Origin of the sequence: Methylobacterium sp. E-046 (assembly GCF_022829625.1) — a bacterium.
In the GTDB taxonomy this organism is placed as follows: domain Bacteria; phylum Pseudomonadota; class Alphaproteobacteria; order Rhizobiales; family Beijerinckiaceae; genus Methylobacterium; species Methylobacterium longum.
The window spans coordinates 1-56534 of sequence record NZ_JAKSYP010000161.1 but is presented as its reverse complement, the minus strand read 5'-3'; the positions used below and the strand labels follow the sequence as shown (position 1 = coordinate 56534).

Annotated in this window: 50 protein-coding genes and 2 tRNA genes (1 of these 52 running past the window's edge); 25 read left to right on the top strand and 27 right to left on the bottom strand. The window is 70.6% G+C overall.

Annotated elements, in window-relative coordinates; translation table 11 throughout:
- The 7 genes from MKK82_RS14880 to MKK82_RS14850 form a co-directional block, all read right to left on the bottom strand.
- Nucleotides 1–85, bottom strand: partial view of a hypothetical protein gene (locus MKK82_RS14880; RefSeq protein ID WP_238289884.1) — the 5' portion only. 62 nt of this gene lie to the left of the window's left edge; the window shows 85 of its 147 coding nt (coding positions 1–85); the start codon lies at nt 83–85; its stop codon lies beyond the left edge, outside the window.
- 71 nt (nt 86–156) lie between these two features.
- Nucleotides 157–232: transfer RNA gene (locus tag MKK82_RS14875), tRNA-Val, on the bottom strand.
- A gap of 366 nt (nt 233–598) precedes the next feature.
- Nucleotides 599–3025, bottom strand: coding sequence for an endopeptidase La (gene lon / locus MKK82_RS14870; protein WP_238289883.1), 2427 nt, complete (start codon nt 3023–3025; stop codon nt 599–601).
- Between the two features lie 248 nt (nt 3026–3273).
- Nucleotides 3274–4545 carry an ATP-dependent Clp protease ATP-binding subunit ClpX gene (gene clpX / locus MKK82_RS14865; RefSeq protein ID WP_243986169.1) on the bottom strand — a complete coding sequence of 424 codons (1272 nt, stop codon included), beginning with the start codon at nt 4543–4545 and terminating at the stop codon, nt 3274–3276.
- A gap of 184 nt (nt 4546–4729) precedes the next feature.
- The gene (locus tag MKK82_RS14860) at nt 4730–5356 is read right to left on the bottom strand and encodes an ATP-dependent Clp protease proteolytic subunit (RefSeq protein ID WP_012322036.1); all 627 of its coding nucleotides are present in this window, start codon (nt 5354–5356) and stop codon (nt 4730–4732) included.
- A 124-nt stretch (nt 5357–5480) separates the two neighbouring features.
- A complete protein-coding gene (gene tig, locus MKK82_RS14855) occupies nt 5481–6890 on the bottom strand; it encodes a trigger factor (protein WP_243986168.1) in 1410 nt (469 codons plus the stop codon).
- Between the two features lie 130 nt (nt 6891–7020).
- Nucleotides 7021–7105: transfer RNA gene (locus MKK82_RS14850), tRNA-Leu, on the bottom strand.
- A 148-nt stretch (nt 7106–7253) separates the two neighbouring features.
- Here MKK82_RS14850 and MKK82_RS14845 point away from each other — a divergent pair.
- Nucleotides 7254–8768 (top strand): multicopper oxidase family protein, encoded by a 1515-nt coding sequence (locus tag MKK82_RS14845; protein WP_243986163.1) that lies wholly within the window; start codon nt 7254–7256, stop codon nt 8766–8768.
- On the opposite strand, the gene MKK82_RS14840 is transcribed toward MKK82_RS14845, so the two are convergent.
- Nucleotides 8761–10263, bottom strand: coding sequence for an NAD(P)H-hydrate dehydratase (locus tag MKK82_RS14840; RefSeq protein WP_243986200.1), 1503 nt, complete (start codon nt 10261–10263; stop codon nt 8761–8763). The genes MKK82_RS14845 and MKK82_RS14840 overlap by 8 nt on opposite strands.
- Nucleotides 10264–10458: 195 nt before the next feature.
- Here MKK82_RS14840 and MKK82_RS14835 point away from each other — a divergent pair, with 195 nt between their 5' ends.
- Together MKK82_RS14835 and MKK82_RS14830 are read left to right on the top strand one after the other, a co-directional pair.
- A complete protein-coding gene (locus tag MKK82_RS14835) occupies nt 10459–10797 on the top strand; it encodes a P-II family nitrogen regulator (RefSeq protein ID WP_238289880.1) in 339 nt (112 codons plus the stop codon).
- Between the two features lie 163 nt (nt 10798–10960).
- Complete coding sequence (locus MKK82_RS14830) at nt 10961–11140, top strand: DUF2735 domain-containing protein (RefSeq protein ID WP_238289879.1); 180 nt, start codon at nt 10961–10963, stop codon at nt 11138–11140.
- A gap of 314 nt (nt 11141–11454) precedes the next feature.
- Here the strand turns inward: MKK82_RS14830 and MKK82_RS14825 are convergent, their stop codons facing one another.
- Complete coding sequence (locus MKK82_RS14825) at nt 11455–12489, bottom strand: glutamine synthetase beta-grasp domain-containing protein (protein ID WP_238289878.1); 1035 nt, start codon at nt 12487–12489, stop codon at nt 11455–11457.
- Nucleotides 12490–12824: 335 nt separating this feature from the next.
- On the opposite strand from MKK82_RS14825, the gene glnA reads away from it, so the two are divergent.
- Together glnA and MKK82_RS14815 are read left to right on the top strand one after the other, a co-directional pair.
- Complete coding sequence (glnA, locus tag MKK82_RS14820; protein WP_238289876.1) at nt 12825–14234, top strand: type I glutamate--ammonia ligase; 1410 nt, start codon at nt 12825–12827, stop codon at nt 14232–14234.
- An 88-nt stretch (nt 14235–14322) separates the two neighbouring features.
- Nucleotides 14323–14961 (top strand): VOC family protein, encoded by a 639-nt coding sequence (locus MKK82_RS14815; protein ID WP_243986161.1) that lies wholly within the window; start codon nt 14323–14325, stop codon nt 14959–14961.
- Nucleotides 14962–15117: 156 nt separating this feature from the next.
- Here the strand turns inward: MKK82_RS14815 and MKK82_RS14810 are convergent, their stop codons facing one another.
- Entirely contained in the window at nt 15118–15741 is a 624-nt protein-coding gene (locus MKK82_RS14810) for a ribonuclease D (protein WP_243986159.1), read from the bottom strand.
- Nucleotides 15742–15839: 98 nt separating this feature from the next.
- On the opposite strand from MKK82_RS14810, the gene MKK82_RS14805 reads away from it, so the two are divergent.
- Nucleotides 15840–16268 carry a cupin domain-containing protein gene (locus MKK82_RS14805; RefSeq protein WP_238289873.1) on the top strand — a complete coding sequence of 143 codons (429 nt, stop codon included), beginning with the start codon at nt 15840–15842 and terminating at the stop codon, nt 16266–16268.
- On the opposite strand, the gene MKK82_RS14800 is transcribed toward MKK82_RS14805, so the two are convergent.
- A complete protein-coding gene (locus tag MKK82_RS14800; protein WP_238289872.1) occupies nt 16265–17176 on the bottom strand; it encodes a DMT family transporter in 912 nt (303 codons plus the stop codon). The two genes, MKK82_RS14805 and MKK82_RS14800, sit on opposite strands and share 4 nt — an antisense overlap.
- A gap of 96 nt (nt 17177–17272) precedes the next feature.
- On the opposite strand from MKK82_RS14800, the gene MKK82_RS14795 reads away from it, so the two are divergent.
- Complete coding sequence (locus MKK82_RS14795; protein WP_238289871.1) at nt 17273–18499, top strand: glycerophosphodiester phosphodiesterase family protein; 1227 nt, start codon at nt 17273–17275, stop codon at nt 18497–18499.
- A 170-nt stretch (nt 18500–18669) separates the two neighbouring features.
- On the opposite strand, the gene MKK82_RS14790 is transcribed toward MKK82_RS14795, so the two are convergent.
- The 4 genes from MKK82_RS14790 to MKK82_RS14775 all read right to left on the bottom strand — a co-directional run bounded on the left by MKK82_RS14790 (nt 18670) and on the right by MKK82_RS14775 (nt 21896).
- Nucleotides 18670–18909, bottom strand: coding sequence for a hypothetical protein (locus MKK82_RS14790; protein ID WP_238289870.1), 240 nt, complete (start codon nt 18907–18909; stop codon nt 18670–18672).
- A 21-nt stretch (nt 18910–18930) separates the two neighbouring features.
- Complete coding sequence (locus MKK82_RS14785) at nt 18931–19392, bottom strand: hypothetical protein (RefSeq protein ID WP_243986157.1); 462 nt, start codon at nt 19390–19392, stop codon at nt 18931–18933.
- A 477-nt stretch (nt 19393–19869) separates the two neighbouring features.
- Nucleotides 19870–20598 carry an acetoacetyl-CoA reductase gene (phbB, locus tag MKK82_RS14780; RefSeq protein ID WP_238289867.1) on the bottom strand — a complete coding sequence of 243 codons (729 nt, stop codon included), beginning with the start codon at nt 20596–20598 and terminating at the stop codon, nt 19870–19872.
- A gap of 113 nt (nt 20599–20711) precedes the next feature.
- Entirely contained in the window at nt 20712–21896 is a 1185-nt protein-coding gene (locus MKK82_RS14775; protein ID WP_238289866.1) for an acetyl-CoA C-acetyltransferase, read from the bottom strand.
- A 327-nt stretch (nt 21897–22223) separates the two neighbouring features.
- Here MKK82_RS14775 and phaR point away from each other — a divergent pair, with 327 nt between their 5' ends.
- Together phaR and MKK82_RS14765 are read left to right on the top strand one after the other, a co-directional pair.
- Nucleotides 22224–22814 (top strand): polyhydroxyalkanoate synthesis repressor PhaR, encoded by a 591-nt coding sequence (phaR, locus tag MKK82_RS14770; RefSeq protein ID WP_238289865.1) that lies wholly within the window; start codon nt 22224–22226, stop codon nt 22812–22814.
- Between the two features lie 95 nt (nt 22815–22909).
- The gene (locus MKK82_RS14765) at nt 22910–23233 is read left to right on the top strand and encodes a hypothetical protein (RefSeq protein WP_238289864.1); all 324 of its coding nucleotides are present in this window, start codon (nt 22910–22912) and stop codon (nt 23231–23233) included.
- A gap of 154 nt (nt 23234–23387) precedes the next feature.
- Here the strand turns inward: MKK82_RS14765 and rpmF are convergent, their stop codons facing one another.
- Nucleotides 23388–23576 (bottom strand): 50S ribosomal protein L32, encoded by a 189-nt coding sequence (gene rpmF, locus MKK82_RS14760; RefSeq protein ID WP_003601373.1) that lies wholly within the window; start codon nt 23574–23576, stop codon nt 23388–23390.
- A gap of 240 nt (nt 23577–23816) precedes the next feature.
- On the opposite strand from rpmF, the gene MKK82_RS14755 reads away from it, so the two are divergent.
- The gene (locus tag MKK82_RS14755) at nt 23817–24182 is read left to right on the top strand and encodes a ComEA family DNA-binding protein (RefSeq protein WP_238289863.1); all 366 of its coding nucleotides are present in this window, start codon (nt 23817–23819) and stop codon (nt 24180–24182) included.
- 4 nt (nt 24183–24186) lie between these two features.
- On the opposite strand, the gene MKK82_RS14750 is transcribed toward MKK82_RS14755, so the two are convergent.
- A complete protein-coding gene (locus MKK82_RS14750) occupies nt 24187–24846 on the bottom strand; it encodes a hypothetical protein (RefSeq protein WP_243986204.1) in 660 nt (219 codons plus the stop codon).
- Nucleotides 24843–25145 carry a hypothetical protein gene (locus tag MKK82_RS14745; protein ID WP_238289862.1) on the bottom strand — a complete coding sequence of 101 codons (303 nt, stop codon included), beginning with the start codon at nt 25143–25145 and terminating at the stop codon, nt 24843–24845. The genes MKK82_RS14750 and MKK82_RS14745 overlap by 4 nt, the downstream gene beginning before the upstream one ends.
- 127 nt (nt 25146–25272) lie before the next feature.
- Here MKK82_RS14745 and MKK82_RS14740 point away from each other — a divergent pair, with 127 nt between their 5' ends.
- From MKK82_RS14740 to MKK82_RS14730, 3 genes are all read left to right on the top strand, one after another.
- Nucleotides 25273–28161: a phosphoenolpyruvate carboxylase gene (locus tag MKK82_RS14740; RefSeq protein ID WP_238289861.1), complete on the top strand. Its 2889-nt coding sequence runs from the start codon at nt 25273–25275 to the stop codon at nt 28159–28161.
- A gap of 138 nt (nt 28162–28299) precedes the next feature.
- Nucleotides 28300–29454 carry a zinc-dependent alcohol dehydrogenase gene (locus tag MKK82_RS14735; protein ID WP_238289860.1) on the top strand — a complete coding sequence of 385 codons (1155 nt, stop codon included), beginning with the start codon at nt 28300–28302 and terminating at the stop codon, nt 29452–29454.
- Between the two features lie 10 nt (nt 29455–29464).
- On the top strand, nt 29465–29980 hold the full coding sequence (locus tag MKK82_RS14730; RefSeq protein ID WP_238289858.1) for a hypothetical protein: 516 nt from the start codon (nt 29465–29467) through the stop codon (nt 29978–29980).
- A gap of 39 nt (nt 29981–30019) precedes the next feature.
- Here the strand turns inward: MKK82_RS14730 and MKK82_RS14725 are convergent, their stop codons facing one another.
- Complete coding sequence (locus MKK82_RS14725) at nt 30020–30478, bottom strand: NfeD family protein (protein ID WP_243986155.1); 459 nt, start codon at nt 30476–30478, stop codon at nt 30020–30022.
- Nucleotides 30479–30483: 5 nt separating this feature from the next.
- Nucleotides 30484–31464 carry an SPFH domain-containing protein gene (locus MKK82_RS14720; RefSeq protein WP_238289856.1) on the bottom strand — a complete coding sequence of 327 codons (981 nt, stop codon included), beginning with the start codon at nt 31462–31464 and terminating at the stop codon, nt 30484–30486.
- 313 nt (nt 31465–31777) lie between these two features.
- Between MKK82_RS14720 and MKK82_RS14715 the strand changes: the two genes are divergently transcribed.
- The 3 genes from MKK82_RS14715 to MKK82_RS14705 all read left to right on the top strand — a co-directional run bounded on the left by MKK82_RS14715 (nt 31778) and on the right by MKK82_RS14705 (nt 35086).
- A complete protein-coding gene (locus tag MKK82_RS14715) occupies nt 31778–32872 on the top strand; it encodes a glycosyltransferase family 4 protein (protein ID WP_238289855.1) in 1095 nt (364 codons plus the stop codon).
- A 76-nt stretch (nt 32873–32948) separates the two neighbouring features.
- Nucleotides 32949–34043 carry a glycosyltransferase gene (locus MKK82_RS14710; protein WP_238289854.1) on the top strand — a complete coding sequence of 365 codons (1095 nt, stop codon included), beginning with the start codon at nt 32949–32951 and terminating at the stop codon, nt 34041–34043.
- On the top strand, nt 34040–35086 hold the full coding sequence (locus MKK82_RS14705; RefSeq protein WP_238289853.1) for a glycosyltransferase: 1047 nt from the start codon (nt 34040–34042) through the stop codon (nt 35084–35086). Before MKK82_RS14710 ends, MKK82_RS14705 begins: the two co-directional genes overlap by 4 nt.
- Nucleotides 35087–35147: 61 nt before the next feature.
- Here the strand turns inward: MKK82_RS14705 and MKK82_RS14700 are convergent, their stop codons facing one another.
- Nucleotides 35148–35330, bottom strand: a complete 183-nt coding sequence (locus MKK82_RS14700) for a hypothetical protein (RefSeq protein ID WP_238289852.1) — start codon at nt 35328–35330, stop codon at nt 35148–35150.
- A 301-nt stretch (nt 35331–35631) separates the two neighbouring features.
- On the opposite strand from MKK82_RS14700, the gene MKK82_RS14695 reads away from it, so the two are divergent.
- From MKK82_RS14695 to MKK82_RS14680, 4 genes are all read left to right on the top strand, one after another.
- Nucleotides 35632–36801 (top strand): efflux RND transporter periplasmic adaptor subunit, encoded by a 1170-nt coding sequence (locus MKK82_RS14695; RefSeq protein ID WP_238289938.1) that lies wholly within the window; start codon nt 35632–35634, stop codon nt 36799–36801.
- A gap of 9 nt (nt 36802–36810) precedes the next feature.
- Entirely contained in the window at nt 36811–39948 is a 3138-nt protein-coding gene (locus MKK82_RS14690) for an efflux RND transporter permease subunit (protein WP_238289851.1), read from the top strand.
- 85 nt (nt 39949–40033) lie between these two features.
- Nucleotides 40034–40591, top strand: a complete 558-nt coding sequence (locus MKK82_RS14685; RefSeq protein ID WP_238289850.1) for a DUF4337 domain-containing protein — start codon at nt 40034–40036, stop codon at nt 40589–40591.
- Between the two features lie 123 nt (nt 40592–40714).
- Entirely contained in the window at nt 40715–41242 is a 528-nt protein-coding gene (locus MKK82_RS14680; RefSeq protein WP_238289849.1) for a phosphate-starvation-inducible PsiE family protein, read from the top strand.
- A gap of 26 nt (nt 41243–41268) precedes the next feature.
- Here the strand turns inward: MKK82_RS14680 and MKK82_RS14675 are convergent, their stop codons facing one another.
- Nucleotides 41269–41787: a TspO/MBR family protein gene (locus MKK82_RS14675; protein WP_238289847.1), complete on the bottom strand. Its 519-nt coding sequence runs from the start codon at nt 41785–41787 to the stop codon at nt 41269–41271.
- Nucleotides 41788–41897: 110 nt separating this feature from the next.
- Here MKK82_RS14675 and MKK82_RS14670 point away from each other — a divergent pair, with 110 nt between their 5' ends.
- The 4 genes from MKK82_RS14670 (at nt 41898) to MKK82_RS14655 (ending at nt 46039) form a co-directional block, all read left to right on the top strand.
- A complete protein-coding gene (locus MKK82_RS14670) occupies nt 41898–43100 on the top strand; it encodes a trans-sulfuration enzyme family protein (RefSeq protein ID WP_238289846.1) in 1203 nt (400 codons plus the stop codon).
- A gap of 93 nt (nt 43101–43193) precedes the next feature.
- Nucleotides 43194–43664, top strand: a complete 471-nt coding sequence (locus MKK82_RS14665) for a hypothetical protein (RefSeq protein WP_238289845.1) — start codon at nt 43194–43196, stop codon at nt 43662–43664.
- Nucleotides 43665–43766: 102 nt separating this feature from the next.
- The gene (locus MKK82_RS14660) at nt 43767–44696 is read left to right on the top strand and encodes an AEC family transporter (RefSeq protein ID WP_238289937.1); all 930 of its coding nucleotides are present in this window, start codon (nt 43767–43769) and stop codon (nt 44694–44696) included.
- A 113-nt stretch (nt 44697–44809) separates the two neighbouring features.
- Nucleotides 44810–46039 carry an acyl-CoA dehydrogenase gene (locus MKK82_RS14655; RefSeq protein ID WP_238289844.1) on the top strand — a complete coding sequence of 410 codons (1230 nt, stop codon included), beginning with the start codon at nt 44810–44812 and terminating at the stop codon, nt 46037–46039.
- A gap of 171 nt (nt 46040–46210) precedes the next feature.
- On the opposite strand, the gene addB is transcribed toward MKK82_RS14655, so the two are convergent.
- Nucleotides 46211–49375, bottom strand: a complete 3165-nt coding sequence (addB, locus tag MKK82_RS14650) for a double-strand break repair protein AddB (protein WP_243986153.1) — start codon at nt 49373–49375, stop codon at nt 46211–46213.
- Nucleotides 49376–49502: 127 nt separating this feature from the next.
- Nucleotides 49503–50999 carry an FAD-dependent tricarballylate dehydrogenase TcuA gene (gene tcuA, locus MKK82_RS14645; protein ID WP_238289842.1) on the bottom strand — a complete coding sequence of 499 codons (1497 nt, stop codon included), beginning with the start codon at nt 50997–50999 and terminating at the stop codon, nt 49503–49505.
- A gap of 116 nt (nt 51000–51115) precedes the next feature.
- On the opposite strand from tcuA, the gene MKK82_RS14640 reads away from it, so the two are divergent.
- Nucleotides 51116–51769, top strand: a complete 654-nt coding sequence (locus tag MKK82_RS14640) for a GntR family transcriptional regulator (protein WP_238289841.1) — start codon at nt 51116–51118, stop codon at nt 51767–51769.
- A gap of 7 nt (nt 51770–51776) precedes the next feature.
- Here MKK82_RS14640 and MKK82_RS14635 read toward each other — a convergent pair whose 3' ends face one another.
- The 3 genes from MKK82_RS14635 to MKK82_RS14625 all read right to left on the bottom strand — a co-directional run.
- Nucleotides 51777–53084 (bottom strand): MFS transporter, encoded by a 1308-nt coding sequence (locus tag MKK82_RS14635; protein WP_238289839.1) that lies wholly within the window; start codon nt 53082–53084, stop codon nt 51777–51779.
- Nucleotides 53085–53108: 24 nt separating this feature from the next.
- Nucleotides 53109–54491 carry a 2-hydroxycarboxylate transporter family protein gene (locus MKK82_RS14630; protein ID WP_238289838.1) on the bottom strand — a complete coding sequence of 461 codons (1383 nt, stop codon included), beginning with the start codon at nt 54489–54491 and terminating at the stop codon, nt 53109–53111.
- Between the two features lie 467 nt (nt 54492–54958).
- A partial coding sequence (locus MKK82_RS14625) for a porin (protein ID WP_243986151.1) occupies nt 54959–56534 on the bottom strand: 1576 nt, incomplete at its 5' end.

Sequence of the window (56534 nt, the reverse complement as noted above, 5' to 3'; positions counted from 1 at the left end):
CGTCGACCTCCTGATCGACGACCCCGGCCGCCTGGCGCAGAACGGAAACAGTGCGGTTTGCGGCGATGCGGCAGCCTGCGCTCAAGCAGGCTCGGAGGATGATCGGAGCGTCGACCCGTGTCGCGGCGCCGGTTCAGGCTAAACCCATGCCGGAATTGGTGGGCGGTGAGGGACTCGAACCCCCGACCCTCTCCGTGTAAAGGAGACGCTCTACCAACTGAGCTAACCGCCCGGCGGTCAACCGTTACGGCATGGCGCCGGTCCGGTGCAAGGCACCACGGCAACGGCCGTACCACCGTCGCGGCCGGCGCGCCGCACGACGCCCTCCGGCCGCCACACGAGCCGGAACGACGGCCGGCGGCCGCACAGCACCGGATGCGTCCCGTGCCGTGCGGCCTAGCATGTTCCTAGGGGCGCACGACGAGGCGCGAGTTCCGGTTCTCGTCCGGCCAACCGAGACCGCGCCCCCTGCCCCGATGGCGTCGCACTCGACCGGCATCGGATCCCCCGCCAGGAAGAAAGGCACACCGAACCCCGGCACGAAAAAACCCCCGGCGCCGGAGCGCCGAGGGCTGTTGTGGTCAGGCGTTGCGGGCGATCAGTGCGCCACGAAAGCGGCGCCGTCCTCTTCCGTCCGCGCGGGCTTGGCCACGGGCAGCGGCTCCTCCCACTCGATCGCCACGGGCTGGCGAACCAGCGCCTTCTCCAGCACCTGATCCATCCGAGAGACCGGGATGATCTCCAGCCCGTTCTTCACGCTGTCGGGCACCTCGGCGATGTCCTTGGCGTTCTCCTCGGGAATCAGCACCGTCTTGATGCCGCCGCGAAGGGCGGCGAGCAGCTTCTCCTTCAGGCCGCCGATCGGCAGCACACGACCGCGGAGCGTCACCTCGCCGGTCATCGCGACGTCGCGGCGGACCGGGATCCCGGTGAGCGTCGAGATGATCGCGGTGGCCATGGCGATGCCCGCCGACGGACCGTCCTTCGGGGTCGCCCCCTCCGGAACGTGGACGTGGATGTCGCGACGCTCGAACAGGGGCGGCTCGATGCCGAAATCGATGGCCCGCGAACGCACGTAGGATGCGGCCGCCGAGATCGACTCCTTCATCACGTCCTTCAGGTTGCCGGTCACGGTCATCTTGCCCTTGCCGGGCATCATGACACCCTCGATCGTCAGCAACTCGCCGCCGACCTCGGTCCAAGCCAGACCCGTGACCACGCCGACCTGATCGTCCGCGTCGATCTCGCCGTAGCGGAACTTCGGCGGACCGAGGAAGACCGGGAGGGTTTCCACGGTCACCGCGATCGACTCGGTCTTGGTGATCAGGATCTCCTTCACCGCCTTGCGGATCAGGTTGGACAGCTCACGCTCCAGGTTGCGGACGCCGGCCTCCCGCGTGTAGCGGCGAACCAGCATCATCAAGCCGTCGTCGTCGATCGACCACTCGTGCGTCCCGAGGCCGTGCTTCTTCAGGGCGTTCGGGATCAGGTGCTTGCGCGCGATCTCGACCTTCTCCTCCTCGGTGTATCCCGCGATGCGGATCACCTCCATCCGGTCCATGAGCGGGCCCGGGATGTTGAGGGTGTTGGCCGTGGTCACGAACATCACGTTCGAGAGGTCGTAATCCACCTCCAGGTAGTGGTCGTTGAAGGTGCTGTTCTGCTCGGGATCCAGGACCTCGAGGAGCGCCGCAGACGGATCGCCGCGGAAATCCATGCCCATCTTGTCGATCTCGTCGAGCAGGATGAGCGGGTTCGAGGTCTTGGCCTTGCGCATCGACTGGACGATCTTGCCCGGCATCGAGCCGATGTAGGTCCGGCGGTGACCGCGGATCTCGGCCTCGTCGCGCACGCCGCCGAGGGACATGCGCACGAACTCGCGACCCGTCGCCTTCGCGATGGACTTGCCGAGCGAGGTCTTGCCGACACCGGGAGGTCCGACGAGGCACAGGATCGGGCCCGTGAGCTTGTTCGCCCGCTGCTGCACGGCGAGGTACTCGACGATCCGCTCCTTGACCTTGTCGAGGCCGAAATGGTCCTCGTCGAGGAGCGCCTGGGCGCCGAGCAGATCCTTCTTGATCTTTGAGCGCTTGCCCCACGGGATGCCGAGCATCCAGTCGAGGTAGTTGCGCACGACGGTCGCCTCTGCCGACATCGGCGACATCTGGCGCAGCTTCTTCAGCTCAGCCGTCGCCTTGTCGCGCGCCTCCTTGGTGAACTTGGTCTTCTCGATCTTCTCTTCCAGCTCGGCCAGCTCGTCGCGGCCGTCCTCCGAGTCGCCCAGTTCCTTCTGGATCGCCTTCATCTGCTCGTTCAGGTAGTACTCGCGCTGGGTCTTCTCCATCTGCCGCTTGACGCGGGTCCGGATGCGCTTCTCCACCTGGAGCACGGAGATCTCGCTCTCCATCAGCGACAGCACGCGCTCCAGGCGCTGCGCCACCGTGGGGGTCTCCAAGATGCCCTGCTTGTCGGAGATTTTGACGAGCAGGTGCGAGCCGATCGTGTCGGCGAGCTTGGACGGCTCGTCGATCTGGGTCACGGCGGAGACGACCTCGGGCGAGATCTTCTTGTTCAACTTGACGTAGTTCTCGAACTCCGAGAGCACCGAGCGCGCGAGCGCCTCGGCCTCGACGCGGTCGCCGAGCTCGTCGTGCAGGGCTTCGGCGGTCGCCTCGTAATACTCGTCCGAGCGGGTGAAGCCCGTGACCTTCGCGCGACCGACGCCCTCCACCAGCACCTTCACGGTGCCGTCGGGAAGCTTCAGAAGTTGAAGCACGGAGGCAAGGGTGCCGATCTTGTAGATCGCGTCGGTCGCCGGATCGTCGTCGCCCGCGTTGATCTGCGTGGCGAGCAGGATATGGCGGTCCGTGCGAACCGCCTCCTCGAGGGCGCGGATCGACTTCTCACGCCCCACGAACAGGGGCACGATCATGTGCGGGAAGACGACGATGTCGCGCAGGGGCAGGACGGCGTAAGTGCCCGTCGAACCCGGGACCACCGGCTGGCGCGATTTCGACTGTGACATGGTGACTTCCTCTCAGGGACGCCCGGGTTCGGCGCCCCATGCATGGAGCGCGCCTACAGCCAGGGGCCGACCGGGCCGCGAGGGTCGGAACTGTAATGGACTTTGCGGCTGGTAACGCGGACCGAACCTCGAAGGAGCGTGCGGCCGCCGCGCTGAGCCTGAGGTGGCTGCGGGGTGCAGCGTTTTCAAGATGTTCCCCGCAGCGCGCCCGGCCGGAGCCGGGCGCCCGACGCAACCCTACCGAGCGCTTACGCGCTGACGCTGGCGGGTGCGTCCTTGGTGCGGTCGCCGTGGATGTAGAGCGGGCGCGACTTGCCCTCGACCACCTCCGGACCGATGACCACCTGTTCCACGGACTCCAGGCCCGGCAGGTCGTACATCGTGTCGAGCAGGATCGTCTCCAGGATGGAGCGCAGGCCGCGGGCACCGGTCTTCCGCTCGATCGCCTTGCGGGCGACGAGGGACAGCGCATCGTCCTGGAAGGTCAGGTCGACGTTCTCCATCTCGAACAGCCGCTGGTACTGCTTGACCAGGGCGTTCTTCGGCTCCTGCAGGATCTTCTTGAGCGCGGCCTCGTCGAGGTCCTCCAGCGTCGCCAGGACCGGCAGACGGCCGACGAACTCGGGGATGAGGCCGAACTTCAGCAGATCCTCGGGCTCGACCGAGCGGAAGATCTCGCCGGTGCGGCGGTCGTCCGGGGCCTGCACGGTCGCGCCGAAGCCGATCGAGGTGCCCTTGCCGCGTTGGGAGATGATCCGCTCCAGCCCCGCGAAGGCGCCGCCGCAGATGAACAGGATGTTGGTGGTGTCGACCTGCAGGAATTCCTGCTGCGGGTGCTTCCGGCCGCCCTGCGGCGGGACGGAGGCGACCGTGCCCTCCATGATCTTCAACAGCGCCTGCTGCACGCCCTCGCCCGACACGTCGCGGGTGATCGACGGGTTGTCGGACTTGCGGGAGATCTTGTCGATCTCGTCGATGTAGACGATGCCGCGCTGGGCCCGCTCGACGTTGTAGTCCGAGGCCTGGAGCAGCTTGAGGATGATGTTCTCGACGTCCTCACCGACGTAGCCGGCCTCGGTGAGCGTCGTGGCGTCCGCCATGGTGAACGGCACGTCGAGGATGCGGGCCAGCGTCTGGGCGAGCAGCGTCTTGCCCGAGCCGGTCGGCCCGATCAGCATGATGTTGGACTTGGCCAGCTCGACGTCGTTGTGCTTCGTCGCGTGCGCGAGCCGCTTGTAGTGGTTGTGCACCGCGACAGACAGGACCTTCTTGGCGAAGTCCTGACCGATGACGTAGTCGTCGAGGACCCGACGGATCTCCTTCGGGGTCGGCACGCCGTCGCGGCTCTTCACCAGCGAGGATTTCGACTCCTCGCGGATGATGTCCATGCACAGCTCGACGCACTCGTCGCAGATGAACACCGTCGGGCCGGCGATCAGCTTGCGGACCTCGTGCTGGCTCTTGCCGCAGAACGAGCAATACAGCGTGCTCTTCGAGTCGTTGCCGCCAGTCTTGCTCATATCGGTCTCCGATTCCTCGCGTCCGCAGCCGGCAAGGGGCGAACGCGCATCGCGTGAATGTAGGGGGCCCGTTTAAAGAAACAGTGTGCTGCGCGCCTTTGCCCGAAGGACCCGATCCCGGATGCAAACACGCTGCCGCGGCGGGATCAAGGCCACGCCGCGGCGGTCAGGCGACGCGTTCCGCTCAGGCTGCGGCCGGCTCGGGACGCTTCTCGATCACCTCGTCGATGAGGCCGAACTCCTTGGCCGCGTCGGCGGTCATGAAGTTGTCGCGCTCCAGCGCCGTGTGGATCGTGTCGTAGTCGCGGCCGGTGTGCTTCACGTAGATCTCGTTCAGGCGCCGCTTCAGCGCCTCGATCTCGCGGGCATGGATCAGGATGTCGGTCGCCTGTCCCTGGAACCCGCCCGACGGCTGGTGGACCATGATCCGCGCGTTCGGCAGGGCGAAGCGGTGGCCGGGCTCGCCGGCGGTCAGTAGCAGGGAGCCCATCGAGGCGGCTTGGCCGACGCAGAGCGTCGTCACGGGGCAGCGGATGAACTGCATCGTGTCGTAGATCGAGAGGCCCGAGGTGACCACGCCGCCGGGGGAGTTGATGTAGAAGGAGATTTCCTTCTTCGGATTCTCCGCCTCGAGGAACAGCAGCTGCGCCACGATCAGCGACGCGCCGTAATCCTCCACGGGACCGGTGAGGAAGATGATGCGCTCGCGCAGCAGGCGGGAGTAGATGTCGAAGGCGCGCTCGCCGCGGCTCGACTGCTCGACGACCATCGGCACGAGCGCGTTGTTGTAGACGTCGATCGGATCTCTCATCTCGTCCTGCCCAAGTGAGGCCCGGAGCTGCCGCGAATCAGAGCAGCTCCGGACATGTCAGCGAACACCGGCGATGCTTAACCATCGCCTAACCCTTGCCCGCCGTCCTGGGACAGAGCGGGACTCAGTCGGCCTTTGCCTCGGTCTCGGCTTCGGCCTTGCCGGCCGGCTTTCCGCCGGTCGTGTCGTCGTCTTCGTCGTTGGCGAAAAGCGCCTCCTTCGAGACGGGTTCCTCGACGAGTTTGACCTGGCCGAGGACGTGGTCAACCACCTTTTCCTCGAACAGCGGCGCCCGCAGTTCGGCGAGCGCCTGGGCATTCTTCCGGTAGAAGTCCCAGACCTGCTGCTCCTGGCCCGGGAACTGCCGGACCCGAGCGATGAGGGCCTGGTTCACCTCGTCGTCCGAGACCTTGATATCGGCGCTCTCGCCGACCTGCGCAAGCACGAGACCGAGACGGACGCGCCGTTCCGCGATCTTCCGGTACTCGCCCTGGGCCTCCTCCTCGGTGGTGTCCTCGTCCGCGAAGGTCTTGCCGCGGGTCTTGAGGTCTTGCTCGACCTGCGCCCAGACGGCCGCGAATTCCTGCGCCACCAGGGAGGGCGGCAGCTCGAAGGCATACTTGCCATCGAGGGCGTCGAGGAGGTCCTTCTTGAGGCGGCGTCGCGTCGCGGCCTCGAAGTCGCGCCCGATCGCCTCCGACACGGCCTCGCGGAGCTTCTCCAGCGACTCCATGCCCATGGACTTGGCGAGCTCGTCGTCCACCTTGGCCTCGCCCGGCGCCTGGATCTTCGCGACCATCACGTCGAACTCGGCATCCTTGCCGGCGAGCTGCTCGGCCCCGTAAGCCTCCGGGAAGGTCACCTTCACGAGCCGCTTGTCGCCGACCTTGGCGCCCACGAGCTGCTCCTCGAAGCCGGGGATGAATGAGCCGGAGCCGAGCTCCAGATCGACGCCCTCGCCCTTGCCGCCCTGGAACTCCTCGCCGTCGATGCGCCCGACGAAGTCGATGGTGACGCGGTCGCCCGTCTGGGCCTCGGCGCCCTCGTCGCGCTCGGCGAACGGACGGCCCTGGCCGGCCATACGCTCCAGCGCCTCGGTCACTTCCTCGTCGGAGGGCTTGGCGACGCGCTTGGTCAGGCTGACGTCCGAGAGGTCGGCGAGCTCGAAGCTCGGCATCACCTCGAGGGCGACCTTGAAGGCCAGGTCGCCCTTGGCGTCGAGGGCCTTCTCCACCTCGGCCTGATCGCTCGGGAACTCGACCTGCGGCTCCAGGGCGAGCTTGAGGCCGTTATCGGTGACGATCTGGCGGTTGGCCTCGTTGACGGCATTCTGCACCACCTCGGCCATCACCGAGCGGCCGTAGACCTTGCGCAGGTGCGCGACCGGCACCTTGCCGGGGCGGAAGCCCTTGAGCTGCACCTTGTCCTTCATGCCGGACAGCTCGTTGGTCAGGCGCTCCTCGAGTTCCTGGGCGGCCAGCAGAACCTGAAACTCGCGCTTCAGCCCCTGGGCGTTGATCTCGGTCACCTGCATCGTCGTCGTCGCTCTTCAAAGAAACCTGGGGTCGCCGGCCGGGCCGGCATCGTGCTCGCGCGGACCGGGATGCCGAGATGTCGGGTACGGGACGGAGGGTCCGAAGGGACCGCAACCTCAGCGGACGTCCTGGTGCGGGCGGAGGGGCTCGAACCCCCACGTCTTGCGACACTGGAACCTAAATCCAGCGCGTCTACCAGTTCCGCCACGCCCGCGCGCGCCGACATCCGGCGCATCGCCGGCCGCCAGAAGCGGGCCCTATAGCATGGGCCGACGGGCTCGCAGCAAAAAACTTGTCCCTGTGGCGCGAGAGCCCGCGCGCCGCTAAGGAGCGAACCCGTCGCGAGCCGCAGCCGAGATCCCATGCCGCCATCCCGCCCCGTGCCGCCGACCGATTCGCGCGACGGCTCGCCGTCGCGCCGGACCCTGCTCGCCGCGGCCGCCGCCTTCGGCCTCGTGCCGGAGGCCGCGTGGGCTCAGGCTCCGGGCGCCCCGTCGGCCGCGCCCTCCCCCGGTCCGGCCCCCGCGCAAGCGGAGCCCGCCGTGCTCCCGGCGGCGCCCGGCACGGCGCGGCTCAGGACGGAGCCCGCACCCGAGACGCCGGTCTGGTGCTTCGACGGCAAGGCCCTGCCGCCCGTGATCCGGGTGAAGCTCGGGCAGCCGGTGCGGCTGAAGCTCGAGAACCGGACCGACAAGCCCCTGTCGCTGCACTGGCACGGGGTGCGCAACGTCAACGCCATGGACGGCGTCGGCGGGGTCACCCAGGCACCGATCGCACCGGGCGGCGACTTCCTCTACGCCTTCACGCCGCCGGATGCCGGCTCCTACTTGATCCGGCCCCTCGTCGTCGGCGGGGCGAGCGAGCCCTCGGGCCGGGGGCTCGCCGGCATGCTGGTCGTCGAGGAGACGAATCCGCCCGCGGTCGACGCCGATGTCAGCGTCGTCCTGCAGGACTGGCGGCTCCAGGACGACGGCACCCTGATGCCGTTCGGGCAGACGGCGCTCTCCGCCGCGCATGGCCGACTCGGCAACCTCGTCACGGTCAACGGCAAGCCGGTACCGGGCCCATTCGAGGCCCGTCCGGGCGCCCGCGTCCGCCTGCGCCTCGGCAACGCCTGCAATGCCCGGGCGACGCGGCTCCGGTTCGAGGGCGTGAAGGTCTACGTGGCGGCGGTCGACGGTCAGCCCACCGACACGTTCGAGCCCCTGCGGGCGACCCTGCCGTTCCCCCCCGGCACCCGCTACGACCTGATGGTCGACCTGCCGGAGGAGGAAGGCGCCCGGTGCACGATCGAGGCGCTGGTCGGGAAGGGCCTGACGCTGGCGAGCGTCACCACCAAGGGCGCCAGGATCACCGAGAAGCGGCCGCCGATCGGGCCGATCGGCGAGAACAAGCGCCTGCCGGCCGAGATCAAGCTCCAGAACGCCCTGCGCCGCGACGTCGTGATCACCGGCGGCGCCGTCGTGCCGAAGACCAAGGACGGAACCAAGGACGGAACCAAGGACGGGCCGAAGGACGGCCCCGCACCCGATCCGGTCTACACGGGCGACCCGCGGAAGATCTGGTCGGTGAACGGGGCCAGCGGCACCGCCGGCCTCCAGCCGATCTTCACGGTGAAGCGCGGGCAGGTCGTGGTCCTGGCCCTGCGCAACGAGACCGCCTTCCCGCAGGCCCTGCACCTGCACGGCCACTGCTTCCGCCTGCTTCATCCCCTGGACGACGGCTGGGAGCCCTACTGGCTCGACACGTTCCAACTTCTGGAGGGCCGGACCGCGCGGATCGGCTTCCTGGCCGACAATCCGGGGCGCTGGCTGATCAGCGCCACGGTGCTGGAGCGCTTCGATACCGGCCTCTGGACCCTGTTCGAGGTCACCTGAGGTCGGCCGCCACGAGAGCCCGCAGCACCGCGGGCATCAGTTCGGGAATGTCCTCGGCGATCAGGCCGGGACCGTGCCGCAAGCCGGCATCGCCGTGCAGCCAGACGCCGGCGGAGGCCGCCTCGAAGGGCGGCATGCCCTGTGCCATCAGGCCGGCGATCAGGCCGCCCAGCACGTCGCCCGAGCCCGCGGTGCCGAGATAGGGCGTGCCGTGATCGTTGATCGCCGCGCGCCCGTCCGGGCTGGCGATGACCGTATCGGCCCCCTTGAAGACCACCACCGCGCCCGTGAGCGCGGCGGCCGCCCGGGCCCGGGCGACCTTGTCGGCGCCCTCCGCCGTCGCATCCGCCGTCCCGAACAGCCGGGCGAACTCGCCGGCATGCGGCGTCAGCACGGCGGACGCGGCGCCGTCCGCGATGTGCGCGGCGAGGAGCGGTGCTTGCCCGGCAAAGCTCGTCAGCGCGTCGGCATCGAGGACGAGGCCGCGGCCGGCCGCCGCCGCCACGGCGACGCGTTCGCGGGACGGCTCGCCGGTGCCGAGGCCCGGCCCGGCCAGCACGACGTTCAGGCGTTCGTCGGTGAGGAGGTCGTCGAGGTCGTCGGCGCTCTCGCAGGGCCGCAGCATGATCGCCGTGAGGTGCGCGGCGTTCTCGGCCAGCGCGCCGGCCGGCGAGGCGACGGTCACGAGGCCGGCCCCGACCCGCAGGGCACCCAGGGCCGCGAGGCGGGCGGCGCCGGTCTTGGTGGCCGGCCCCGACAGGACCAGAGCGTGCCCGCGGGTGTATTTGTGGCTGGTCCCGGTCAGCCGGGGGAAGGCTTGAGCCCACAGGTCCGGACCGTTCCGGTAGGCCGGCGCGCACGCGGCGAGGCCAGCCTCCAGCGCAGCCGGACCGGTGCCGATATCCGCCACGCTCAACTGCCCGCAGAGGCTCCGGCCGGGCTGGAGCAGATGGCCGGGCTTGAGCGCCACGAAGGTCACGGTCTCGACGGCGCGGATCGCGGTGCCGCGCGCCGCGCCGGTGTCGCCGTCGACCCCGCTGGGCACGTCGACGGCGAGGACCGGTCGGCCGCTGGCATTCACCGCTTCCACGAGCGCGCGGGCGACACCGTCGAGGTCGCGCGCCAGGCCCGCCCCGAACAGGGCGTCGATCACGAGGTCGCAGGCGGGGATCGCGCCCGCATCGGCCGACCGGACCGGCCCGGTCCAGGCCTCTGCGGCCTGGGCCGCATCGCCCTTCAGCGCCCCGCGATCGCCGAGCAGGGACAGGCCGACGGCATAGCCGTCCGCAGCCAGCAGCCGCGCGGCCACGAATCCGTCGCCGCCGTTGTTGCCCGGTCCGCACAGGACCTCGACCCGCCCCGCCGCGGGCAGCCGGGCGCGGGCGCGGGCCGCGACCGCGGCGCCCGCGGCCTCCATGAGGGCCAGGCCCGGCACTCCACCGCCGATCGCCGCGGCATCGACCCGCCTCATCGCCGCGACCGTCAGCAACCGCATGTCCATTCCCGCTCCTGCCCGTGCGCCGATCAAGCCCTGACTAAAAACAAGTCAGAAATCCGCGAAAAGCCCGAAGGATGTGCGTGCATCGCACATCGAACGGGCACTATGGTCCGGCAGGCCGAGAAAACGGCATGGCGAACGCGTCACGAGGATGTTAGAAATGCCAGGCACCGAAGCGCAGGCCCGAGCGGCATGAAGAAGATCGAAGCGATCATCAAGCCTTTCAAGCTCGACGAGGTGAAGGAGGCGCTCCAGGAGGTCGGCCTTCAGGGGATCACCGTCATCGAAGCGAAGGGCTTCGGCCGCCAGAAGGGCCATACGGAGCTCTACCGGGGCGCCGAGTACGTGGTCGACTTTCTGCCGAAGGTGAAGCTGGAGATCGTTCTCTCCGACGCGCTGGTGGAAGGCGCGGTCGACGCGATCCGCAAATCAGCCCAGACCGGCCGCATCGGTGACGGCAAGATTTTCGTCTCGACCATCGAGGAAGCGATCCGCATCCGGACCGGCGAGACCGGAACTGACGCGATCTGACAGGCGGTTCTGGCGCCTCGGCTTGGGTTCTGCCTAAGTTTTCGCTCTGCACGAATGTCCGGCATCGGCGCTTTCCACTATGGAGTGCCGACTTCCGCACCCCACATCATCGGGAACGGCCGGCGCGACCGGCCGCTGAGACCCCGATGCAGGAGGATGTGCGATGGCCGTCACGGACCCGCGCGAGACTGCCAAGATCTACGATCTGTCCGCGTTCCGGCGCGCCCAGTCCACGCCCCGCGTCATCGCGGAGGCGAAACCGGCGCCGGCCGCCAGCATCGGGGGCGGCGCGTGGTATCATGAGGCTGCCATCCGCGAGGATGAGCGTCCGCGCCGGCCCTGAAATCGTCACGGGCGGCGAGGCTCCGCACCTGTAGCGCGTTGTCGGGGTCGGTCCGGCGGGTTCCGCCCCATCCCCCTCCGCGTCGTCGGACGCCCGCACCGGCGTCCCTCGAAGGAGGGCTGCGGCCACCCGCGATCCCGAGGGAGCGTGCCGCGCGGCCTGCGCTGAATGCCGGTGCCGCACGTCGCGGCGGGCCAATCCGCACCCACCGTACGAGCCCGGATCGTCCGTCCGCCCGTCCGGAAAACGGCGAAGCCGGACCCGAGGGCCCGGCTCCGTCGATCCTGCCGGAACGCCGAGGCGTCCCTCGCGTCTTACGCGGCTGCAGCGGCCTCGGTCGGTACGGACGCGATCGTCTTCAGCACCTGCGAGGCGATCTGGTAGGGGTCGCCCTTCGAGTTCGGACGGCGATCCTCAAGGTAGCCCTTGTAGCCGCTGTTGACGAACGAGTGGGGCACGCGGATCGAGGCGCCGCGGTCGGCCACACCGTACGAGAACTCGTGGATCGAGGCGGTCTCGTGCTTGCCGGTCAGCCGCATGTGGTTGTCCGGGCCGTAGACGGCGATGTGCTCCTCGCGGGCGTTCTTGAACGCCTCCATGAGCTTCTCGAAATAGGCCTTGCCGCCATGCTCCCGCATGAACGCGGTCGAGAAGTTGCAGTGCATGCCCGAGCCGTTCCAGTCGGTGTCGCCGAGCGGCTTGCAGTGGTACTCGACGTCGATGCCGTAGCTCTCGCAGAGGCGCTGCAGGAGGTAGCGGGCCATCCACATCTCGTCGGCGGCCTTCTTGGAGCCCTTGCCGAAGATCTGGAACTCCCACTGCCCCTTGGCCACCTCGGCGTTGATGCCCTCGTGGTTGATGCCGGCATCCAGGCAAAGGTCGAGGTGCTCCTCCACGATCTTGCGGGCGACGTCGCCGACGTTCGAGTAGCCGACGCCGGTGTAGTACGGGCCCTGCGGCGCCGGGTAGCCGGAGGTCGGGAAGCCGAGCGGGCGGCCGTCCTTGTACAGGAAGTATTCCTGCTCGAAGCCGAACCAGGCGCCGGCATCGTCCAGGATGGTGGCGCGCTTGTTGGACTCGTGCGGGGTCGTACCGTCCGGCATCATCACTTCGCACATCACCAGGACGCCGTTCTTGCGGGCCGGGTCGGGGAAGTGGCGCACGGGCTTCAGCATGCAGTCGGAGCTGCCGCCCTCGGCCTGCTTGGTGGACGAGCCGTCGAAGCCCCACATCGGGAGCTGCTCGAGGGTCGGGAAGCTGTCGAATTCCTTGATCTGCGTCTTACCGCGGAGATTCGGGGTCGGCGTGTACCCGTCGAGCCATATGTACTCGAGCTTGTATTTGGTCATTCCGGTTCTCTCGTCCGTATCGATGCGCGACCTGGGCAACCCGGGAACACGCGAACGGCTTGCCGCCTCCACGACGGCCGGTGCCGCTGTTGCATGGAGCGTGCCAGGATTGCTATTGCTGCGGGAACACAGTGCCCTAGCTGCGCTCTCTGCCGATCACGGAATCGCGAGCAGTCGGTATCGGCGGCCGATCGTTCCACCGGAACGCCGATTCCCACCCGGCGCGGGTGGCAAGGTACGCCCGCGCCGGATATCAAGCGCCGCTTGCTGACGCGGCCGACATCGCTCGGTTGCGCGACGAGAGATCATTCACAGATCCCTGGAGGATGCCCACGATGACCACTGCGGCCGAGGTGCTGAAGACGATCCGGGACAACGACGTGCGCTACGTGGACTTCCGGTTCACCGACCCGCGCGGCAAGTGGCAGCATGTCACGTTCGACGTGTCGCTCATCGACGAGGAGATCTTCGACGAGGGCACCATGTTCGACGGCTCCTCGATCGCCGGCTGGAAGGCGATCAACGAGTCCGACATGCTCCTGATGCCGGATCCGGCGACCGCCACCCTGGACCCGTTCTTCTCGGCCGCGACCCTCTCGATCGTCTGCGACGTGCTGGAGCCGGCCACCGGCGAGCCCTATGCCCGCGACCCCCGCGGCACCGCCAAGCGCGCCGAGGCCTACCTGCAGCAGACCGGGATCGGCGACACGATCTATGTCGGCCCGGAGGCCGAGTTCTTCGTGTTCGACGACGTGAAGTTCGCCGCCGACCCCTATCGCACCGGCTTCGAACTCGACTCCACCGAGCTGCCGACCAACGGCTTCACCGATTACGAGGGCGGCAACCTCGGCCACCGGGTGCAGACCAAGGGCGGCTACTTCCCCGTCCCGCCGCAGGATTCGGCCCAGGACATGCGCGGCGAGATGCTGGCCGCCATGCAGTCGATGGGCGTGAAGGTGGAGAAGCACCACCACGAGGTCGCTTCGGCCCAGCACGAGCTCGGCATGAAGTTCGACACGCTGACCCTGCTCGCCGACCACATGCAGATCTACAAGTACTGCATCCACAACGTCGCGCAGAGCTACGGCAAGTCGGCGACCTTCATGCCCAAGCCCGTCTACGGCGACAACGGCTCGGGCATGCACGTCCACCAGTCGATCTGGAAGGACGGCAAGCCGGTCTTCGCGGGCGACAAGTATGCCGGCCTCAGCCAGGAATGCCTCTGGTACATCGGCGGCATCATCCGCCACGCCAAGGCGCTCAACGCCTTCACCAACCCGTCGACCAACTCGTACAAGCGGCTGGTGCCGGGCTACGAGGCACCGGTGCTGCTCGCCTACTCGGCGCGCAACCGCTCGGCCTCCTGCCGCATCCCGTGGACCAAGAGCCCGAAGGCCAAGCGCGTCGAGGTCCGCTTCCCCGACCCGATGGCGAATCCCTACCTCGCCTTCTCGGCGCTGCTGATGGCCGGCCTCGACGGCATCCGCAACAAGATCGACCCGGGTCCGGCCATGGACAAGGATCTCTACGAGCTGCCCCCGCGGGAGCTGAAGAAGATCCCGACCGTGTGCGGCTCGCTCCGCGAGGCGCTCACCAGCCTCGACAAGGATCGGGCCTTCCTCAAGGAGGGCGGCGTGTTCTCGGACGACCAGATCGACTCGTTCATCGAGCTGAAGATGGCCGAGGTGCTGCGCTACGAGATGACCCCGCACCCGATCGAGTTCGTGCAGTACTATTCCCTGTAAGGCGACGGGGGCCGGGCGCGATGCCCGGCCCCTGCCGGCGGACGGGGGTGGGCAGGTCCCACCCCCGTTCCGTACGGCGGATACCCGGATGCTCACCCTCGACCACCTCGTCGTCGTCGCGCCGGACCTCGCGGCGGGCGTCGCGCATGTCCGCGACTGCCTCGGCCTCGCCATGCCGGAGGGCGGCCGCCACCGGGAGATGGGCACGCGCAATCACCTGCTGCGCCTCGGCGAGGCCCTGTTCCTCGAGGTGATCGCCGTCGATCCCGAGGCGCCCGCGCCGTCCCGCGCCCGCTGGTTCGGCCTCGGCGACACCGCGCAGGTGCGGGCCGACTGGGAGGCGGGCCGGCGGCTGCGCGGCGTCGTCGCCCGCACGGACGACCTCGACGGCGTGCTCGCCGCCCACCGCGACCTGCTCGGTCAGGCCGCCACGATGACCCGCGGCGCTCTCGCGTGGCGCTTCGGCGTGCGCCCGGACGGGGCTTGGCCGGCGGATGGAGCCGCGCCCCACGTGATGGATTGGGGCCCCCGCGGGAACCCCGCCGCGTCGATGCCGGACCTCGGCGCCCGCCTTGAGGCGCTTCTCCTGACCCATCCGGATCCGGGCGGCGCGGGGCAGCTTCACGCCGCGCTGGGACTCGCCGATTCCCCGAGAATCGTGGACGGCCCCGGCCCGCGCTGGAGCGCACGGATCATGACGCCCACGGGTGCCCGGACGCTGACCTGAGCGATCGACGGACCCTCCTCGCCGGCCTGATCGGGAAAGTGACCGGCGAGGAGGGTCTGGCCGGGACTCGGCGGCCCCGACGTTCGCAACCTAGCAGCGATGCATCGCGGCGCGGTGGCAGGAAAGTCTCACTCCACACCGGATCGGCGCGGATCCTCACGTATGCGCGAAGATGTCGGTCTCGGGCCACCCGTCCAGGTCCAGGAGGGCGCGGGTCGGCAGGAAGGCGAAGCAGGCGGCGGCGAGGTCGGTGCGCCCTTCCCGTGCCAGCATCGCGTCGAGCCGGTCGCGGGCCGCGTGGAGGTGGAGCACGTCGGACGCCGCGTAGTCGAGCTGCGCCTGGGACAGGGTCTCGGCGCCCCAGTCGGACGATTGCTGCTGCTTCGACAGGTCGACGCCGACGAGTTCGCGGACCACGTCCTTCAGACCGTGCCGATCGGTGTAGGTCCGGGCGAGCTTCGAGGCGATCTTGGTGCAGTAGACCGGCTGCGGCATCACGCCGAAGGCCTTGTAGAGGACCGCCACGTCGAACCGCGCGAAGTGGAAGATCTTCTGCACGCCAGCATCCGCGAGGACGCGCTTGAGCACCACCGGTTCGGGTCCGCCCTGCGGGATCTGCACCACGTCGGCGGTGCCGTCGCCGGTGGAGATCTGCACCACGCAGAGCCGGTCCCGGTGCGGGTTGAGGCCCAGCGTCTCGGTGTCGATGGCTACCGCCCGGCCCGCGTCGTAGTCGGCGGGCAGGTCGCCGCGGTGGAGGCGTACGGTGGGGCTCGGCATCTTTCTCGGACCTTGAGGCTTTTCGGCCGGTAGCATCGGTGCCAAGTGCCCGCAAGCCGCGGGATCTTCGCGCCGACGCGGCGGACAGGGAGGCGAGGATGAACGCGGCCGAGGTGATCAGGACGCTGGGGCTGACGCCGCATCCGGAGGGCGGCCACTACCGCGAGACGTTCCGCGACCCGCGCACCGTCGACGGCCGCTCGGTGGGCACCGCGATCTACTTCCTCCTGGACCTCGGCGAGGTCTCCGCCTGGCACCGGGTCGATGCCACGGAGATCTGGCACTGGCACGCGGGCGCGCCGCTGGTGATCACCACGAGCCCGAACGGCCACGACGCCGAAGCCCGGCATCTCGGGCCGGATCTCGCCGCCGGACAGCGTCCGCACTGCGTGGTGCCGGCCGGCCATTGGCAGACCGCCACAAGCCTCGGCGCCTGGACCCTGGTGGGCTGCACGGTGTCGCCCGGGTTCGAGTTCTCGGGTTTCGAGATGGCGCCGCCCGACTGGCGGCCGACGCCCCGGGTTTAGGCCCGCGGCACCGCCCACGAGGCCCGCACCGCCGTGAGCGCCCCGGCCACGATCAGCAGGCAGGCGAGCGCCAGGGCCGGGCTCGGATCGGCGTAGCCCGCCGCCACCAGGATCAGCGTCGAGAGCACCGGCGCCGCGTAGGCCGTCACACCGAGCAGCCGCACGTCGCCGCGCTTGCAGCCGATGTCCCAGAGATAGAAGGCGGCCCCGACGGGCCCGAGGCCGAGCAGGAGCACCGCGCCCCATTGCACCGCGTCCGCCGGCCAGACCGTCGCCTCGAAGGCGACATGGCCGACGAGGCTCAGGGCCGCCGTGACGAGGCAGAACCCGGTGACGGCATCGGTCGGCACCTGCCCGATCCGGGCGGAGAGCACCGAGTAGCCCGCCCAGACGAACGCCGCCGCCAGGGACGCCGCGTAGCCCGGCAACGCACCCGCGGCGAAGCCGAGATCCCCCCGGCCGGCGAACAGGGCCGCGACGCCGGCGAGGCCCAGGACCGCTCCGGCGAGGTGGCCCGGCCGCAACCCCCCGGAGCCCGGGAGGCGGGCGGAGAACAGGACGATGAGCAGCGGCCAGAGATAGTTGATCAGCCCGGCCTCGGCCGGCGGCGCGAGTCGCAGGGCGCTGAAATAGAGGGCGTGGTAGCCGAACAGCCCCCCGACCCCGAGGAGCCAGACCGGCCACGGCTGGATCAGCGCCCGGGCGCGGGCCGGCCGGGCGATCCACGTGATGCAGCCGCAGAGGCCGCCCACCAGGAAGGTCAGGGCGGCGAGCTGGAACGGCGGCACGGCCCCCGACGCTGCGGTGAGGAGGGCGAGCAGCGACCACAGCAGGATCGCGCCGAAGCCCGCGAGCGTGGCGGATGCGCTCCGCGCGGGCGCGGCTGAGATTGATGCGGACTCGTCCATGGCCCGCGGCTATCACGGCGGTACCGAGTCGGCGAGGCGAGGTCACGCCTCCGTCACCGTCTCGCTCTACCGGCGGCCCGAAACGGGAGGTTCGCGATGCGCGGGATCATGATCGGGCTGTGGCTGCTTCTGGCAGCGGGCCCCGGGCTCGCCGGTGAGGCCGCCCAGCTCGGCCCCCGGCCCTTCTACCTCGTCGACCAACTCAAGCCCGGCCCCCTCAAGGACACGCTCGCCGCCTGCGGGGTCGACCGGACCTACACGCCGCGGACCTTCTCGATCTCGCACCGGGGCGCCCCGCTCATGTTCCCCGAGCACACCCGCGAGGGCCTGATCGCCGCCGACCGGATGGGTGCCGGGATCATCGAATGCGACGTGGCCTTCACCAAGGACCGGCAGCTCGTCTGCCGCCACAGCCAGTGCGACCTGCACACGACCACCGACATCCTGGCCCGGCCCCCGCTCGCCGCGCAGTGCACGCAGGGCTTCGAGCCGGCCGATCCGGCCACCGGCCGCAAGGCCTCGGCCAAGTGCTGCACCAGCGACCTGACCCTCGACGAGTTCAAGTCGCTCACCGGCAAGATGGATGCGGCCGACCCGGAGGCCACGACGGTCGCTGCCTACATGAACGCGACGCCGCGCTGGCGCACCGACCTCTACGCCGGCACCGGCACGCTGATGTCCCACAAGGAGTACATCGCGATCGTGAAGGGCATGGGGCGGAAGTTCACCCCCGAGCTGAAGGCACCCCAGGTCGCGATGCCGTTCCAGGGGTCCTACACCCAGGACATGTACGCCCAGCAGATGATCGACGAGTACCGGCAGGCGGGCATCCCGGCCTCCGACGTCTTTCCGCAGAGCTTCCAGCTCCGCGATATCCTGTACTGGCTGGACAAGGACCCCGATTTCGGCCGGCAGGCGATCTTCCTCGACAACCGCGACGAGACCACCAAGGGCTTCGATCCGGAGAACCCGGCGACCTGGACGCCCGGCATGGCCGAGCTGGCGCAGAAGGGCGTGCGGATCCTGGCGCCGCCGCTCTGGATGCTGGTCCGGCCCGGCCCGGACGCGACGATCGAGCCCTCGACCTATGCCCGCGCGGCGAAGGCGGCCGGTCTCGGCCTGATCGCATGGTCGCTGGAGCGCTCGGGGCCGCTCAAGGACGGCGGCGGCTATTACTACCAGTCGATCAAGCCGGTGGTGACCGGAGACGGCGACATCCTCCGGCTCCTCGACGTGCTGCACGGGCAGGTCGGCGTCATGGGGGTGTTCTCCGACTGGCCGGCCACCGCGACCTTCTACGCCAACTGCGTCGGCGTGCCGTAGGGCCGCGGCTCAATCGGCCCACAGGGCAGCGAGGGAGAAGAGGCCGGCCATCGCCAGGGTGACGATGAGGATGCCGGCGATGATCAGGGCGAGCGTCATGGGCGCCTCCTCGGCGGGAAGACTGGGGGAGAAAGGGGCGGGCTACCGAGGCGGCACCGCGGATCGGCGTCTCACGGCACGAGCAGCAGCAGCGCGAGATGGCCCAGGTGGCCGAGATCCAGGGGCTTCCATCCGAGCCACCGCTGGATCGGCATGTAGATCGCGCATTGCAGGACGGCGCTGCCCAGCATCGCCAGGAAGAAAAAGCCCCAATCCTGCGTGATCATCCCGATGGTGGCCGCGAACATCGCCGTCGTGGCGAAGATCAACCTGCTCGCATCGCCCGGGACACGGGCTTCGGTGTCCGACATCGACCTTCTCCGGAAGCGCGGTCAGCGGGCGCGGCAGTTGGCGCCGTACCAAGTCATGGTCCGGCGATCCATGCCGCCGTCGGACGAGGGTCCGCAGACCGGGAAGCGCGGGTCGCCGCTGCGCTGCAGGCTCGCGATCCTGTAGAGGTCCTGCTGCGCCTCGCGGCGGCGGTTCTGCTCGGCGAGCTGGGCCTGCCAGGACAGGCTGCTGGTGGCCTCAGCGATGGCGCGCTGCTGGTGAAGCCCCATCATGCACACGGCGAAGGCGTCGGTCTCGGTCTCGAACCCGAAGGCGTAGCACTGGTTCCGATCCAGCGCGTGCCGCTCCTGCGGGGTCACGCAGGCGGCCAGCCCCGGGACGCAGGCCGCGGCGGGGCCGAGCTTGGCGAGGGCCGGCGGCCGACGACGCGCGGCGGACGAAGAACAAATCCACACTGCGCCGACAGGGTGAACGTCGGATGCACCATCGGACCAGTCTTTCATGATGCCCGCAGCCCCGTTCTTCTGTCCGCGGAAGCATCCGCGACGCGACGGAAGGAGACCTATACGGGATCGCTCGGACTGTTCGTGTTTCAGAGCACGCGGACGGTGGCGCGGAACGCTGCCCGCAATACCCGTTGTCCCGCGTGCCGGGCCAACGCCGGCCCGGGAAGGGAAGTCGTCATGGTTGGCGGAGGCACGGTCCGCGCGTGCCGGTCAGGCCAGGGATGACGCCCGCCGGAGCCTCGTCCTCTCGGGACGCGGGACATGCCGGTCCGGATACGGCGATCCCTTGGCCGGGATCGCGCGACGTGCCGAGATCCGGCACGAACGGTGGCGAGGGCGTGCGAGTTCGCCCGCGGGGCTCCGGAAACGACGGGATGCCGGGCATCCCGCCGGATCGCCGCGCGTCGGGCGCGGCGTCCCTTGCCGCCACGGAGTGGGCGCACCGGGCCCGAGCCCGGCGCGCCCCTTCGGCGATCAGACGAAGTGCTGGCCGCCGTTGATGGTGAGCGTCGAGCCGTTGACGAAGCCCGCCTCGTCGCTGGCGAGATACTCGACCGCGTGCGCGATCTCGTCGGCCTCGCCGAGGCGACCGGTCGGGATCGTCGAGATGATCTTGTTGCGGATATCCTCCGCCACCGCCATCACCATCTCGGTGGCGATGTAGCCGGGCGCGATCACGTTCACCGTGATGCCCTTGGACGCGCTCTCCTGCGCCAGCGCCTTGGCGAAGCCGATCACCCCGGCCTTGGCGGCCGAGTAGTTGGTCTGGCCGGCCTGGCCCTTCTGTCCGTTGATCGACGAGATGATGATGATGCGGCCGAAGTTCCGGTTGCGCATGCCCTCGATCAGCGGACGGGTGCAGGTGAACATCGAGTCGAGGTTGGTCCTGATGACCGCCTGCCACTTCTCGAAATCCATCTTGTGGAAGGCGCCGTCCCGGGTGATCCCGGCGTTGTTGACCAGCACCTCGACCGGTCCGAGCTCGGCCTCGATCGCCTTGATGCCGGCCTCGCAGCTCGCGAGATCGCCCACGTCGAACTTGAAGACGGGGATGCCGGTCTCGGCCTTGAAGGCATTGGCCGCCTCGTCGTTGCCACCGTAATTGGCCGCGACCCGGTAGCCCTTGTCCTTGAGCCGCTTCGAGATTGCAGCCCCGATACCGCGGGTGCCCCCCGTGACGAGGGCGACGCGTCCTTGAGCCATTGTTTCCTCCTGTTCGCATCACGTGATGCCGCGTGCGGATGGCGTCCGCACGCGAATTTTTGTGAACTTGGTCTTAAGTCTAAATTCCCGACCGGGGGGGCGTTACGGAACGATCACGCCCGCTCGATGCACATGGCCACGCCCATGCCGCCGCCGATGCAGAGCGTGGCGAGGCCCTTCTTGGCATCGCGGCGCTTCATCTCGTGGAGCAGCGTGACGAGGACGCGGGCGCCCGAGGCGCCGATCGGGTGGCCGATCGCGATGGCGCCGCCGTTGACGTTCACCTTCGCGTCGTCCCAGCCCATGTCCTTGTTCACCGCGAGCGCCTGGGCCGCGAAGGCCTCGTTGGCCTCGATCAAGTCCAGGTCGGACGGCTTCCAGCCGGCCTTCTCCAAGGCCTTGCGGGAGGCGGGAATGGGACCGGTGCCCATCACCTTCGGATCGACGCCGGCGGTCGCCCAGGACTTGATCTTGGCGAGGGGGGTGAGGCCGCGACGCTCGGCCTCCGAGGCCGACATCAGCACGAGGGCGGCGGCGCCGTCGTTGAGGCCGGAGGCGTTGGCGGCCGTCACCGTGCCCTCCTTGGAGAAGGCGGGCTTCAGCTTGGCCATCGCCTCGATGGTGGCGCCGTCCCGGATGTACTCGTCGGTGTCGACGACGGTGTCACCCTTCTTGCCGGGGATCGTCACCGGGATGATCTCGTCCTTGAACCGGCCCTCCTTGCGGGCGGCCTCGGCCTTGTTCTGCGAGCGGGTCGCGAACTGGTCCTGCTGCTCGCGGGTGAGCTGGAAGGCCTGGGCGACGTTCTCGGCGGTCTGCCCCATGTGGTAGCCGTTGAAGGCGTCCCAGAGCCCGTCCTTGATCATGGTGTCGACGAGCTTGAGGTCGCCCATCTTCTGGCCGCCGCGCAGGTACTGCGCGTGGGGCGAGAGCGACATCGATTCCTGGCCGCCCGCCACGATGACCTTGGCGTCGCCGTTGGCGATCTGCTGCATGCCGATGGCGACCGTGCGCAGGCCCGAGCCGCAGACCTGGTTGAGGCCCCAGGCGGTGGCCTTCTCGGGGATGCCGGCCTTGATCGCCGCCTGACGGGCCGGGTTCTGGCCGGCGCCCGCGGTGAGGACCTGGCCGAAGATCACCTCGTCGACGTCGTCGGGGGAGACCTTGGCGCGCTCCAGCGCGGCCTTGATCGCCGTGGCACCGAGTTCGTGGGCCGGCACCGCGCCGAAGGCGCCGCCGAACGAGCCGACCGGCGTGCGCGCGGCGCCGACGATGACGATCTCTTCGTTGCCTGCCATGTGAACGTTCTCCTCTCACGAGCCGGCGCGCCTTCCACTGTCCGGGCGCGCTCTGATGCCGGACTTCGGATGAAGGGCGCCGCATCGGCGAAGTCAAGGTTGCGCAACAGGACGCGAAAAGGTGGGGATGACGCGATCGCGAGACTGAAATGGCGCAGAGCGGCCGTGATCGCCTGCATTATTCTGCGCTGAACAGTTGCAGTTTGCTGTTTTCTGCGCCCTTGGAAGGCCTTAAGGATCGTGCTGCGGGCGCGAAGACGGCCTCCGCCGTGCCGCATCGCGTGCCCGCAACGCCCCTAGGTCCCGAGTCCAGAAAGGCCGTTCCCGATGGCGGATACCGTCAAGGCCACCCAGACCGTCATCAAGAAGTACGCCAATCGGCGCCTGTACCACACGGGCACGTCGACCTACGTGACGCTGGAGGACCTCGCCACGATGGTCCAGAACGGTGAAGACTTCGTCGTCTACGACGCGCGCACCGGCGACGACATCACCCGGTCGGTGCTCACGCAGATCATCTTCGAGCAGGAGAACAAGGCCGGCGCGGAGAACCTGCTGCCGGTGGCCTTCCTGCGCCAGTTGATCCGCTTCTACGGCGACAGCATGCGCACGATGGTGCCGAGTTTCCTGGAATTCTCCATGGCGAACTTCGCCAAGGATCAGGACGGCCTGCGCGAAAAATTCGCCCACAGCTTCGGCCCGGCCGCGTTCCAGAACGCGATCGAGCAACAGGTGCGCGCCAACATGAACTTCTTCGGCGATGCCATGAAGATGTTCACCGGCTTCACACCGCCGGCTGCGGGGACCAACGCCCCGGTGGTCCCCGCAGCGGCGTCCTACGCCGGCGGGGAGCTGGACGACCTCAAGCGCCAGATGCTGGAGATGCAGCAGCGCCTCGAGGCCCTCGCGAAGAAATAATTTCCGATGGGCACGGCGACATAAAAGGTTGACGATTCGTAAACGCCGGCCCCACCTTTGCACCATCGGCACGGAAACGTGCAGGAGATGCTGCAATGGTGCGGATCGGAACAGGCGGGCGTGTCGGCCCGGCACAGATCAGGCCGGCGCGCGCGGTGCCGGAGGCCACCGAGAGCGCGCCCCAGGCAGGCACGCGCCCGCAGCAGGATGCCGCGCGTGCACTCGTCGTGATCGATGGAGGGCAGTCGGAGGAAGCGGGCGGCACCGCAGCGGCGGAACGCTCGACCGCGGGCAAGCCCCGCGCCGGCTTCGTCGCCCAGTTGCTCACGGCCGGGGACCCGACGCTGCTTCCGTCGCGGCTGGAGCGGACCCGGATGGCCGCCGCCTGCTACACGGAGACCGCGCGGCGCCTCGCGTGATGCGGCGCCTCACCGGCGTCGGGCCGCCCGAGAGCGGGCCACGCCTCGATGGCGAAGCGCCGTCATCCCGGACCGCCTCGGCTATCCCGGAATGACCGGTTGATCGTCGCACCCGTATCGCACGTCCCGGAGGACGGCCGGTGCCGCACCGGGCTCAGGCCTCGGCGGACTTCACCTTGAGGACCTGGCGGCCGCGGTACATGCCGGTCTTCAGGTCGATGTGGTGCGGACGGCGCAGCTCGCCCGAATCCTTGTCCTCCACGTAGGTCGGCGCCTTCAGGGCGTCGGCCGAGCGGCGCATGCCGCGGCGGGAGGGGGAGGTCTTTCGCTTCGGAACGGCCATGGCAGTGATCCTTCGTGACGCCGCGAACAAAGCGGCGCGCGGGCGGCTCCTCGATCGAGGATCGCCACGCACACCGCGGGATACGGATGAGGGCGCGCTTATAGCGCCGGGGTCGGCCCCTGGCTAGAGGCGCCGGAGCACAACCGTCACACGCAGGCGTTAAGCGCGGGTTCAAGCGGGACGGCCCAGTGATGCGGTGCCGGCGCCGCGGCGCGGGCCGTGACCCTCGGGAGTATCACCATGGCTTCCCCCACCAGGACCCTCGCCCTCTTCGCCCTGCTCTCGAGCCTGATCACGGCGCCAGCGCTGGCTCAGGCCCCCGCGCCGCAGGCACCCAGCGCGGCCACGCCGACGGCGCCCGCCAAGCCCACGGCGCCGAGCGCACCGGTGGCCGGGCCGCCGAACGCCGCCAAGGGCGCGCTCATCGATCTCAACAGCGCGAGCCCCCAGGAACTCGACGCCCTGCCGGGCATCGGCGCGGCGCGGGCGGCCGCGATCGTCAAGGGCCGTCCCTATCGCGGCAAGGATGATCTGGTGTCCAAGAAGATCATCCCGGAGAGCGTGTACGACGGCATCAAGGACAAGGTCATCGCCAAGCAGAAGTAGCCACCTACTCGCCGATCACCCCCTGAGGCATGGAGAAGCCGGGGGGCGTCTTCTCGGCCGCCTTCGGCGCGGGAGTTCGCCGGGCGGGGGCCTTCTTGCGGGCCTCCGCCTTCGGCGCCTTCACGGCAGGCGGCGCCTCGCAGGCCTTGAAGGCGAGTTGCGCCAGGGGCGCCCCCTCCTCGGCCACGATGGTGAGTGCGTCGGGCAGCACCGGCAGGGTCGGCTGCCAGGGGATCGGACCGCCCAGCATGGCCTCGATCGCCGCTGCCGCACTGCCGCGCCGCAGCGTGTTGAAGTCCGGCCCGTAGGCGGTTGCGACCTTCCCGGCGATGACGACCTGCAGCACCTCGTTGACCTCGGGTGTCAGCGGCCGGAGCGGGTTGGTGGTCCGGACCTGCCCGGCCCGGGTGATCACCATCTTGAAACCCTTACCGCTCTCGAACCGAGCCGCCTGAGCCCCGCAGGGCTGCTCGATCGCGGGACCGGCCGCCGGAGTCGGCGCGGCCTGCGGTGCCGCCGGCGCGGGGGCCGCAGGCGGCCCGTCGGGCTGGGGCGTGGGCGCCTGGGCTGGCCGAGGCGGTGCTTGCGGGGCGGCCTGCGCGGCCGTCAGGCCGAACGGGGCGGCGAGCATCAGCCCGGCCGCGAGGCGAACCAGCCGCCTCATCGGCCGTCCCCCGGACGACCGCGCCGCGACGCCTCGGCGCGTTCCGCGCAGCCGAGCATTCTGATCGGTTCCAATTCGGTCGCTTCCAGGTCGAGAACGTGCGGATCGATGATTTGCGCCGTGCGGTCGATGGGGCTCCGGCGCGTGCCGACCGAACCGATGACGAGGTGTTCGTCCTCGACGTCGAGTTCGGCGTCCAGACGCAACGGCGCGCGCCGGCCCCTGGCCACCATGGCGACGGCGGCCACCACGGCGACGGCGAAAACCAGTATCGCCAGAAAGATCAGCAGCCGCTCCATGCTGCGCGATGCTCTAACCCGCGCGGAGGGCCGCCGTCACCCCACCGGAGCCCGCCCCGCGCGGAACGCTCCTTGCGTGGCGCGGCGGACCGGGTAGATGCGGGCGGGCCGGAAGCGGGATCGATCGATGCAGCACGAGCCGAGTCGCGAGCCCGACGAGCTGGAGGGCCATCTCCTCGGCCTGATCGAGGCGGCCCGGGATCAGGCCCGGGAGGATCCCTTCCGCAATCCCGTGCTGGCCGTGACCCTGGCCATCACGCGGCGGTTCGACCGGAACGAGATCTCGCTCGGCGACCTCGAGGGCCTGTTCGTCCGGCTGCGCGCCGCCGCCCTGACCGCGCGGGCGGCGCGGCTGCGGGCCTATGTCGGGCTGGAAAACGAGCCGGCCGCATCATCCGATCCGCAGGCGGCCATCCCGGCGCGCCTCGTGGCAGCCGTGCCCGACCGTCCCGAGAGCTTCGAGGCGTTCAGGGGCTTCATCAACCGCATCGCCTTCGCGGTGGTGTTCACGGCACACCCGACCTTCGGCATGCCCCGGGCCGTGGCGACGCTGCTGGCCCAGGCGGCAAGCCTTCCGGACGAGGCCGCCCGGGCCGGCCTGATCGCGCGGGCGGCGGCGCTCTCCACCCGGCCGGACGCGCCGATCACCCTGGACGTCGAGTTCGAGCAGGCCTGCGCGGCCGCCAATAACGGCCGCCTCGCCGTCGACGCCTTCAACGGTGCCCTGCTCGACGCCGCCCGCGCCCGTTGGCCGGAGAGCTGGACCGAGCTGACGCCGCGCCCCTTCGCCATCGCCAGCTGGGTCGGCTGCGACACGGACGGGCGGACCGATATCGGCTGGTGGGACACCCTGCGCTACCGGCTGATCTCGAAGCGGATGCAGTTCGACCGGGTGATGCGCGAGCTGCCCGAGATCGCGGCCTGCCGCGAGGTCCGCGCCCTGGCCGAGGGGGCGCTGGCGGCGGTGAACCGGCAGCTCGCGGTGGCGCCGCGCCTCGGCGAGAAGCCGTCGCTGGAAGCGGTGCATCGGTTCGCCCTGGCGCTGATCATCGAGCGCGAGCGCGCCCAGACCGACGCGAGCGCCCTCATCTCAGGACTGACCAAGGCCCTGGAGGCGGCCGGGGATGCGGCCGACCAGCGCCGGATCGCCGTCCTGCGTTCGGGCGTGGCCACGCACGGCCTGTCGAACGCCCTGCCGCATTTCCGGCTGAACGCCAGCCAGATCCACAATGCGGTCCGCCGGGTGATCGACCTGGAGGGTGAGCCGACCGATGCGGCCCGGCGCCGCTCGCACCTCGCCACGATCCACGCGCTCCTGAACGACGTCCGGCCTGTGGCGGTGGATTTCGGGGCGCTCGCCGCCGAGCGGGCCTCGGCCGCCCGGCTGATGATGACGATCGCCCAGATCCTCAAGCACGTCGACGGCACCCATCCGGTGCGGTTCCTCATCGCCGAGACCGAGACCGGCTACACGCTGCTCGCCGCCCTCTGGCTGGCACGCCACTACGGCATCGCCGACAAGCTGGAGATCACGCCGCTCTTCGAGACGGCGAGCGCCCTGGAGCAGGGCATCCAGGTGCTCGACGATGCCCTGCGCAACCCGCACTGGCGCCAGTACCTGAAGCGCATCGGACGGCTGACCGTGCAGTTCGGCTACTCGGATTCGGGCCGCTACGTCGGCCAGCTCGCCGCCACCTTCTGGATCGAGCGGCTGCGCCTGCGCATCACCGAGATGCTGGTCCAGAACCGCCTGGCCGACATCGAACTCGCCATCTTCGACACACACGGCGAGTCGATCGGGCGCGGCGCCCACCCGACCTCGCTGCGCGACCGCCTCGCCTATCTGGCTCCCGAGGATGCGCGGGACCGCGCCCGCAAGGCCGGGATCAGGGTGCGGCTCGAATCGAGCTTCCAGGGCACCGACGGCTACCTGCTGTACGGCACGGAGGCGCTGGCCCAGGCCAGCGTCGCCCGCATCGCCGAGCACGTCTACGCGCTGGACGTGACGGAGGACGACACCTTCTCGGACTACGCCCTGAATGACCACCCGCGGCGCGCCGAAGCCGGGGAGGATCCGATCTACTCCGAGCCGGACTTCGCCCTGGAATTCTTCACCGCCGCCCGCCAGGACATGGAATCCCTGGTCGACGACCCGGGCTACGCCGCGATGCTCGGCACGTTCGGCCCGAGCCTGATCGACCGCACGGGCTCCCGGCCCGTGGCGCGCCAGAGCGACAGCGGCGGCCCGGCCCGGATCACCCACCCGCGCCAGATGCGGGCGATCCCCAACAACGCGATCCTGCACCAGCTCGGCTTCCTGGCGAACTCGCTGCACGGGATCGGCCGCGCCGCGCAGCGCGGGCCGGACCTGTTCCGCGACATGCGCCGCGACTCGGTGCGCTTCTCCCGCGCCTTCCGCCTGGTGCAGCACGCGGCATCCGTGGGCGACCTCGACGTGCTGCGCGCCTACATCGACACCCTCGACCCGGCCGTGTGGCTGGAGCGGGCGCGGCGCACGCAGAAGGATTTCCGCCGGGACGAACTGGTGGTGATCGCCGGAGCCCTGGAGCGCCTCGACCTCGCCTCCGCGCTCCGGAGCCTGTTCGGCCGGCTGACCCGCGACTGGCTCGCCCTGTCGGCGGCCGCACCCGACCTGCCCGCCATGTCGGCGCGGCTGACGCTGCTGCATGCCCTGCGGCTCGCCCTGATCCATCGGATCTGGTTCCTGGCGGTGCACATCCCGGGTTTCCGGCCGCAGGCCGGCATCTCCCGCGAGCAGCTGCTGGAGCGCTTCCTGCGCCTCGACATCGACGGCTGCCTCAAGCTCCTGGACGAGATCTTCCCGGTCACCCCCGATCCGACGCTGGGCCTCAACTTCGGCGAGCCGGCGGGCCCGCGGGATGTCGGCACCTACGAGGCCGAGCACGCCAACCTGTTCCAGCCGATCCGCCGGATGTTCGACCAGGCGCGCGAGATCTCCGGGATCATCCAGCACGAGGTGGGGGCCTTCGGATGACGCGCGGCCCTGGGCGCCACGCACCGCATCACCGACGCTGAGCCGATCCGGACACGCTCGATCTCCAGCACGCGAGAGGCCCGGGAACTTCGACTCATACGTGCGGTTCCCGCAGTCAAAGGATGTGGGAGCCTCAGCATGCTGGCGATGAACTATCGCGGACCTTACAGGGTCCGGCTCGACCGCAAGCCAGTTCCCGTCTGCGAGCACGTTCAGGATGCCGTAATACGGGTCACGCGGACGTGCATCTGCGGCTCTGATCTTCATCTGTACCATGGCATGGTGCCCGACACGCGTGTCGGCATGACGTTCGGCCACGAATTTATTGGCGTGGTGGAGGAAACAGGGTCCGGGGTGAACAATCTCGCCGTCGGCGACCACGTGATCGTGCCGTTCAACATCGCCTGCGGGAAGTGCCACTTCTGCAAGCAGGGATTGTTCGGGAACTGCCACGAATCGAACGCCCAGGCGACCGCTGTCGGGGCGATCTACGGCTACTCCCACACCGCCGGCGGCTACGACGGCGGCCAGGCCGAGTACGTCCGCGTCCCCTACGCCGATGTGGGTCCGTGCAAGATTCCCCCGACGATGGACCTCGACGACGCGGTGCTCCTCACCGACGTCGTGCCCACCGGCTATCAGGCCGCCGAGATGGGGGGCATCAAGCAGGGCGACACCGTCGTGGTCTTCGGCGCCGGCCCGGTCGGCATCATGGCGGCCCGTTCCGCGTGGCTGTTCGGAGCGGGCCGGGTGATCGTCATCGACCACGTCGAGTACCGGCTCGACTTCGCCAGACGGTACTGCCCCGCCGAGGTGTACAACTTCCGCTCGATCGAAGACCCGGTCGTCTTCCTGAAGAAGACGACCGACTCGCTCGGACCGGATGTCTGCATCGACGCCGTCGGCGGCGACGCGGCGGGCAACGCCCTGCACACGCTCATGGGCACCAAGCTGAAGCTCGAAGGCGGCTCCGCCATCGCGCTCCACTGGGCGATCAACGCGGTCAAGAAGGGCGGCACCGTCTCGATCGTGGGCGTCTACGGCCCCACCGGCAACATGATCCCCATCGGCAACGTCGTGAACAAGGGCATCACCGTGCGGGCCAACCAAGCCTCGGTGAAGCGTCTGCTGCCGAAGCTGATCGACCACATCGAGGCCGGCCGCCTGAACCCGAAGGAACTCATCACCCACAAGGTGCCGCTCGAGGAGATCGCGGACGCCTACCACATCTTCTCGGCAAAGCTCGACGGCTGCATCAAGCCGGTTCTCGTTCCCCCGACAGCGCGCGCGTGAGGAGATGCGGATGAGGAACCTTCCCATCGATCCGTCGACGATCCCCGGCTGGGGCATCGACGCCGACCCGCGCAACGATCCCACCTACCCGATGCGGGATCGGTCGCGCGACGACGACACGGGCATGAGCTGGGAGCGCCCGCCGCTGCAGACGCGGCGTGTCGAGATCCTGGCCTCGATCGAGCACAACAGGCTCCCGGCCGTCCTCGGCACCTCGACGCCGCCGCGCGGGCTCAGCGGCATGATCCGCCGTCAGGCGTTCAAGTACAGCGAGTCCCAGTGGACGCACTGGCTCATGCTGATGGCGGCCGACCGGGTGAACGTCGTCGAGGGCTTGGTCGACGATGTCGGGCGCGGCCGGATCCCCAACGTGCCGGCCGAGATGGGCATCCGCTCCGAACTCGCGCACAACCGGGCGGGCTTCGTCGAGAAGGTCGCCATCGCGGGCGCGGTCGTCGGGCTCGGGATCCTGCTCGCGCGCGTCACCCGCCCGCATCCGCATGGCGGGCGAGGCAGGCGCGTCTGAGGCCGGCGCCGCGCGGGCGCCGGACCGCGCCCGCGCGGCTCAGGCTGCCTCCACCCGCAGGACCGTGCCGCTGATCCCGGTGACCCGCACCCGTCCGCCCGCCGGCAGGTCGGGCCCGGTGACGCGCCACAGGGTGTCGTCGAAGCGGATGTGGCCGGCGCCCTGCACGATCGGTTCGTCGAGCACGCCCTCGCGCCCGATCAGGCCCCGGTCCGCGCGGTTCAGGCTCGCGCCGGCGGCTGCCGCGCCGCGCCGGTGCAGGCGGGTCGCGATCCCCACCAGGGCGACCGCGAGGCCCGAGAACAGCAGGGTCTGACCCTGCCAGGGCATGGGCACCGCCGCGGTCGCGAGCCCCGTGGTGAGGGCGGCGAGGCCGAGCCAGATCAGGAACATCCCGGGCACCAGGATCTCGGCGCCCGCGAGGACGAGGCCGGCGATGACCCAGCTCCAGGCAGCTCCGAGGGCCTCGAAGGTCCCCGCGAGGGTGGCGAGCGTCACCGGCGTCAGGCCCGCGGCGGAGCGACGTTGGGCGGCGTTCCCGTACGCCGGGGCGCCGCCGCCCCGTCGCCGAAGACGCTGCGGGTGAGCTCGCCGATGCCGCCGAGCGTCCCGGCCAGCGCCGCCGCCTCGATCGGCACCACGACGACCCGCTGATTGGGCGCGGTGGCGATGGCCCGGACCGCGTCGACGTACTTCTCCGCCACCAGGAAGTTCGCCGCCGCGATGTCGCCCTCGGCGATCGCCCGGCTGACCATCCCGGTCGCCGCCGCCTCCGCTTCGGCGGAGCGCTCCCGCGCCTCGGCATCGCGGAAGGCGGCCTCGCGCCGGCCCTCCGCCTCCAGGATCGCCGACTGCTTGCGTCCCTCCGCCCGCAGGATCTCGGCGGCACGCTGCCCTTCGGCCTCCAGGATCGAGGCCCGCTTCTCGCGCTCGGCCTTCATCTGGCGCGCCATGGCCCCGGCGAGGTCGGCCGGCAGCACGATGTCCTTGATCTCGATCCGGTTGATCTTGACGCCCCAGGGCGAGGCCGCGGCGTCCATCACCCGGAGCAGCCGCTCGTTGATCTCGTCGCGGTGGGCCAGCAGCTGGTCGAGGTCCATCGCGCCGACCACGGTGCGGATGTTGGTCATCGTCAGCGTCGTGGCCGCGAGATCGAGGTTCGAGACCTCGTAGGAGGCGCGCGCCGCATCGAGCACCTGATAGAACACCACCGCGTCGATGGTGACGCCGGCGTTGTCGCGGGTGAAGGCCTGCTGACTCGGGACGTCGATCACCTGCTCCATGACGTTGACCCGGCGGCCGACGCGCTCGATGAACGGGGTAATCAGGCCGAGGCCGGCCTCGAGGCTGCGGGCGTAGCGACCAAAGCGCTCGACCGTGTAGACGTAGCCCTGCGGAACGATCTTCACGCCCGCGGCCAGGGTGATGATCGCGAGCGCCGCGACGCCGACCGCGAAGACGCTCAAGCCCACCGGAAGACCCATCGACGCCCCCTCCCCTGCCCGCACCGCCTCGGGCGTTCGGCGATGTCTCAGCTTAACAGCTCGCCGCGGGCCCGGCGACCGCGCGGGGCCGGCGCGAGGTGAACGGGCGGCCCCCCATCTCGATCATCTTCGGTTCAGGCCGTCGGGCCTAGAGATCGGGCAAGCGCCACGTTTCCGGTCGCTTCAGGCTCGGGAACGCAACGCTTGTTGAAGAAACAATCGGCATGATATCGGCCGCCCTCGCCGCGGAAAGAAGTCCTTTCGGATCGCAGCGGGCGGCAGAAATCCCCACCCAACCGGATTCGGTGCGCGCGTGAAGATCGCTGTCCTCGCACATCTGAAGTACCCGATCGGCCAGCCCTACGCCGGCGGCCTGGAGATGCACACGCATCTCCTCACCGTCGCGTTGAAGCGGCGCGGGCACGACGTGACGCTGTTCGCCAGCCGCGGCTCGGATCCGGCGCTCGATCCCGTGATGCTGTGCGACCCCACCGGCGATGCGCTGCTGGATCCGGAGCGCGAGGAGGCGATCGACCGCGCGGAGGCGGATGCCTACCGGCGGATGATGGAGATGGTCGCTTCCGGCGGCTTCGATCTCGTCCACAACAACGCCCTGCACGCGCTGCCGCTGCGCGAGAGCGGCCGGCTCGGCCTGCCCTGGATCACGGTGCTGCACACGCCGCCCTTCGAATCCCTCGTCGGCGGCGTCGTGGAGGCCGATCCCGACATGGCCTTCCTGGCCGTGTCCGCGTCCCTGGCCCAGGAATGGGCGGAGATCGTTCCCGGCGCGCAGGTGGTCGATAACGGCGTCGACCTCTCGACCTTCGCGTTCTCCGAGCGGGCCGATGCCCCGGCCTACGCGTTCTGGTCCGGCCGGATCGTGCCCGAGAAGGGACTGCACCTCGCCATCGACGCGGCGCGCGCGGCCGGGCTGCCCCTGACCTTCGCGGGCCCCCGGCTCAATCCAGCCTACTGGGACGCCGAGATCGCCCCGCGGCTCGGGCCGGACCTGACCCATCTCGGCCACCTCTCGCACCGGGACCTGGCGCACCATCTCGGGCGCGCCCGCGTGGCGATCGTCTCGCCGCGCTGGGAGGAACCCTTCGGCCTCGTCGTGGCGGAGGCGCTGGCCTGCGGCACGCCGGTCGCCGCCTTCCGCCGGGGCGCCATGCCCGACATCCTCGACGCCTCCTGCGGCCGGCTCGGTCGTCCGGACGATCCGCAGGACCTGGCGGTGGCTATCCGAGAAGCCGCCGGCCTGTCGCGCCGGGCCTGCCGCGACCGGGCCGAGGCGCTCTACGACGCCACGGCCATGACCGAACGCTACCTGGACGCCTACGATGCCGTGATGGCGCGGTGCGCCGAGCGGGCGCAGCCGACGCTGCGCGTCGCCGGCGGACGGGGCTGAGACCGGACATCCGCGCCCTTCCCGAACGGGCGCCCCTCTCCTTCACCGAACCTGACGGTGCCTCGGGAGACCCGACATGACCACCGATGCCGACATCCCGGCGGCCCGCCCTTGCGTGGTCTGCATCCCCGCCCGGAACGAGGCGGAGCGGCTGCCGCGCCTGCTCGCCTCGCTGGCCGCGCAGGACGGCATCTCGGCCCGGGCGCCGCTGCGCGTCGTGGTGCTCGCCAACAACTGCACGGACGGGACCGTCGCGGCGGTCCGGGACGTGGAGGCTTCGGGCATCCTCGCGGCCCTGGCGCTCCGCCTCATCGACGTGACGCTCGCCGGCCCGGAGGCCCATGTCGGCACCGCGCGGCGCATGGCCCTCGATGCCGGCGCCGACTGGCTCGCCGCCGAGGCGGGACCGGACGGGATCCTGCTCACCACGGACGCCGATGCCCGCCTGCCGGCCGACTGGGTCACCGCCAATCGGCGCGCCCTGCGCTCCGCCGACGTGGTCGGCGGCCGGCTCGTGATCGACGACGAGGGCGCGACGGATCCCGAGCTCGCGGCCCTGCACGGGCGCATCGAGCGCTACTGGTCCGGCGTCCGGCGCCTGGAGGACATCCTCGATCCACCGCCGCACGATCCCGCCCCCCGGCACGGCGACCACACCGGGGCGAGCCTCGCCGTGCCGGCCGCGCTCTACCGGGCGGTGGGCGGCCTGCCGCCGCTGCCCTGCGGGGAGGACAACGCGCTGGTCGGGCTGCTGCGGGCCCAGGGCGCCCGCCTGCGCCATTGCCCGGACGTGCAGGTGATGGTCTCGGCGCGCCATCAGGGCCGGGTCTCCGGCGGCATGGCCACCGAGATGGCCCGCCGCGTCCGCGTCCGCGACGGCGAAGCCTATCTCCTGCCCGAGGCGGCCCATTGGCAGGCCCTGATCCTGCGGCGGGCGGCCCTGCGCCGGGCGTTCCACCTCGCCCCCGCGGCCCGCACCGCCGCCTGCGCGCGACTCGGGCTCGGCGCGGACGATCTCGCCGCCGTCGGTGCCTGCCCCAACGACATCGCCTTCGTGGAGCGGGCCGACCGCATCCTCGAGTCGCGAAGCCCGCCGGCGCCGGAATGCCCCCTCGATCAGGCGCTCGCCGACCTCGACGCACTGGCCTTCGCCCTGCGGGACGCCGCGTGACCCGCGGGATCGGCTGGTACGTCCATCATCAGGGCGCAGGCCACCTCCAGCGCGCCCGCATCGTCGCGTCCGCCCTGCCCCGGCCCTGCACGATCCTCGGCACGCTCACCGGGTTCGACACCGCCGGGCTCGACATCCTCAACCTGCCGGACGACCGCCCGCTGGACGGCTTGGCCGCGTTCGACGGCCTGGACGGCGCGGCCGGGCGGCCGGAAGCCCTGCACTACGCGCCCCTGAACCATCCCGGCGTGCGAACCCGGATGGCGCGCATCGCCGACTGGGTGGCGCGGACGGAACCGGCCCTCATCGTGGTGGATGTCTCGGTGGAGGTGGCGCTGTTCGCGCGCCTCCTGTCGGTGCCGACCGTGGTGGTGCGGCTCGCCGGCACCCGGACCGACCAGCCGCATCTCGAAGCCTTCCGGAGCGCCGCGCGGATCCTCGCCCCCTTCCCGGCAGCCCTCGACGGCGCGGGGGTGCCGGACTGGGTCCGGGCCAAGACGGTCTATGCGGGCTTCCTCGGGGCGGCGGCACAGGCCCCGCCCGAGGCGAGCCGCGACATCGTCGTGGTGTTCGGCCGCGGCGGCGCGGGGGGGCACGTCGCGGACCTCGCGGCGGCGGCCCGGTCCGTGCCGGACCGGCCATGGCACGTCCTGGGGCCGGTCTCGGGTTCCGGCGCGACGCCGGACAACCTGCACCTGCACGGCTGGGTCTCCGACGTCGAGGCGCGGGTCGCCCGGGCGTCGCTGCTGATCGGCGGCGGCGGCGACGGCGTCGTGGCGCTGGCCGCCGGGCAAGCCAAGCGGTTCATCTGCCTGCCGGAGGAGCGGGCCTATGGCGAGCAGACCGAGAAGGCCGAAGCGCTGGCACGGCTTGGCGCCGCGATCGTGCACGAGGGCTGGCCGCCGGCTGCCGCATGGCCGGCGCTGGTGCGGGCGGGGCTCGCCCTCGACCCCGCCGTGATCGGCGCGCTGCACCGGCCGGACGCCGTGCGGGACTGTGCGGCGACCATCGAGGCGCTCATCGGGCAGCGCGACTGCGGGTGACGGGAACGCCCGTCGCGGACGGAGATCCCGACCGGTTCCGCGCGGCCGGCCGCCGAACCGATCAGGCGTTCAGGTCGAGCTTCGCGGCCTCGATCCCGTCGGCCCGGATGGCGTCCGGCAGCGCCGAGAAGTCGCGGTAGCCGGCCTCGCGCGCCATGGCGTCGAGGGCCGTCTGCTCGTTGTCGGCCGCGCCGGTCCAGAGCACGGCGCCGCTCTTCGTCTGCTTGATCTGAAAGATGCTCATCGATTCTTTCCCGGGCGCGAGAAGACTATCGTCCCGTTAACGTCTCTATTGGAGCGCGGTTGCAGCCTGAAAAAGCTAAACTGCTACGATCCGCGTCGCGCCCTCACCTGCGGCGCGAGGTCCGGCGGACGGCGCGCGCCGACGGCGCTATGCTGGCGGGTGTTCAGGATAACTCGCCATGAAAACGCCGGCCTGCACAGCGAGGGAGAGGCGATACCAGTCACGTACCGCATGTGAGGCTCCCGTCGTGAAGTACGTCCGCTGGCGCGCGCCCCGCCTGGGTCTCCTGTGCGGGCTCGCGATGCTCGCCGCGGCGCCGGTCCGCGCCGTCGAGACCGCCGCCGTCCCCGATGCCGCCGCCATCGCGCCTGCGGTCACCGTGGTCCCGGCGGAGAGCCGCGAGATCGTCGAGCGCGCCGTCGTCACCGGGACGCTGGTGCCCCGCGACGAGATCCTCGTCTCCCCCGAGGTCGAGGGCCTGCGCATCACCGACCTTCTGGTCGAGGAGGGGGATCGCGTCACGAAGGGCCAGGTGCTCGCTAGGCTGTCGCTGGAGATGATCGCCACCCAGGAGGCCTCGAACGCCGCGGCGGTCGCCCGGGCCGAGGCCGCCATCGTCCAGGCGCGGAGTCAGATCGTCCAGGCGGAGGCCGCCAACGTGGAGGCCAAGCAGGCGCTGGAGCGGGCCCAGGCCCTCGCCAAGACCGGCAACGCCACCGCGGCCGTGCTGGAACAGCGCGTCTCTGCGGCGCAGGGGGCCGAGGGGCGCGTCGCCGCCGCCAAGGGCGGGCTGCAATCCGCCCAGGCCGACCTCGCGACCGCGCGGGCCTCGGGATCCGAGATCGCCCTCCGGCGCGCCCGGGCCGACATCCGCGCACCGGAAGCCGGCATCATCAACCGCCGCACCGCCCGGATCGGCGCCACCGCCACCGCCGTGGGCGAGCCGCTGTTCCGCCTGATCGCCCGGGGCGAGATCGAACTGGAGGGTGAGGTGCCCGAGACGTCGCTGGCGCGCCTTCAGGTCGGCAACCCGGCGAGCCTCGATCTCGACGATGGCCGCCGCCTCACCGGCAAGGTGCGCCGCGTCTATCCCGAGGTCGACCGCGCGACGCGGCTGGGCAAGGTCCGGATCCGGCTCGGGGAGGATCCGGCCCTGCGCATCGGCGCCTTCGCCCGCGGCAACGTGGAGGTGGCCCGCCGCACGGGCGTCGCGGTCCCGGTATCCAGCCTGCTCTACGCGGCGGACGGCCGGGCCAGCGTGCTGGTGGCGAAGGACGGGCGCGTCGAGGCGCGGCCGGTCACCACGGGCCTCTCCTCGGAGGGCTACACGGAGATCCGCTCGGGCGTCGCCGCCGGCGAGAGCATCGTGGCCCGCGCCGGCAGCTTCCTGCGCGACGGCGACCGGGTGCGTGCCGTACCGTCGACCGATACGCCGATGGCGGCGCCCATGGCCGACGCGGCCCCGCGGTAGGACAGAAGCATGCGCCTCAACGTCTCCGCCTGGGCGATCCGCAAGCCGCTCCCCTCAGTGGTCCTGTTCCTGGTCCTGATGATCCTGGGGCTGGTGAGCTTCCGCGCCCTGCCGATCACCCGGTTCCCGAACATCGACATCCCGATCGTCTCGGTGACGATCACCCAGTCGGGGGCGGCCCCCTCCGAATTGCAGACCCAGGTCACGAAGTGGGTCGAGGATTCGGTGGCCGGGGTGAAGGGCGTCAAGCACATCCTGTCGACCATCACGGAGGGCACCTCCACCACCACGATCGAGTTCCGCCTGGAGGTGAACCAGGATCGGGCGACCAACGACGTCAAGGACGCCATCGCCAAGATCCGGCAGAACCTGCCGCGCACCATCGACGAGCCGATCGTCTCCCGCGTCGAGATCGCCGGCCTGCCGATCATGGTCTACGGCGCCTCCGCGCCCGCCATGATGCCGGAGGACCTGTCGTGGTTCGTGGACGACGTGGTCGCGCGCGGCCTGCAGAGCGTGAAGGGGGTCGGCGGCGTCGAGCGCCTCGGCGGCGTCGCCCGCGAGATCCGCGTCACCCTGAAGCCCGACCGGCTGCTGGCCCTCGGCATCACCGCCGCGGACGTGAACCGGCAGTTGCGCCTGACCTCGGCCGACATGGCCGGCGGGCGGGCCGAGGTCGGCGGCCAGGAGCAGTCGATCCGGGCGCTCGCCGCCTCGGCGAGCCTCGACACGCTGGCCAAGACCTCCATCGTCGTACCGGGCAACCGCAAGGTCCGCCTCGACGAGCTGGCGACCCTCTCGGACACCGCCGAGGAGCCCCGCACCTTCGCGCGCTTCAACGGCGAGCCGGTGGTGGCCTTCGCGATCTCCCGCGCCAGCGGCGCGAGCGACGCCGACGTCTCGGTCGGGGTCGCCAAGAAGATCGCGGCGCTCCACGCGGCGAACCCCAACGTGCGGTTCGACCTGATCGACACCAGCGTCGACAACACCATCGGCAACTACCACTCGGCCATGATGGGCCTGATCGAGGGCGCGGCCCTCGCCGTGGTTGTGGTGCTGCTGTTCCTGCGCGACTGGCGGGCGACCCTGATCGCCGCCGTGGCGCTGCCTCTCTCGGTGCTGCCGACCTTCTGGGTGATGAGCGCGCTGGGCTTCTCGCTCAATGCGGTCAGCCTGCTGGCGATCACGCTGGTCACCGGCATCCTCGTCGACGACGCGATCGTGGAGATCGAGAACATCGTCCGCCACATGCGGATGGGGAAGTCGCCCTACCGCGCCTCCCTGGAGGCCGCCGACGAGATCGGGCTCGCGGTCATCGCGATCACGGCGACGATCATCGCGATCTTCTCGCCCGTGTCGTTCATGGGCGGGATCGCGGGCCAGTACTTCAAGCAGTTCGGCCTGACCATCGCGGCGGCGGTGTTCATGTCGCTGCTGGTGGCGCGGCTGATCACGCCGCTGCTCGCCGCCTATTTTCTGCGCGACCACGGGCCGGACCACGAGCGCGACGGCGTCGTGATGCGCGGCTACACCCGGCTGGTGGCGTGGTCGGTGCGGCACAAGTTCATCACACTGGTGCTCGGCATCGCGTGCTTCGCCGCGTCCATCGCCTCCACGGGCCTGCTGCCCGCGGGCTTCCTGCCGGCGGAGGATCAGGCCCGCACGCTGTTCGTTGTCGAGCTGCCGCCCGGCGCCCGCCTGCCCGACACGGTCCGGGTCGCGGACCGGATCGTCGGCAAGATCCGCGCGCTCCCCGAGGTGAAGAGCGTGTTCGTGGACGGCGGCCGCCAGCTGCCGGCCAAGAAGGAGGTGCGGCTCGCCAGCCTCACCATCAATCTCACCCCGAAGAACACCCGCGACAAGACCCAGAAGCAGGTCGACGCGGAGGTCGCCGCGATCCTGAGGGAGGAGCCCGACCTGCGCTTCTGGGCCCTGCGCGAGGGCGGCCAGCGCGACCTCGCGCTGATCATCGCCGGCCCCGACAAGGCCGTCGTGGCGGAGACCGCGGCCAAGCTCCAGCGCGAGGCCCAGCAGGTCCCGCACCTCGTCAACGTCATGTCGACCGCGCCCCTCGACCGCACGGAGGTCCGGATCCGGCCGAAGCCAGGCGTGGCGGCCGATCTCGGCGTCTCCACCGACACCATCGCGGAGACGGTTCGGGTCGGTACCATCGGCGACATCGGCATGAACCTCGCCAAGTTCAACGCGGCGGACCGGCAGGTGCCGATCCGCGTGCAGCTCCCCGAGAGCCTGCGCGGCCGGCTCTCCGAACTGGAGACCCTGAAGGTGCCGGTGAAGGGCGGGGCCGCCGTGCCCCTCGCGACGGTGGCCGATATCAGCCTCGGCCAGGGGCCGACCGGCATCGACCGCTACGACCGCGCCGTGCGCGTCGCCCTCGAGGGCGACATGCAGGGCACGGACGCCCTGGCCGAGCTGATCTCGAAGGTCATGAACCTGCCGACCGCCAAGAACCTGCCGCCCGGGGTGACGATCAGCCAGACCGGCGACGCCGAGGTGATGGGCGAGGTGTTCGAGGGCTTCGCGCTGGCCATGGGCGCCGGCCTGATGATGGTGTTCGGCGTGCTGATCCTGCTGTTCGGCAACTTCCTGCAGCCGCTGACCATCCTGTTCTCGCTGCCGCTCTCGATCGGCGGCGCGATCCTGGCGCTCCTGATCTGCCACATGCCGATCTCGATGCCGGTGGTCATCGGCATCCTGATGCTGATGGGCGTGGTCACCAAGAACGCCATCATGCTGGTGGACTTCGCCGTCGAGCAGATCCACGCCGGCGTGGACCGCAACACCGCCATCGTCGATGCGGGCCGCAAGCGCGCCCGGCCGATCGTGATGACGACCATCGCCATGGCGGCCGGCATGGTGCCGTCCGCGATGGCGCTGGGGATCGGCGGCGAGTTCCGCGCGCCCATGGCGGTGGCGGTGATCGGCGGCCTGATCGTCTCGACCGTGCTGTCGCTGGTGTTCGTGCCGGCGATCTTCGTCCTGATGGACGACCTGTCGCGCGTGCTGGGGCGCCTGCTGGGCCGCTTCGTCGGCGAGCGCGACGACCCGCAGGACGAGGTCGCGTTCGATCCGGCCCATCCCGCCAATGACGGCCGCCCGTCGGCGCCGCGGATCGCCGCCGAATAGGCAGGGAGGGCGGCTCGCGCATTGCGCGCGGCGCCGCGATGGGCTGTGACTCGGCCGCATCGAATCACAGGGGATTTGCGGAACGATGTCGGGTGGTCACGGGGCTGTCGAAGGATCGAACAAGCGCGTCGCGCTGCTGATCTCGGTGCTGGCGTTGTTCCTCGCCTTCAGCGAGACGCTGGGCAAGGCGTCCCAGACGGACTCGATCGGCGCCAATGTCGAGGCCGCGAACCAGTGGGCCTACTTCCAGGCGCGCACCATCCGCTCGACGGTGCTCAAGACCGCCGACGAGGCCCTGGCGCTCCTCCCCCCCGGGCCCAATCAGGACGCGATCGCGGCCAAGCGCGCCGAGTGGACCAAGACCCTGGCCCGGTGGGAGTCGGAGCCCGCCACCGGCGAGGGCCGCAAGGAGCTGACCGCGAAGGCGCGGGCGTCGGAGGAGCGGCGCGACCTCGCACTCCTGCGCTACCACCATTACGAGCTGGCCTCGGCAGCCTTCCAGATCGGGATCGTGCTCGCCTCCGCGGAGGTGATCACCGGCATCGCCATGCTGGTCTTCGCGGGGGGCTTCCTCGGGCTCGCCGGCGCGGCGCTCCTCGGCTTCGGCTACCTCGCGCCGCACGCCCTGCCGTTCTTCCACTGAGGGCCGATCTTCCGGGGCAGCGGCCTAACGCCACGATCCATCGCGATCGATCGTCCGAACGGACGGCCGGACTGGACGCGCGCGCTCGAAGCTGATCGTCTCGGCCTGTTCCAGGGGGGAATGATGTCGGACATATCAGAAGAACAGGGACGCTTGACGAAGATCGCCAGCGCGATCTTCCTGCACACCGAGCACGCGATCTACGCGGCCCTCGGCCTCCTGCTGGCGCTCACCGCCTTCATCGCGCTGGTCGATGCCGCGGGGCTGACCTGGGAGGCCATGCGGGCGCTCGGGGGCGCCGCGCAGATCCTGGAGGTGATCGACCGGCTGCTGTTCCTGCTGATGCTGATCGAGATCCTGCACACGGTGCGGGTGTCGATGCGGTCGGGGACGCTGACCTGCGAGCCGTTCCTGATCGTCGGCCTGATCGCGTCGATCCGGCGGGTGCTGGTGATCACCCTGCAATCCTCGGAGATCACCCACGCCAAGGACTGGTCGCCCGAGAAGCAGGCCCTGTTCAACGCCTCGATGATCGAGCTCGGGGTGCTGGCGGGCCTGATCGTCACCATGGTCTTCGCGATCTTCCTCCTCCACCGCGCCCGCGACGACGGCCGACCGGCCGGCGAGGAGAAGGCGGCCGGCGAGTCCTGACGCCGGGATGCGGGCTCGATGCGGGCTCAGTTCATCCGCAGGATCGCGGCGTTGAGGAGCGTCGCGAAGGCGACCCAGGCGGCGTAGGGCACGAGGAGCCAGGCCGCAGTCCGGTCGAACCGCCAGGTCAGGCGGATCGTCCAGAGCACCATCACCAGCAGCATCGCCACGACGATCAGCCCCGCGCCGATGGCGTGGGCCGTGAAGAAGACCGGCGTCCAGGCGGCGTTGAGGATGAGCTGCACGAGGAAGGCGGCCAGGGCGAGCCACCAGACCTGGCGGCCCGGTCCGGTGCCCGGCCTGGCGCCGAGGAGCCGCCAGAGCGCCACCGCGATCATCGTGTAGAGGAGCGTCCAGGCGACCGGGAACACCCAGTTCGGCGGGTTGAAGACCGGCTTGTTCAGGCTCGCGTACCAGCCCGGGATCTCGGCCTGGGTCGCCACCGAGCCGACGACCGCGGTGGCCGCCACCGGCAGGATCGCGGCGGCGAGGCGCAGCCAGCGCGGCAGGGGCATCCCCTCGGGGACGCGTGTGGCGGCAATCATGGTCGTTCGTCTCCACGGGGCGCGGCTTTAGAATGGGGCCGGGGGCGCGCGGCTTGCCGGGCCCCCCGTGCCGTGGCACGCGCCCGTCTCCATCCGCCGAGAATCGCCAGATGTCACAGCCTAACGCGCCGCAGGGGCCGACGGATAGCCAGGGCGACGCCGCGCCGGACTTCACCCGGCGCAGCCGCGCCGCCCAGGCGATGGGCCGGATCGAGCCCGAGACCCGGGCGGTGGTGATGCCGCTGCACGTTTCCACCACCTTCATCCGCGATCCCGACAACGGCTACAGCTCCGGCTACAGCTACGCGCGGCCCGACAACGCCACGGTGCGCGAGGCCGAATCCGTCCTGGCGATGCTGGAGGGCGCCGGGGCCGGAGCCCTGCTGTTCGGCTCCGGGATGGCGGCGGCGACGGCGGTGTTCGGCGCCCTGGAGCCCGGCGACCACGTGGTGGCCGGCACCGTCATGTACTGGGCGCTGAAGCGCTGGCTGCGCGAGGAGGCACCCCGGCGCGGCCTCGCGCTCACCTTCGTGGACACGGACGACCTGGACGCCCTGCGGGCCGCCATCGAGCCCGGCCGGACCAAGCTCGTCTGGATCGAGACCCCCGGCAACCCGCTCTGGACGATCACCGACATCGCCGCCGCGGCCGGGATCGCCCACGCGGCGGGCGCGCGCCTCACCGTCGATTCGACCGCCGCCTCGCCGGTCCACACGCGCCCCCTGGAATGCGGCGCCGACATCGTGATGCACTCGGCCACCAAGATCCTCAACGGCCATTCCGACGTGGTGGCGGGCGTGCTGGCGGGCGCGCGGACGGACGCGTTCTGGGAGCGGATCCGGAGCATCCGGGCGGGCAGCGGCGGCATCCTCGGGCCGTTCGAGGCCTACCTGCTGATGCGCTCGCTCCGGACCCTGCACCTGCGCGCGGCCGCGCAGGCGGCCGGTGCCCTGCGGCTCGCCGAGCGCCTGAGCGGGCATCCGAACGTCGCCCGCGTCCTCTATCCGGGGCTGCCCGACGATCCCGGACACGCGGTCGCCCGCCGGCAGATGCGGGACGGGTTCGGCTTCATGCTGTCGATCCGGGTCGCCGGCGGCGAGGCCGGCGCCATCGCCACCGCGGCGCGGGTGCGGCTGTGGAAGCGGGCGACGTCGCTCGGCGGCGTCGAGAGCCTGATCGAGCACCGCGCCTCGGTGGAAGGTCCGGGCAGCCCCTGCCCGCCGGATCTGCTGCGGCTGTCCACCGGCATCGAGGACACGGACGACCTGTACGAGGACCTCGATCGGGCGCTGCGCGGCGCGCATGGCGGCTGAACCGCGAAAACCCCGTGGTGCCGAACCCGGTTCTGGCGCGTTGTGCCGGCACTTCCGTCGGCGCAGAGCGCCACAGATCGCGAGCCCTACGACATGACGACTCGTTTCCGCGCGATGGTCCCCGGCTGTCTCGCGCTCCTCATTCTGGCGCCGGCCGCCCGGGCCGACGCCGTGCCGACCCTCGACGTCGAGAAGACCTGCCGGTCGTCCCAGGTGGCCAACACCAGCATCAGCGATCAGGCCAACTACGACGGCTGCCTCCGCTCCGAGCGGGAGGCCAGGAAGGAGGCCGAGCGCCACTGGGCCACCTATTCGCCCGCGGCCAAGCGGCAGTGCCAGGACCAGTTCAAGGCGGGGGGCTATCCGTCCTACGTCGAGATGGTGACGTGCCTCGAACTCGCCTCCGGCACGGTGCCGACGCAGAGCGACGCGGGCGGCCGGGCGGTGGGCGGCCCGGGTTCCCCGCAGGACGTGAAGGCGCAGCGCGAGAGCGGCACCAACCTGACCAAGGAGCCGCCCGCGAGCCAGCGGGTCGACCCGATGAAGGTGCTGGACAAGAAGTAAGCGACGCGGCGCGCGCCGGCGACCCATTCTCCCGGCGCCGGCGCCGGAGGGTTCCGGTGCGTGCTATGGGCGGGCCTCCCGCCCCGCATGCCGACCGGAACCGTGAACGCCCTCGCCATCATCGCTCCGATCTTCGGGATCGTCCTGATCGGCTGGGGCGCGGCGCTCGCGGGGCTGCTCTCCGACAAGGTGAGCGACGGCCTGTCGGAATACGTCTTCGCGGTCGCCGTCCCGGCGCTGATCATCGCGACGCTGACGAAGCCCGGGATGAACGGGACCGTGGCGTGGTCCTACTGGGTCGCGTATTTCGGCGGTGCCGGCATCTCGTGGTTCGTCGGCACGCTGATCGCCCGCCGGCGGGCCGGGATCGAGCGGCGGGGCGCCATCCTGCACGGATTCGCGGCCAGCCAGTCGAACACCGTGTTCGTCGGCGTCCCCATGATCCTCCAGGCCTACGGCGAGGCCGGCGCCTTCCCGCTGTTCATGCTGCTCGCCGTGCATCTGCCGCTGATGATGGGCAGCGCCACCTTCCTGATCGAATCCGATTCCGGCCTGCCGGTCCTGGCGCGGATCCGCGGGCTCGTCCTCGTACTCCTGCGGAACCCGATCTTCCTGGCGCTGCTGATCGGCATGGCCATGAAGGGTCTCGGTCTCGCCCCGGCCGGCATCGCGCGATCGCTGATCGACGCCTTCGCGGGCACGGCCTCGACCTGCGCGCTGGTGGCGCTGGGTGCCGGCCTGAAGCGCTACCGGGTGCTGTTCGACCTCAAGGGCGCGCTGGTGATCGCGCTCCTGAAGAACCTCCTGCACCCGCTGGCCGTGTGGATCCTGGCCTTCCACGTGTTCTCGATGCCGCCGGCCTACGCGGGGGTCGCGACCCTGTTCGCCGCCATGCCGGTCGGGATCAACGCCTACCTGCTGGCCGCGCGCTACCGGACGGAGACCGGCATGGTCGCGGCTTCGGTGCTGGTCTCGACGCTGCTGGCGCCGGTCACGACCGTGGCGTGGCTCATGCTCCTCGGGCGGGCATGATGCCCGGCCCTCCGCGTCACCCGGAGCGTTGGACGCCGCGCCCCGCGGGTCTAGGGTAGGCACAAGCACCGGCTCTCGAAGCCCAACGCACCCCTCTCAGGCGAGGAATCCCCATGAACGCCCCGATGCGCCCCCCGGGCAGCGCCTCCCCGTCGGCCCCGGCCTCCCCGAGCTTCGTCTGGGATGACCCGTTCCTCCTGGAGGACCAGCTCACCGAGGACGAGCGGGCGATCCGCGACGTCGCCCAGAGCTTCGCGCAGGAGCAGCTCCTGCCCGGGATCGTCGAGGCCTACGCCGACGAGAAGACCGATCCGGGCCTGTTCCGGAAGATGGGCGAGCTCGGTCTCCTCGGCGTGACCCTGCCCGAGGAGTACGGCTGCGCCGGCGCCTCCTACGTCGCCTACGGGCTGGTGGCGCGCGCCGTCGAGGCGGTGGATTCCGGCTACCGCTCGATGATGAGCGTGCAATCCTCCCTGGTGATGTACCCGATCCACGCCTACGGCTCGGAGGAGCAGCGCAAGAAATTCCTGCCGAAGCTCGCCTCGGGCGAGTGGATCGGCTGCTTCGGCCTCACCGAGCCGGATGCCGGCTCGGACCCGGCCGGCATGAAGACCAAGGCCGAGAAGATCGACGGCGGCTACCGCATCTCCGGCGCCAAGATGTGGATCTCGAACGCCCCCTTCGCGGACGTGTTCGTGGTCTGGGCGAAGTCGGACGCCCACGAGGGCGCGATCCGCGGCTTCGTGCTCGAGAAGGGCATGAAGGGCCTGTCCGCGCCGACCCTCAAGGGCAAGCTGTCGCTGCGCGCCTCCACCACCGGCGAGATCGTCATGGAGGGGGTCGAGGTCGGCGAGGACGCGCTGCTGCCGAACGTCTCCGGGCTCAAGGGGCCGTTCGGCTGCCTCAACCGGGCGCGCTACGGCATCTCGTGGGGCGCCATGGGCGCCGCCGAGGATTGCTGGCACCGCGCCCGCCGCTACACGCTGGAGCGCAAGCAGTTCGGCCGGCCGCTCGCCCAGACGCAGCTCGTCCAGAAGAAGCTCGCCGACATGCAGACCGAGATCACCCTCGGTCTCCAGGCCTCACTCCGGGTCGGGCGGCTGATGGACGAGGGCAAGATGGCGCCCGAGATGATCTCGCTGATCAAGCGCAACAATTGCGGCAAGGCGCTGGATATCGCCCGCACCGCCCGGGACATGCACGGCGGCAACGGTATCATGGGCGAGTACCACGTGATGCGCCACGCCCAGAACCTCGAGACGGTGAACACCTACGAGGGCACCCACGACGTCCACGCCCTGATCCTGGGCCGGGCGCAGACGGGGCTGCAGGCGTTCTTCTGAGATCTAGCAGCCGCCTCCCACCTGCGCCCTTATCCTGAGGCGCGGCGAGGCCGCCTCGAAGGCGGGCTCCAGGGATCGCAGCGGCATCTGGAAGCCTCCTTCGAGGCCTCCGCTGCGCTCCTCACCTCAGAATGCGGGCGCGGGCGGGATATATCGCAGCAAGGAGGACGGTTACTCCCCGCCCTCCTCCCCGGCCAACGACCATTCGAGCACCCGGGCGAGGTGATCGTAGGCCCCGTACTTGCTCGCGAATTGCGGGTAGGGCCGGGCCGTGTAGGCCGCCTCGCCGGTCATGAACCGGGCGACCAGTCCCCGCAGGCGCTGGGCGTGCTCGGCCACGATCGTCGGGACGTCGCGCGCCTCACCCCGGGGCGGCTTCACGGGGATCGGCAGGAACGGCTTCCGGCCGCCCGAGGCGTGGACGTAGAGCAGGTCCGGCGTCGCCGTCACGGCCGGCAGATCCGCGAAGGCGCCGTGCATCAGCATCGCCGCCTCCAGGGTGAGCTGCGGTGAGAAGCCGGAGAAGATCATCTTCCCCGAGGGCGGCGCGCCGGTCTTGTAGTCGACGATGCAGGCGGTGCCGTCGGGGCGCATCTCGATCCGGTCGGCCCGCGCGCGCAGCGTGAAGGTCTCCCGCCCCATCGGGATCACCCAGCGCCCGGAGACCTCGGGAAACACCCGGGTCAGGCCGGGCCGGCGCTGCGCCTCCCAATCGAGATAGGACGAGGCCATGCGCTCGTAGCGCGGCCACCACTCGGCGTAGAGGTTCGGATACTTGGCCTCGATATCGGCGAAGGCGTTCACCGCGAGGTTGAGCAGCCGCTCCGCCGGATCCCGCGGCAGGCCCCCGGAATGGCGGCCGGCGAATTCCGCGAAGACGTCATGCACCAGCGAGCCGCGGGTGGCGACGCCCGGCGCGGCCGCCAGGGGGTCGAGGGGATCGAGCCCGAGCACGTGGCGGGCGAAGATGCTGTAGGGGTCGCGCACCAGCGTCTCGATCTCGGTGACGCTGAGCGAGCGCGGGAACAGGGCCGGATCCGGCTTCGGCGCGGGGCGCTTCAGCCGAGGCTGCGGCGGGGCCGCGTCGAGCCGGGCCGCGCAGTCGGTGAAGCGGCGCCCCGCCTCCAGCACGGCCTCCCACCGGGTGTCGCCCGAGAGCGCGCGCAGGCGCTGGATCAGGCGTGACGGCACGGTCGGCGCGCCCTCGCGTTTCAGCGCGCGGGTGATCACCGCGTCCCGGCAGCCGAGCGCCTGCACGAAGTCGTGGGCCATCTGGCCGATGCGGCGCTCTGGCGGGTTGAGGCCGACCCGCTCACGCATCGGCCGGTTGAGGAACGCGTCGGTCAGCGTGCGCACCGGCCAGACGCCCTCGTCCAGGCCGCCGAGCACCACCCGGTCCACCGACAGGAGGCGCGCCTCCAGCAGGCCGAGGATCCGCAGCCGCGGATGCGGCGCCTCGCCCGTGCAGGCGACCGTTCGCTCGCGGGCGAGCGCCGTGAAGAAGGTAGCGTAATCGTCGAACCGCCCCGGCATCAGGCCGGGCTCGGCCATCTCCAGGTCGTCGAACAGGGCGTCGAGGCAGGACAGGGACCCGTCCATGTTCTCCTCGGGGGCGTCCTCCGGCCCGGCGATCAGCCGGTCGCAGGCCTCCCGGTGACGCGCGGCCGTGGTGACGAGGTCGCAATCCCCGGCGCCGTCCGGACCCGGGAAGTCCCGGAACACGAGGTCCAGCCGGTCGAGCAGGTCGACGGCCAGCTCCCAGTCGATGTCCTTCAGGCGGCGTTTGGCCCGGGGCCGGTGCTCGGGTGGGCCGGCGCGCTCGGCCGCGAGGGCATCGCGCAGGCCGCCGAAGCCCGCGGCCGGGACCGGACCGCGCAGCAGGCCGATCTCCAGGGCCGCGGCCCCGCGCACCACGTCGGCGCGCGGCAGGCCGAGACGCACCATCGGGTGCGCGAGCAGGGCGATCAGCCGGGCCGGGATCGCGTCCGCCTGATCGCGGGCGAGGTCGGCGGCGAGTTCGGCCGCGAGCCGCGCCAGCCGGCCGGCCGGGCTGCCGGCGAGCGCCAGCCCTGCGGAATCCTCCGCCACGATGCCCCAGCGCAGCAGTTCGACGGCGACCCGGCCGGCGAGTCCGCGGTCGGGCGTGACCAGGGCCGCGGTGGCGCCGGGCGTCTGGAGCGCTTCGCGCAGCGCCACCGCCGCCACCAGCGCCTCCTCGCGCTCGTCGGCGGCCTCGGCGAGCGCCACCCCGTCGAGGCCGTGGCGCGCGGTGGCGTCGCGCGCCTCCGGGTCCAGGGCAGCCCAGGCGTCGGTGGTGTCGGCCGGTCGGAGGGCCTGCGACAGCAGCGCTGCCCGGGCCGCCTGGCCGGGATCGGGCTCGTCGAGGGCGACGATCGCCGCGCGGTCGAGGTTCAGGTTCTCCGGCCCGAGCAACCGGTGCAGCACCGCCTGCGGATGGCCGTGGGCGATCACGCGGGAGAAGCCCTCGCCGGTGTCGATGCCGTCCCAGCCGGCGGCGTCGAGGTCGAGGTCGAGGCCCGGCAGCACCACGGCGCCCCGCGGCAGCTTCGCCACGGCGGCGATCAGGCGGGCGGTGGCGGGAACGGAGCCGAGGGAGCCCGCGACGATCACGGGATCCGGCGTGGCGCTGCGCGACAGGCGCCGCTCCTCGGCGAGGAGGAGGCCGCGGGCGCGGGCGACGGGATCGGCGAGGCCCCGCTCGGCCAGCAGCTTGGGCCAGTTCTCCGCGGCGATCTTCACGAAGTCGAGGGTCAGGCCGAAGTAGCGGGAATACTCGGCCTCGACGGCGGCGCCGATCTCCGACCAGGGCAGGCCCTCGACCGTGAGGGCGTCCATCAACCGCTCGAGATCGCCCGCGAGCCCGACCGCGTCGGCGGGGGAGGACGGCACCAGGAACGGCACCTCGGCGTTCAGCGGCAGCAGGGTCCGGTCGACGGTCTTGGCCCAGGCCTGGACGAGGCGGGCGAGGATCAGGCGGCGCTCCAGCGGCGGCATCGGGACGCTGAGCGGGTCGGCGTTGTCCTCGAGCAGCGGCTCGGCGGCGAGGTCGAGCTCCGCCTCGTCGGCCTCGCCGAGGGGGATCATCCGGGGGAGAAGCGTGGCCTGTCCGGGCGCGTCCCGGCCGAGGCTGTCGGCCAGGATCGCGGCGAGCGCCCGGGCGGCGCGGCGGGTCGGCAGGTAGATGGTGACCGCGGCGAGCGCCAGCGGGTCGTCGGCCACCGGCCCGACGAGCCGCCCGGAGAGGAGCGCGGCGGCGAGCGTCGGCAGGAACGGGACGCCGCGGGAGATGGTGAAGACGGCCTGACGGGCGGGCATGGGGGGCTTCTACGCCCACCGCGGGATCACGGACAGGGGGCGATGGGCCGCCGCGGCATCCGGGACGGCGGCGGCTCGCCTCCCCCAGGCGCCCAGGGCGGCGCGCGCCCGCGATCGACCGCGCCGCTCAGCGGCCCGCCCCGGCCGCGGCGCCGTAGCCCGCGCGCCGGCCGAACACCACGCCGGAGGTCAGCCCCGACCCGCCCGGATAACCGTTGAAGAACACGCCGCCCACCATCTCGCCGCAGGCGTAGAGCCCGGCGATCGCGCTGCCGTCGGCGCGCGTCACGGCGCCGTCGTCGCCGACCTCGACCCCGCCATACGTGAAGGTGATGCCGCCCGTGACCGGGTAGGCCTTGAACGGCCCGGTATCGATCGTCTGCGCCCAGTTCGACTTCGGCAGGGGGAGCCCCCGGGTGCCGCGCCCGTCCTTCACGGTCGGGTCGAACGGGACGGCCTGGTCCACGGCGGCGTTGAACGCCGCGATGGTGTCCTTGGCCGCCGCCGCGTCGAGGCCGTCGAGCGAAGCGAGGAGGCCGTCCAGGGTGTCGGCCTCCACGAAATGCGCGTCGTGGAAGCGGTATTCGCTGTAGAGCAGGTGATCGACCTTGGCGTCGAAGATCTGCCACGCCACGTGGCCGGGCTGCTCCATGATCGAGCGGCCGAACTGCGCGTAGGTGTAGTTGCGGAAGTTCTGGCCCTCGTCGACGAACCGCGCGCCGTTCGCGTTCAGCATCAGCCCGAGGAAGTAGCAGATCTTCCGGTAGTGCTTGCGCTCCCCGTGGGGCAGGTCGAGGTTGCCGTAATCGGGCGTGTGCAGGTCCATCGGCGTCGCGTGGCAGCCGCCGTAGAAGCCGTGCGCCTTCGCGCCCAGCGCCAGGGCCATCTCCAGCCCGTCGCCCTGGTTGTGCGGCGTGCCGCGGACCCGGGCCTTGTCCCAGCCTTCGCCGATGAAGCGCGTCCGCAGGGCGGCGTTCGACTCGAAGCCTCCGCAGGCCAGCACCACGGCCCGGGCGCGGAACGCGCCCTGCGGCGTCTCCACGCCGACGACGCGGTCCTCCTCGACGATCAGCCCGGTGGCCGGACAACCGTAACGGATCTCGCCGCCGGCGCCGGTGAAGGCCTCCAGCTCGGCGCGGGCGAGGCCGAAGCCCTCGTCGTGGGTGGCGAGGGTCAGGCCGCCCCAGAAGACGAAGCGCCCGTCCTTCTCGAAGGATTGCCGGGAATAGATCGGCTCGAACTTCACCCCCTGGGTCGCGAGCCAGCGCAGGGCCGCGCCGCTCTCGTCGATCAGGATGCGCTGCTCGCGCGAGAGGGGCCGCCCGTCGTTGAAGCCGAGGAGGTCCTCCTCGAACTTCTGCGCCGTGTAGGCGCCGAAATCGGTGCGCGGCAGGCGCGGATCCTCGGGGTCGACCAGTAGCGGGATCAGGTCGTCGTTGCCCGCGTAGACGAACCGCATGGCGCCGGCCGTGTAGGCGGTGTTGCCGCCGGCCAGATCCCGCTCCGCCTTCTCGATCATCAGCACCGACGCGCCGCGCTCCAGGGCGGCGAGGCCCGCGCTCATGGCGGCGTTGCCCGACCCGACCACCACGACATCCCACGGCCCTTCGCCCGGACGCTGCATCGCCGCCTCTCCCTCGCTGCCGTTTCGCATCCGGATTGTATACGCCTGTATGCAATATTGCGCAACCGTTCCGGAACGGTCGGTTTCACGCTATGGCCACCGCGAGGAGAGCCGGGATGAAGGCCAGCGACGCGGAGCGCTCCAGCGGCGCCGGCGCCTACGAACGCCTGCTGCGGGCGATCGAGGAGGGCGAACTCGCGCCGGGCAGTCGCCTGCGCGAGGCGGACTTGGCCGAGCGGTTCCAGATCAGCCGCACACCGGTGCGCGAAGCCTTGGGCCGGCTGGAGGCGCAGGGCCTCGTCGCCCACGAGCCCCACCGCGGCGCCAGCGTGGCGCAGCTCGATTACGGGCAGGTCAGCGAGCTCTACGATCTGCGCGAGGTGCTGGAGGGGACGGCGGCGCGCCTCGCGGCGATCCACGCCAGCGCGGTCGAGACGGAGATCCTGGAGGAGATGGTCGCCCGCGACCGGACGCTCCTGGGCGACGCGTCGGCGCTGGCACGGACCAACCGCCTGTTCCACCGCCAGATCCACGGCGCGGCGCGCAACCGCTTCCTCCAGGGCACGCTGGAGACGATGCGCCTCTCTCTGGTGCTGCTGCCGGGGGCCACCACCCTGTCGGCCCCCGACCGCGCCGCGGAGTCACTTGCCGAACACGACGCCATCGTGGCGGCGATCCGCGCGCATGACGGCGACGGCGCCGAGGCCGCGGCCCGGGCGCATATCCGGGCCGCCTTCAAGGCCCGGATCCGGATCTGGCAGGAGAGCTGATCGCGCCTCAGGCGGGGGCGACGACCCGGGCGGGCGCGGCTCCGCCCCGGAACAGGGCCAGGGTCGCGATGATGCCGCAGGCCGCGGCCGCCATCAGCCAGTAGCTCGGCGCCGCCCGGTCGCCGGTCTGATCGATCAGGTAGGTCGAGACCATCGGGGTCGCGGTGCCGAACAGGGCGGTGGCGAGGCTGTAGGCCAGGGAGAAGCCGCTCGCGCGCACGTGGGCCGGCACCACCTCGGAGAGCGAGACCACCATGGCGCCGTTGTAGACGCCGAAGAAGAACGAGAACCACAGCTCGACCGCCAGCATCTTGCCGAAGGTCGGGTCGGCCACGAGCCAGTGCAGCGCCGGGTAGGTCGTCAGCAGCGACAGGGTCGAGATCGTCAGCAGCACCGGCTTGCGCCCGATCGCGTCGGAGATGGCCCCGCCCACGGGCAGCCAGATGAAGTTGGTGATGGCGACGCACAGCGTCACGATCAGGCTGTCGGTCTCGGTGAGCTTGAGGACGTTCTTGCCGAAGGTCGGGGTGTAGACGGTGATCATGTAGAAGGTCACCGTCGTCATCGTGGTCAGCATCATGCCGAGCAGCACGATCCGCCAGTTAGCCGCGACCGTCGCCAGGATCTCGCGGGTGCCGGGATGGTGGGTCCGCTTGGCGAAGGCCTGCGTCTCCTGCAGCGAGCGCCGGATGAAGAAGATGAACGGCACGATCAGGCAGCCGACGAGGAACGGGATCCGCCAGCCGAAATCGCCGATCTGCTGCTTGGTCAGGTAGGCGTTCAGCCCGTAGCCGATGATGGCGGCGAACATGATCGCCACCTGCTGGCTCGCCGACTGGAACGACGTGTAGAAGCCGCGCCGCTGCGGCGTGGCGATCTCGAACAGATAGATCGAGACGCCGCCGATCTCGACGCCGGCCGAGAAGCCCTGGAGCAGGCGGCCCGCCAGCACGATCAGCGGGGCCGCGATGCCGATGGTCCCGTAGCTCGGGCAGAAGGCGATCAGCACCGTGCCGCTCGCCATGATCGCCAGGGTGACGATCAGGCCCTTCCGGCGGCCGATCCGGTCGATATAGGCGCCGAGCACGATCGCCCCGAGCGGCCGCATCAGCGCGCCGAGCCAGAACGTGCCGAAGGTCAGCAGCAGCTCGGTGGTCTCGTTGCCCGCGGGGAAGAACGCCCGCGCGATGTAGGTGGCGTAGAAGCCGAACAGGAAGAAGTCGAACATCTCCAGGAAATTGCCGCTCGTCGAGCGGAGGATCGCGCCGATCCTGGACTTGAGGGTCGCCTCGACGGCACCCGGATCTCCGGCCATGTTGCCATTCTCCCCGTGTGCCGGTCAGGCACCGATCCATTTCATCGCGATTATGGTCCCGGTGACGGTCAGCGCGCCGCCGATGCGGGTGGCGATCTGCGCGAAGGGCATCAGCGCCATGCGGTTGGCCGCCGTGAGGATCGCGACGTCGCCGGTGCCGCCCTGGCCGCTGTGGCAGGCGTTCACGATGGCGGTCTCGATCGGGTACATCCCGAGCCAGCGCCCCACGAAGAAGCCCGTGGTCATTAGGGTCACCACGGTCGACACGATGGTGATCAGGTTCACCAGGGTGAAGGCGGCCATCAGCTCGTGCCAGGGGGTGAGCGCCACGCCGATGGCGAAGAGCAGCGGGTAGGTCATGGAGACCTGCACGAACTTGTAGACGACGAAGCCGCCGGCCTGGAGGTGGGGCGAGACGGCGCTGGCGAGCTTGGCGAAGACCGCCAGGAACAGCATGGCGACGGGGGCCGGCAGGCCGACCAGATGGTGGGCCATCACGCCCAGCAGGTAGAGGGTGATGGCCGTGAGCCCGGCGGCGCCGATCGTGGCCGGATCGATCTGGCCCCGCGCCGCCTCGGACTTGGCCTGCGCGTCGCTCGACTTGATGCCATCCGAATCGGGCTGGAGCCGTCCCTCGCCGGTGAGGTGGGGATATTGCTTCCCGATATAGTTGAGCGTGCCGGACAGGATGATCGCGGTGAGAGACCCGAGCATCACCGGCGGCAGCACCTGCGCGAAGACCACGCCCTGCTGCATCCCCAGGATCGCCGCGTAGCCGATGGAGAGCGGGATCGCGCCCTCGCCGACGCCGCCCGCCATGATCGGCACGACGATGAAGAAGAACGTCTTGTAGGGGCCGAGGCCCAGCAGCGTGCCGACCAGCGTGCCGACGAGGGCCGCCGCCACCGAGCCGATCGCCAGCGGCGCGAAGATCTTGAGGAAGCCCTTGATCAGGACGTCGCGATCCATGCCGAGGATCGAGCCGACGATGATGGTGGCGATGTAGATGTAGAGGAAGTTGGTGAACTTGGTGAAGTCGGTGATCGCCTTCACCATCTGCGGCGGCACCAGGGCGTAGTAGACGAGCGCTGAGGGGATGAAGGTCGCGAAGATCGCGCCGGCGCCGATGTTCCTCAGGATCGGAATCCGCTTGCCGATCTCCGCGCAGGTGAAGCCGCCCATGACCAGCACGGCGATCATGGTCGGCCCGTCGGGCTTGATCTCGCCCTCCTGGACGAGGACGGCGAGGAGGATCGCCAGGATGAGGTAGACCGGGAGCGGGATGATGCCGATCTTGGTGTCGACGAGGCGCCACCAGCGCTCGGGCCAGAACCGGGCCGCGCGTCCCTCGGCCGACCGGCTCTCGGCCGTGGCGGGCGTGGGGCTTGTGGTGGCCGTGCCGGTCATGCGTTCCCCCGAACATCCCCCCACCGCGCACGGGCCGTTACGGGTTCCGGAACGCCATCGCGCTCGCGCCCCGTCGAGGTCCGCATGACCGGCGGAATAAAAGTGACATTCGGCGTATCAGCGCCGCTCAGGGGCGGCAACGCGTTCTGGAACAAAGCGCGCGACCTGTTCCGAAGACGCGGATTAAAGACGCGCCTTCCACCCTCGCACCTTCGCACGCGCGGGCCGCCCGCTCTCCCGTCCGCCGATGCCGGGGCGCCCCCCCGCGAACCGGTCGACCCTCCCCGGCCCCGTCGCAGGCCGCGGCCTGAGGCCGACGGGCGGCTCGGGTCAGGAGGCCGGAACCCCGCACCCGACCGCCCACGAAAAGGCCCGGCGCGGAGCCGGGCCGGGACAGCCGCCCTCTCGCGAGGACGGCGGCACGGGCACCGGCGCGGAGACCCGAATCCCCGCGGCGATGGCTCCGATCAGAAATCGCGCTGGACGCGGACGCGGACCATCGAGGCCGAGTCCTGGGTCGCGGTGCGCGGCACGAAGGTGCCGTTGTTGATGCCGGCGACGTTGGAATAGGCCGTGGGGCTCTTGTCGGTGTCGATCGCCCGGCCGCTCTTCAGGCCGATCTGCGTGTAGAAGGCCTCGACGCCGATATCGAGGTCCTTGACCGGCGACCAGATCACGCTGCCGCCCGCCACGAACTGGTAGGTGTCGCGCAGGGCTTGGCTGAGCTGGTAGAACCGGCTGCCAAGCACGCCCACGGCGTTGGCCCCGAAGGCGTTGGCTCCGTTCGGGTTCACGAGGCTGAAGATCGCGCCCTGGGCCCGGCGCGCGCCCTGCGCGAAGTTCTGCTCGCCGTAGGAGCCGAAGAAGGCCGAGCGCCATTCCGGAGACCAGTAGTGGAGGTAGGCCGCCGTCACGGTGACGCTCTGCGAGGTCTGCAGCTGGCCGGTGAACGGGTTGATCGTGGCATCCGCGAAGTACTGGGCGAACTTCTGCCCCTGAATGGTCGCTGTACTCTGCGTGTACGAGCCGGTGTAGGACGAGTATCCGGTGTAGAGCTGCGCGCCTTCGCCGTAGGCACCCTGCAGGTAGAGGGCATCGCCCGGCGCCACGAAGGGCGTGTTGACCTTCAGGCCGCCCTGAACGGCCCAGCCCAGCACGCTGTTCGTGTGCGGCAGGCTAATGTTGGAGCCGCTGCCGGTCCCGGCGCCGTTGCCGACGTTGCCGACGTTCAGCTCGTGCGAGGCGGCCGACACCTGGGCGGAGCCCCAGGCCTGGTCGAGGCGCAGGGCGCCGACGAAGTCGGGCAGGCGCTCCCGCTGGATCGCGTCCACGAAGCCGTAGCGTGACGGGAAGCCGTTGGTGTACCCGATGAAGACCGGAACCGGCGAGTTCGACAGGGCGAAGTTCGCGACGTTGGTGTTGACCGTGACGCCCGCCGGATTGACCGTCGGGGAGAAGATCGGGGTGCGGCGGAAGACCGGGTCCTCGACCGAGAGCGTCGCCGACAGGCCGTTTCCAGCCGTCACCGTGTAGGCGAGCAGGTTGGTCGAGGCGCTGTCCGACCCGAGCGTGCCGCCCCCCAGCTCGAAGTCGTGGGCGTAGAAATCGAAGAACGAGGAGGCGCGACCGGCGGTCAGGCCGGCGAACTGGATGAATGCCTTGTCGACGTTGGCGAATTGCTGGTCGCGGCCGTAGCTGTCGATGCCGAGGCCCGGATAGGCCTGTCCGATGCGCTGCTGGGTGCCGGATTGGCCGATGCCGGCGTAGCCCGTGCGGGCGCCGGCGTCGAGGCGCACGAAGGCGCGCAGGGTGCCGTAGCCGGTCTGGGTGCGGGCATCGAGGTTGATGCGCATCCGGGTGCCGTAACCCGCGGTGTCGCCACCCTGGTTGAACTGGCGGGTGTAGGCGGTCTGGTAGCCGCCCTCGAACCGCGCGCGGCCGGAGAGGCGCAGGCAGGTGTCGGTGCCGGGAATGTAGAAGAAGCCGGCGCCGTAGGTGGAGCAGACGCGGACGTACTCGATCGGAACCGCCTTCTTGACCGGC

Coding starts and splice junctions, on each gene's coding strand:
- MKK82_RS14740 (WP_238289861.1), top strand. CDS start 25,273: ATGCAGCACGAGCCGAGTCGCGAGCCCGACGAGCTGGAGGGCCATCTC.
- MKK82_RS14790 (WP_238289870.1), bottom strand. CDS start 18,909: ATGTCGGACACCGAAGCCCGTGTCCCGGGCGATGCGAGCAGGTTGATC.
- MKK82_RS14745 (WP_238289862.1), bottom strand. CDS start 25,145: ATGGAGCGGCTGCTGATCTTTCTGGCGATACTGGTTTTCGCCGTCGCC.
- MKK82_RS14830 (WP_238289879.1), top strand. CDS start 10,961: ATGGCCGTCACGGACCCGCGCGAGACTGCCAAGATCTACGATCTGTCC.
- MKK82_RS14845 (WP_243986163.1), top strand. CDS start 7,254: ATGCCGCCATCCCGCCCCGTGCCGCCGACCGATTCGCGCGACGGCTCG.
- glnA (WP_238289876.1), top strand. CDS start 12,825: ATGACCACTGCGGCCGAGGTGCTGAAGACGATCCGGGACAACGACGTG.
- MKK82_RS14630 (WP_238289838.1), bottom strand. CDS start 54,491: ATGACCGGCACGGCCACCACAAGCCCCACGCCCGCCACGGCCGAGAGC.
- rpmF (WP_003601373.1), bottom strand. CDS start 23,576: ATGGCCGTTCCGAAGCGAAAGACCTCCCCCTCCCGCCGCGGCATGCGC.
- MKK82_RS14825 (WP_238289878.1), bottom strand. CDS start 12,489: ATGACCAAATACAAGCTCGAGTACATATGGCTCGACGGGTACACGCCG.
- MKK82_RS14665 (WP_238289845.1), top strand. CDS start 43,194: ATGACGACTCGTTTCCGCGCGATGGTCCCCGGCTGTCTCGCGCTCCTC.
- MKK82_RS14735 (WP_238289860.1), top strand. CDS start 28,300: ATGCTGGCGATGAACTATCGCGGACCTTACAGGGTCCGGCTCGACCGC.
- MKK82_RS14795 (WP_238289871.1), top strand. CDS start 17,273: ATGCGCGGGATCATGATCGGGCTGTGGCTGCTTCTGGCAGCGGGCCCC.
- MKK82_RS14720 (WP_238289856.1), bottom strand. CDS start 31,464: ATGGGTCTTCCGGTGGGCTTGAGCGTCTTCGCGGTCGGCGTCGCGGCG.
- addB (WP_243986153.1), bottom strand. CDS start 49,375: ATGCCCGCCCGTCAGGCCGTCTTCACCATCTCCCGCGGCGTCCCGTTC.
- lon (WP_238289883.1), bottom strand. CDS start 3,025: ATGTCACAGTCGAAATCGCGCCAGCCGGTGGTCCCGGGTTCGACGGGC.
- MKK82_RS14755 (WP_238289863.1), top strand. CDS start 23,817: ATGGCTTCCCCCACCAGGACCCTCGCCCTCTTCGCCCTGCTCTCGAGC.
- MKK82_RS14640 (WP_238289841.1), top strand. CDS start 51,116: ATGAAGGCCAGCGACGCGGAGCGCTCCAGCGGCGCCGGCGCCTACGAA.
- MKK82_RS14675 (WP_238289847.1), bottom strand. CDS start 41,787: ATGATTGCCGCCACACGCGTCCCCGAGGGGATGCCCCTGCCGCGCTGG.
- MKK82_RS14670 (WP_238289846.1), top strand. CDS start 41,898: ATGTCACAGCCTAACGCGCCGCAGGGGCCGACGGATAGCCAGGGCGAC.
- phbB (WP_238289867.1), bottom strand. CDS start 20,598: ATGGCTCAAGGACGCGTCGCCCTCGTCACGGGGGGCACCCGCGGTATC.
- MKK82_RS14685 (WP_238289850.1), top strand. CDS start 40,034: ATGTCGGGTGGTCACGGGGCTGTCGAAGGATCGAACAAGCGCGTCGCG.
- MKK82_RS14700 (WP_238289852.1), bottom strand. CDS start 35,330: ATGAGCATCTTTCAGATCAAGCAGACGAAGAGCGGCGCCGTGCTCTGG.
- tcuA (WP_238289842.1), bottom strand. CDS start 50,999: ATGCAGCGTCCGGGCGAAGGGCCGTGGGATGTCGTGGTGGTCGGGTCG.
- MKK82_RS14815 (WP_243986161.1), top strand. CDS start 14,323: ATGCTCACCCTCGACCACCTCGTCGTCGTCGCGCCGGACCTCGCGGCG.
- MKK82_RS14800 (WP_238289872.1), bottom strand. CDS start 17,176: ATGGACGAGTCCGCATCAATCTCAGCCGCGCCCGCGCGGAGCGCATCC.
- phaR (WP_238289865.1), top strand. CDS start 22,224: ATGGCGGATACCGTCAAGGCCACCCAGACCGTCATCAAGAAGTACGCC.
- MKK82_RS14695 (WP_238289938.1), top strand. CDS start 35,632: ATGCTCGCCGCGGCGCCGGTCCGCGCCGTCGAGACCGCCGCCGTCCCC.
- MKK82_RS14805 (WP_238289873.1), top strand. CDS start 15,840: ATGAACGCGGCCGAGGTGATCAGGACGCTGGGGCTGACGCCGCATCCG.
- MKK82_RS14710 (WP_238289854.1), top strand. CDS start 32,949: ATGACCACCGATGCCGACATCCCGGCGGCCCGCCCTTGCGTGGTCTGC.
- MKK82_RS14730 (WP_238289858.1), top strand. CDS start 29,465: ATGAGGAACCTTCCCATCGATCCGTCGACGATCCCCGGCTGGGGCATC.
- MKK82_RS14785 (WP_243986157.1), bottom strand. CDS start 19,392: ATGAAAGACTGGTCCGATGGTGCATCCGACGTTCACCCTGTCGGCGCA.
- MKK82_RS14810 (WP_243986159.1), bottom strand. CDS start 15,741: ATGCCGAGCCCCACCGTACGCCTCCACCGCGGCGACCTGCCCGCCGAC.
- MKK82_RS14840 (WP_243986200.1), bottom strand. CDS start 10,263: ATGCGGTTGCTGACGGTCGCGGCGATGAGGCGGGTCGATGCCGCGGCG.
- clpX (WP_243986169.1), bottom strand. CDS start 4,545: ATGAGCAAGACTGGCGGCAACGACTCGAAGAGCACGCTGTATTGCTCG.
- MKK82_RS14860 (WP_012322036.1), bottom strand. CDS start 5,356: ATGAGAGATCCGATCGACGTCTACAACAACGCGCTCGTGCCGATGGTC.
- MKK82_RS14635 (WP_238289839.1), bottom strand. CDS start 53,084: ATGGCCGGAGATCCGGGTGCCGTCGAGGCGACCCTCAAGTCCAGGATC.
- MKK82_RS14765 (WP_238289864.1), top strand. CDS start 22,910: ATGGTGCGGATCGGAACAGGCGGGCGTGTCGGCCCGGCACAGATCAGG.
- MKK82_RS14690 (WP_238289851.1), top strand. CDS start 36,811: ATGCGCCTCAACGTCTCCGCCTGGGCGATCCGCAAGCCGCTCCCCTCA.
- MKK82_RS14655 (WP_238289844.1), top strand. CDS start 44,810: ATGAACGCCCCGATGCGCCCCCCGGGCAGCGCCTCCCCGTCGGCCCCG.
- MKK82_RS14750 (WP_243986204.1), bottom strand. CDS start 24,846: ATGAGGCGGCTGGTTCGCCTCGCGGCCGGGCTGATGCTCGCCGCCCCG.
- MKK82_RS14835 (WP_238289880.1), top strand. CDS start 10,459: ATGAAGAAGATCGAAGCGATCATCAAGCCTTTCAAGCTCGACGAGGTG.
- tig (WP_243986168.1), bottom strand. CDS start 6,890: ATGCAGGTGACCGAGATCAACGCCCAGGGGCTGAAGCGCGAGTTTCAG.
- MKK82_RS14775 (WP_238289866.1), bottom strand. CDS start 21,896: ATGGCAGGCAACGAAGAGATCGTCATCGTCGGCGCCGCGCGCACGCCG.
- MKK82_RS14680 (WP_238289849.1), top strand. CDS start 40,715: ATGTCGGACATATCAGAAGAACAGGGACGCTTGACGAAGATCGCCAGC.